General features: G+C 60.8%; 52 protein-coding genes (1 of these 52 running past the window's edge). 17 read left to right on the plus strand and 35 right to left on the minus strand.

The genetic code is table 11. From position 1 onward, the window contains the following. Nucleotides 1-1104: aldehyde dehydrogenase family protein (locus AB4Y87_RS16830; RefSeq protein WP_442005454.1), on the plus strand; the 1104-nt coding region annotated here is incomplete at its 5' end. 113 nt (nucleotides 1105-1217) lie between these two features. Here AB4Y87_RS16830 and AB4Y87_RS16835 read toward each other — a convergent pair. The 9 genes from AB4Y87_RS16835 to AB4Y87_RS16875 all read right to left on the minus strand — a co-directional run bounded on the left by AB4Y87_RS16835 (nucleotide 1218) and on the right by AB4Y87_RS16875 (nucleotide 10430). After that, nucleotides 1218-1757, minus strand: coding sequence for a nuclear transport factor 2 family protein (locus AB4Y87_RS16835; RefSeq protein WP_442005455.1), 540 nt, complete (start codon nucleotides 1755-1757; stop codon nucleotides 1218-1220). 60 nt (nucleotides 1758-1817) lie between these two features. Beyond that, on the minus strand, nucleotides 1818-2534 hold the full coding sequence (locus tag AB4Y87_RS16840; RefSeq protein ID WP_442005456.1) for an NADPH-dependent F420 reductase: 717 nt from the start codon (nucleotides 2532-2534) through the stop codon (nucleotides 1818-1820). A gap of 2 nt (nucleotides 2535-2536) precedes the next feature. Continuing rightward, the gene (locus AB4Y87_RS16845) at nucleotides 2537-3082 is read right to left on the minus strand and encodes an NUDIX domain-containing protein (RefSeq protein WP_442005457.1); all 546 of its coding nucleotides are present in this window, start codon (nucleotides 3080-3082) and stop codon (nucleotides 2537-2539) included. A gap of 53 nt (nucleotides 3083-3135) precedes the next feature. Continuing rightward, nucleotides 3136-3675 (minus strand): flavin reductase family protein, encoded by a 540-nt coding sequence (locus AB4Y87_RS16850; RefSeq protein ID WP_442005458.1) that lies wholly within the window; start codon nucleotides 3673-3675, stop codon nucleotides 3136-3138. A gap of 69 nt (nucleotides 3676-3744) precedes the next feature. Then, on the minus strand, nucleotides 3745-4494 hold the full coding sequence (locus AB4Y87_RS16855) for an SDR family NAD(P)-dependent oxidoreductase (protein ID WP_442005459.1): 750 nt from the start codon (nucleotides 4492-4494) through the stop codon (nucleotides 3745-3747). A 204-nt stretch (nucleotides 4495-4698) separates the two neighbouring features. Next, on the minus strand, nucleotides 4699-6399 hold the full coding sequence (locus tag AB4Y87_RS16860; protein WP_442005460.1) for a flavin-containing monooxygenase: 1701 nt from the start codon (nucleotides 6397-6399) through the stop codon (nucleotides 4699-4701). 159 nt (nucleotides 6400-6558) lie between these two features. Then, entirely contained in the window at nucleotides 6559-7707 is a 1149-nt protein-coding gene (locus AB4Y87_RS16865) for an FAS1-like dehydratase domain-containing protein (protein ID WP_442005461.1), read from the minus strand. Continuing rightward, nucleotides 7704-9830 carry an acetate--CoA ligase family protein gene (locus AB4Y87_RS16870; protein ID WP_442005462.1) on the minus strand — a complete coding sequence of 709 codons (2127 nt, stop codon included), beginning with the start codon at nucleotides 9828-9830 and terminating at the stop codon, nucleotides 7704-7706. Before AB4Y87_RS16870 ends, AB4Y87_RS16865 begins: the two co-directional genes overlap by 4 nt. After that, nucleotides 9831-10430, minus strand: a complete 600-nt coding sequence (locus tag AB4Y87_RS16875; RefSeq protein WP_442005463.1) for a VOC family protein — start codon at nucleotides 10428-10430, stop codon at nucleotides 9831-9833. A gap of 118 nt (nucleotides 10431-10548) precedes the next feature. Here AB4Y87_RS16875 and AB4Y87_RS16880 point away from each other — a divergent pair, with 118 nt between their 5' ends. After that, nucleotides 10549-11370 (plus strand): IclR family transcriptional regulator, encoded by an 822-nt coding sequence (locus tag AB4Y87_RS16880; RefSeq protein WP_442005464.1) that lies wholly within the window; start codon nucleotides 10549-10551, stop codon nucleotides 11368-11370. Here the strand turns inward: AB4Y87_RS16880 and AB4Y87_RS16885 are convergent. From AB4Y87_RS16885 to AB4Y87_RS16895, 3 genes are all read right to left on the minus strand, one after another. Further along, nucleotides 11356-12921, minus strand: coding sequence for a CocE/NonD family hydrolase (locus AB4Y87_RS16885; protein ID WP_442005465.1), 1566 nt, complete (start codon nucleotides 12919-12921; stop codon nucleotides 11356-11358). The genes AB4Y87_RS16880 and AB4Y87_RS16885 overlap by 15 nt on opposite strands. Nucleotides 12922-12968: 47 nt before the next feature. Continuing rightward, nucleotides 12969-14225: a M24 family metallopeptidase gene (locus AB4Y87_RS16890; RefSeq protein WP_442005466.1), complete on the minus strand. Its 1257-nt coding sequence runs from the start codon at nucleotides 14223-14225 to the stop codon at nucleotides 12969-12971. A 154-nt stretch (nucleotides 14226-14379) separates the two neighbouring features. Further along, nucleotides 14380-15207 carry a crotonase/enoyl-CoA hydratase family protein gene (locus AB4Y87_RS16895; protein WP_442005467.1) on the minus strand — a complete coding sequence of 276 codons (828 nt, stop codon included), beginning with the start codon at nucleotides 15205-15207 and terminating at the stop codon, nucleotides 14380-14382. A 171-nt stretch (nucleotides 15208-15378) separates the two neighbouring features. On the opposite strand from AB4Y87_RS16895, the gene AB4Y87_RS16900 reads away from it, so the two are divergent. Continuing rightward, nucleotides 15379-16254 carry an isocitrate lyase/PEP mutase family protein gene (locus AB4Y87_RS16900; protein WP_442005468.1) on the plus strand — a complete coding sequence of 292 codons (876 nt, stop codon included), beginning with the start codon at nucleotides 15379-15381 and terminating at the stop codon, nucleotides 16252-16254. Nucleotides 16255-16325: 71 nt separating this feature from the next. On the opposite strand, the gene AB4Y87_RS16905 is transcribed toward AB4Y87_RS16900, so the two are convergent. From AB4Y87_RS16905 to AB4Y87_RS16960, 12 genes are all read right to left on the minus strand, one after another. Beyond that, on the minus strand, nucleotides 16326-17141 hold the full coding sequence (locus AB4Y87_RS16905; RefSeq protein ID WP_442005469.1) for an enoyl-CoA hydratase/isomerase family protein: 816 nt from the start codon (nucleotides 17139-17141) through the stop codon (nucleotides 16326-16328). 203 nt (nucleotides 17142-17344) lie between these two features. After that, on the minus strand, nucleotides 17345-18964 hold the full coding sequence (locus AB4Y87_RS16910) for an FAD-dependent monooxygenase (protein WP_442005470.1): 1620 nt from the start codon (nucleotides 18962-18964) through the stop codon (nucleotides 17345-17347). Beyond that, complete coding sequence (locus AB4Y87_RS16915; RefSeq protein WP_442005471.1) at nucleotides 18961-19881, minus strand: SDR family NAD(P)-dependent oxidoreductase; 921 nt, start codon at nucleotides 19879-19881, stop codon at nucleotides 18961-18963. Before AB4Y87_RS16915 ends, AB4Y87_RS16910 begins: the two co-directional genes overlap by 4 nt. Beyond that, nucleotides 19874-20503, minus strand: a complete 630-nt coding sequence (locus AB4Y87_RS16920; RefSeq protein ID WP_431115046.1) for a nuclear transport factor 2 family protein — start codon at nucleotides 20501-20503, stop codon at nucleotides 19874-19876. The genes AB4Y87_RS16915 and AB4Y87_RS16920 overlap by 8 nt, the downstream gene beginning before the upstream one ends. After that, the gene (locus AB4Y87_RS16925) at nucleotides 20504-21697 is read right to left on the minus strand and encodes an acetyl-CoA C-acyltransferase (protein WP_442005472.1); all 1194 of its coding nucleotides are present in this window, start codon (nucleotides 21695-21697) and stop codon (nucleotides 20504-20506) included. 43 nt (nucleotides 21698-21740) lie between these two features. Beyond that, nucleotides 21741-22484: an NADPH-dependent F420 reductase gene (locus tag AB4Y87_RS16930; RefSeq protein ID WP_442005473.1), complete on the minus strand. Its 744-nt coding sequence runs from the start codon at nucleotides 22482-22484 to the stop codon at nucleotides 21741-21743. Between the two features lie 74 nt (nucleotides 22485-22558). Then, a complete protein-coding gene (locus AB4Y87_RS16935; protein WP_442005474.1) occupies nucleotides 22559-23482 on the minus strand; it encodes an SDR family NAD(P)-dependent oxidoreductase in 924 nt (307 codons plus the stop codon). Nucleotides 23483-23526: 44 nt separating this feature from the next. After that, nucleotides 23527-24285 carry an SDR family NAD(P)-dependent oxidoreductase gene (locus AB4Y87_RS16940; protein ID WP_442005475.1) on the minus strand — a complete coding sequence of 253 codons (759 nt, stop codon included), beginning with the start codon at nucleotides 24283-24285 and terminating at the stop codon, nucleotides 23527-23529. Nucleotides 24286-24302: 17 nt separating this feature from the next. After that, on the minus strand, nucleotides 24303-25253 hold the full coding sequence (locus AB4Y87_RS16945) for an isocitrate lyase/PEP mutase family protein (protein WP_442005476.1): 951 nt from the start codon (nucleotides 25251-25253) through the stop codon (nucleotides 24303-24305). After that, on the minus strand, nucleotides 25250-25771 hold the full coding sequence (locus AB4Y87_RS16950) for a cupin domain-containing protein (protein ID WP_431115041.1): 522 nt from the start codon (nucleotides 25769-25771) through the stop codon (nucleotides 25250-25252). Before AB4Y87_RS16950 ends, AB4Y87_RS16945 begins: the two co-directional genes overlap by 4 nt. Nucleotides 25772-25821: 50 nt before the next feature. After that, nucleotides 25822-27024, minus strand: coding sequence for an LLM class flavin-dependent oxidoreductase (locus AB4Y87_RS16955; protein ID WP_431115040.1), 1203 nt, complete (start codon nucleotides 27022-27024; stop codon nucleotides 25822-25824). Between the two features lie 75 nt (nucleotides 27025-27099). Next, nucleotides 27100-27636, minus strand: a complete 537-nt coding sequence (locus AB4Y87_RS16960; protein ID WP_442005477.1) for a flavin reductase family protein — start codon at nucleotides 27634-27636, stop codon at nucleotides 27100-27102. Nucleotides 27637-27888: 252 nt separating this feature from the next. Here AB4Y87_RS16960 and AB4Y87_RS16965 point away from each other — a divergent pair, with 252 nt between their 5' ends. Beyond that, nucleotides 27889-28935, plus strand: coding sequence for a helix-turn-helix domain-containing protein (locus AB4Y87_RS16965; protein ID WP_442005478.1), 1047 nt, complete (start codon nucleotides 27889-27891; stop codon nucleotides 28933-28935). Here the strand turns inward: AB4Y87_RS16965 and AB4Y87_RS16970 are convergent. Continuing rightward, nucleotides 28932-30725, minus strand: a complete 1794-nt coding sequence (locus tag AB4Y87_RS16970; protein ID WP_442005479.1) for a glycoside hydrolase family 15 protein — start codon at nucleotides 30723-30725, stop codon at nucleotides 28932-28934. The genes AB4Y87_RS16965 and AB4Y87_RS16970 overlap by 4 nt on opposite strands. A gap of 68 nt (nucleotides 30726-30793) precedes the next feature. Further along, a complete protein-coding gene (locus AB4Y87_RS16975) occupies nucleotides 30794-30943 on the minus strand; it encodes a hypothetical protein (protein ID WP_442005480.1) in 150 nt (49 codons plus the stop codon). A 234-nt stretch (nucleotides 30944-31177) separates the two neighbouring features. Here AB4Y87_RS16975 and AB4Y87_RS16980 point away from each other — a divergent pair, with 234 nt between their 5' ends. The 9 genes from AB4Y87_RS16980 (at nucleotide 31178) to AB4Y87_RS17020 (ending at nucleotide 42428) form a co-directional block, all read left to right on the plus strand. Further along, on the plus strand, nucleotides 31178-32224 hold the full coding sequence (locus AB4Y87_RS16980; protein WP_431115035.1) for an AraC family transcriptional regulator: 1047 nt from the start codon (nucleotides 31178-31180) through the stop codon (nucleotides 32222-32224). Nucleotides 32225-32440: 216 nt separating this feature from the next. Then, nucleotides 32441-33892 carry an MFS transporter gene (locus tag AB4Y87_RS16985; protein WP_442005481.1) on the plus strand — a complete coding sequence of 484 codons (1452 nt, stop codon included), beginning with the start codon at nucleotides 32441-32443 and terminating at the stop codon, nucleotides 33890-33892. A gap of 359 nt (nucleotides 33893-34251) precedes the next feature. After that, nucleotides 34252-35328, plus strand: a complete 1077-nt coding sequence (locus AB4Y87_RS16990; RefSeq protein WP_442005482.1) for a sugar ABC transporter substrate-binding protein — start codon at nucleotides 34252-34254, stop codon at nucleotides 35326-35328. Nucleotides 35329-35475: 147 nt separating this feature from the next. Beyond that, the gene (locus AB4Y87_RS16995; RefSeq protein WP_442005483.1) at nucleotides 35476-36573 is read left to right on the plus strand and encodes a sugar ABC transporter substrate-binding protein; all 1098 of its coding nucleotides are present in this window, start codon (nucleotides 35476-35478) and stop codon (nucleotides 36571-36573) included. A 78-nt stretch (nucleotides 36574-36651) separates the two neighbouring features. Further along, the gene (locus AB4Y87_RS17000) at nucleotides 36652-38220 is read left to right on the plus strand and encodes a sugar ABC transporter ATP-binding protein (RefSeq protein WP_442005484.1); all 1569 of its coding nucleotides are present in this window, start codon (nucleotides 36652-36654) and stop codon (nucleotides 38218-38220) included. Further along, complete coding sequence (locus AB4Y87_RS17005) at nucleotides 38217-39233, plus strand: ABC transporter permease (RefSeq protein WP_442005485.1); 1017 nt, start codon at nucleotides 38217-38219, stop codon at nucleotides 39231-39233. Before AB4Y87_RS17000 ends, AB4Y87_RS17005 begins: the two co-directional genes overlap by 4 nt. A 63-nt stretch (nucleotides 39234-39296) precedes the next feature. Continuing rightward, entirely contained in the window at nucleotides 39297-40058 is a 762-nt protein-coding gene (locus AB4Y87_RS17010) for an SDR family NAD(P)-dependent oxidoreductase (protein WP_442005486.1), read from the plus strand. Nucleotides 40059-40068: 10 nt separating this feature from the next. After that, on the plus strand, nucleotides 40069-41034 hold the full coding sequence (locus AB4Y87_RS17015; RefSeq protein WP_442005487.1) for an alpha/beta hydrolase: 966 nt from the start codon (nucleotides 40069-40071) through the stop codon (nucleotides 41032-41034). A gap of 71 nt (nucleotides 41035-41105) precedes the next feature. Further along, nucleotides 41106-42428 carry an NtaA/DmoA family FMN-dependent monooxygenase gene (locus AB4Y87_RS17020; protein ID WP_442005488.1) on the plus strand — a complete coding sequence of 441 codons (1323 nt, stop codon included), beginning with the start codon at nucleotides 41106-41108 and terminating at the stop codon, nucleotides 42426-42428. Between the two features lie 134 nt (nucleotides 42429-42562). Here AB4Y87_RS17020 and AB4Y87_RS17025 read toward each other — a convergent pair whose 3' ends face one another. The 6 genes from AB4Y87_RS17025 to AB4Y87_RS17050 all read right to left on the minus strand — a co-directional run bounded on the left by AB4Y87_RS17025 (nucleotide 42563) and on the right by AB4Y87_RS17050 (nucleotide 48583). Further along, entirely contained in the window at nucleotides 42563-43000 is a 438-nt protein-coding gene (locus AB4Y87_RS17025) for a nuclear transport factor 2 family protein (RefSeq protein ID WP_442005489.1), read from the minus strand. Continuing rightward, nucleotides 42991-43797: an MBL fold metallo-hydrolase gene (locus AB4Y87_RS17030; protein WP_442005490.1), complete on the minus strand. Its 807-nt coding sequence runs from the start codon at nucleotides 43795-43797 to the stop codon at nucleotides 42991-42993. The genes AB4Y87_RS17025 and AB4Y87_RS17030 overlap by 10 nt, the downstream gene beginning before the upstream one ends. Before the next feature lie 117 nt (nucleotides 43798-43914). Next, entirely contained in the window at nucleotides 43915-44409 is a 495-nt protein-coding gene (locus tag AB4Y87_RS17035) for a MarR family winged helix-turn-helix transcriptional regulator (protein WP_442005491.1), read from the minus strand. Between the two features lie 61 nt (nucleotides 44410-44470). After that, nucleotides 44471-44929: a DUF1003 domain-containing protein gene (locus AB4Y87_RS17040; RefSeq protein WP_442005492.1), complete on the minus strand. Its 459-nt coding sequence runs from the start codon at nucleotides 44927-44929 to the stop codon at nucleotides 44471-44473. A 62-nt stretch (nucleotides 44930-44991) separates the two neighbouring features. Further along, a complete protein-coding gene (locus tag AB4Y87_RS17045) occupies nucleotides 44992-47421 on the minus strand; it encodes a phosphoketolase family protein (RefSeq protein WP_442005493.1) in 2430 nt (809 codons plus the stop codon). A 13-nt stretch (nucleotides 47422-47434) separates the two neighbouring features. Further along, nucleotides 47435-48583, minus strand: a complete 1149-nt coding sequence (locus tag AB4Y87_RS17050) for an acetate/propionate family kinase (protein ID WP_442005494.1) — start codon at nucleotides 48581-48583, stop codon at nucleotides 47435-47437. Between the two features lie 167 nt (nucleotides 48584-48750). Here AB4Y87_RS17050 and AB4Y87_RS17055 point away from each other — a divergent pair, with 167 nt between their 5' ends. After that, the gene (locus AB4Y87_RS17055; RefSeq protein WP_442005495.1) at nucleotides 48751-49575 is read left to right on the plus strand and encodes a universal stress protein; all 825 of its coding nucleotides are present in this window, start codon (nucleotides 48751-48753) and stop codon (nucleotides 49573-49575) included. Here AB4Y87_RS17055 and AB4Y87_RS17060 read toward each other — a convergent pair. After that, on the minus strand, nucleotides 49572-50084 hold the full coding sequence (locus tag AB4Y87_RS17060) for a pyridoxamine 5'-phosphate oxidase family protein (protein ID WP_442005496.1): 513 nt from the start codon (nucleotides 50082-50084) through the stop codon (nucleotides 49572-49574). The genes AB4Y87_RS17055 and AB4Y87_RS17060 overlap by 4 nt on opposite strands. 134 nt (nucleotides 50085-50218) lie before the next feature. On the opposite strand from AB4Y87_RS17060, the gene AB4Y87_RS17065 reads away from it, so the two are divergent. After that, on the plus strand, nucleotides 50219-52828 hold the full coding sequence (locus AB4Y87_RS17065; protein WP_442005497.1) for a cation-translocating P-type ATPase: 2610 nt from the start codon (nucleotides 50219-50221) through the stop codon (nucleotides 52826-52828). A gap of 56 nt (nucleotides 52829-52884) precedes the next feature. After that, nucleotides 52885-53343 (plus strand): universal stress protein, encoded by a 459-nt coding sequence (locus AB4Y87_RS17070; protein ID WP_442005498.1) that lies wholly within the window; start codon nucleotides 52885-52887, stop codon nucleotides 53341-53343. Here AB4Y87_RS17070 and pta read toward each other — a convergent pair. Next, nucleotides 53340-55427, minus strand: coding sequence for a phosphate acetyltransferase (gene pta / locus AB4Y87_RS17075; RefSeq protein WP_442005499.1), 2088 nt, complete (start codon nucleotides 55425-55427; stop codon nucleotides 53340-53342). The two genes, AB4Y87_RS17070 and pta, sit on opposite strands and share 4 nt — an antisense overlap. A gap of 202 nt (nucleotides 55428-55629) precedes the next feature. Here pta and AB4Y87_RS17080 point away from each other — a divergent pair, with 202 nt between their 5' ends. Beyond that, on the plus strand, nucleotides 55630-56052 hold the full coding sequence (locus tag AB4Y87_RS17080; RefSeq protein WP_442005500.1) for a pyridoxamine 5'-phosphate oxidase family protein: 423 nt from the start codon (nucleotides 55630-55632) through the stop codon (nucleotides 56050-56052). Here AB4Y87_RS17080 and AB4Y87_RS17085 read toward each other — a convergent pair. Further along, nucleotides 56046-57671 carry the 3' portion of a heavy metal translocating P-type ATPase gene (locus tag AB4Y87_RS17085; protein WP_442005501.1) on the minus strand. 279 nt of this gene lie beyond the right edge of the window, so only the last 1626 of its 1905 coding nucleotides appear in the window; the start codon falls outside the window, past its right edge — the gene reads right to left on this strand; the stop codon is at nucleotides 56046-56048. The genes AB4Y87_RS17080 and AB4Y87_RS17085 overlap by 7 nt on opposite strands.

A 57671-nucleotide genomic window follows, 5' to 3' on the forward strand; every position in this document is an offset into this window, starting at 1 on the left:
GAAGAAACCGTCCGCGACTACGGCCGGTACCTCACCACGCCCGAAGGCAAGAACAAGATCCTGGTCCAGCACAAACCCGTCGGACCCTGCCTGCTGATCACCCCGTGGAACTTCCCGCTGGCGATGGCCACCCGCAAGGTCGCCCCCGCCGTCGCGGCCGGTTGCACCATGGTTCTCAAACCCGCCAAGCTCACACCCCTGACGGCCCAGTACTTCGCGAAGACCATGCTCGACGCCGGCCTGCCCGCCGGAGTCCTGAACGTCGTCGCCTCCTCCAGCGCGTCCGGGATCTCCGGGCCGCTGCTGAAGGACTCCCGCCTGCGGAAGATCTCCTTCACCGGCTCCACCCCCGTCGGGAAGCGGCTCATGGCCGACGCCGCACAGAACGTCCTCCGCACCTCCATGGAACTCGGCGGGAACGCCCCGTTCATCGTGTTCGAAGACGCCGACCTCGACAAAGCAATCGAAGGCGCCATGGCCGCGAAGATGCGGAACATGGGCGAAGCCTGCACCGCCGCCAACCGGTTCCTCGTCCACGAATCCGTCGCAAAGGAGTTCACGGCCAAGTTCGCCGCCGCCATGGGCGCGCTGGTGACCGGCCGCGGAACGGAAACCACCACGCAGGTTGGTCCGCTGATCGACGCCGGGGCCCGGGAGGATGTGCACGCTTTGGTGAGTGCCGCCGTCGACGCCGGAGCTGTTGCTGTCACCGGCGGTGCGCCCGTGGACGGACCCGGCTACTTCTACCAGCCCACCGTCCTGTCCAACGTCCCGAACGACGCAGCGATCCTGGGCCAGGAAATCTTCGGACCCGTCGCCCCCGTCACCACCTTTACCAGCGAAGAGGACGCTATCCGCCTGGCCAACGCCTCCGAGTACGGGCTCGCGTCCTACCTCTACAGCAAAGATTTCAACCGCCTCCTCCGTGTCGCTGAGCAGATCGAGTTCGGCATGGTCGGCTTCAACGCCGGCGTCATCTCCAACGCCGCAGCACCCTTCGGCGGGGTCAAGCAATCAGGCCTCGGACGCGAAGGCGGCTCCGAAGGCATCAACGAATACACCACCACCCAATACATCGGCATCGCCGACCCCTACGCCCGCTAAACGCCGGAACACACAGAAGCGCCTGCCGGCCCCTGTAAAGGGAGCCGGCAGGCGCTTTAGTGTTGGGCCAGACAACGTTGGTCCAGGGAAGGCAGTCGCCGCAGATGCAGTGACTACCGCGAGAACTCCGTCGGTGGGCTGTCCACCCAGTCCAGGTAGATCGGGTCCTCCGGGTGCCAAGCTCCCCAGTGTGAGACACGAGGGACATTTACGACGTCCCAATCCGAGTTGATGGGCCGGACGTCGATCCAGTCCCAGATGCAGGTCCGATGAAGGATCTTCCACACGCCATCGCGCTTCTCGCACAGATCGCGGTAGCGGCCTGCCTGGAACATTGTTACTTCGGGCTCTTTGAAGGGGACAACGCAGATGAACATGCTTTCGCGCTTCGCCCGATTGCCGTCGATCTCGGACAAGACATTGGAGATATGGTGGCTGCAACTGTGGATCTTGTCGTGCCAGGTCATGGCTGCATCGGCCCACCCATGGCCGTTTCCGACGTAGCTGCCGTGATCATCGAATGAATCATGCCAGTAGGTGGATTTCATCAGCTCGCGGTCGTGCCGGTCCGCGCCCCTCGCGTACAACATCAGATTGTCGTGGAGGGCTTGCTTGTCATACAACTCAGTTAGTTGAGCATCTGTGAGAGACATATATCCAGACTTTCTACTTCAAACGTCAGGCAGCTTCTTTGACTACCCTCGTTGGGGTTTTTAGAACGTGCGTGCGGCGACCCGCACTGGTTCGGCCCGCTTCAGGGCCTCGCCCAGACGCTCAGCTGACACAGGTGCCGCGGGAGCTTCGAGCATGCTTTCGTCCGGGGTTGCGGGGTCAGCCAGGTAAAGCCTGGTGTAGGCAGCGGCTTCCGGCTCGAAACGCCAGCTCTCAGCCAGCGCGCCAGCGTCCACCGCATCGAAACCCAGTTGCTCGATGACGCCCATTACCTTGGTTTTGGCAGAGATGTCATCGCCCGCCACCGGAAGGGCGGTGCGATCGGAGGCGCCGGCGGGGCGAACCAGCTGCGGAATGTGGTGCGCCAGGATGTTATTGAATGCCTTTGTCAGGCCGGCTCCTTGAAAGTGCCGCAGGACAAGCTCGCTCGTAGTGAGCCGTTCCTCGTCGAGCTCAGCCACCCTTCCATCCCGGAACGGGTAGTAGTTGGTGGTGTCCAGTACAGCTTTCCCTTCCAGGAGGGAGGCAGGAACGGCGGTGTGTGCCGTGAGCGGCACGGACAGCACCACAACGTCTCCGGCCGCTGCGGCCTGTTCGACGGTGCCGGCGGAAGCCAGGGGTCCCAACTCTGAGACGAAGCCGCCTAGGGTCTCCGGGCCGCGGGAGTTGGACAGCACTACACGGATCCCGGCACTTACGGCCAGACGCGCTATGGCAGCACCGATGTTTCCGGTGCCAATAATTCCAAGGGTGGTCATATCTATTCCTCTTTTGAGAGTAGTGGATTGGAGGTGGAGCATCCGGGGACCGGCCCAGATTCAGGGTCCGAAATGATGGCCGGGACGTGACCGGTTGCATCGAGCACATTGTCCAGCCAGGCCACCCGGTTGGCGAACCGCTTGGCCTTGTGCGGAGCGGTCCACCGGTAGGCGTCGTTTTCCCAGTTGATCTTCAGCCGCCAGCGGGACGTCACAGCAGTGAAAGTGTGGATGAGCCACGGATTCCCCAAACCGTCGGCCACCACCACGTCCGGGCCCGGCAGGAGGGCCAGGAGATCTTTGTCTTGGAGGCCGGTTTCTTCAAATAACTCTTCAAGGGTCTGTTGTTCAGGCGTGGCACCGGCTTCCATAAAACCGGTGATGCAATGCCAAAGACCGCAGTCGTGACCAAGATTTCCGCTTCTTCTGAACAGGGCAATTTTGTCCCGCCACTGGACCACGGCCGCTATCACGGTACGGTCCGCCGGGATGTCATGCGCAGCGAGTGACGGAAACCCGACATTGGACACCGCATCAATGGCGCTCATATTTTCCTCCCAGCGCGTATTTAGCTCCCACGTGCAGCAACCGGCCCAGGCCGCTACACGACGTCGATCGACCGGGAGTTAACAAGCTCGCGGAACTTTGCACCGTGCCAGATGAGCGGCTCGTTTTCCCCGACTCCCAGCTTCTTCACCTCAAGCAGCGCCATCCAGTGGTCGCCGGCTTCTGAAACCTCATGGATGGAGCACTCGAGCCACAATGCCGCGTCTTCTATGAACACGGCCCCGTCCTCACCGACGTCGATTGCCACCTGCTCAAACCGTGCAGCGCGGTCCTTGCCGGCGAGCTTGCGGGTCAGATGCCCTTGCCCCTTGCCAAAGATCGAAACCCCGAGCGAGGCAGCGTCCTTGATCTGTTCCCACGTCTCCGACGACTTCTGCACAGCTACCGCAACCAGGCACGGTTCCAGCGACACTCCAACCATGAACGATGAGGCGACGAGCGCATGCTTCTCGTCGCCTGCTTCGATCGCGAGCACTGCAACGCCGGAGGGAAACTGCGCGAACGTGCTTCGCACCACCAAGGGGTCGTTGCCGAACGCGCTGACCTTCGGCCGGGTCATAAATTTTTGGCTCATGATTTCTTCCTCTCGCGCCCGAGGAGTGGTCGCCCTTGAACCACTCCCGGACCGAATACGCCGGGACCCCTACGCAGCGGTCTGGCCGCCGTCAATAGGCAGGGCGATCCCGGTAATGTACGAAGACTGCTCACTGCCGAGGAACAGGACGGCGTTGGCTACTTCTTCTGCGGTTCCGACCCGACGTGCCGGAACCATATTGATGAGGTAGTCGGCGGCCGCAGGGTTTTCCGCGAGGGCTTCTTCCATCATTGGAGTCCTGATGGGGCCCGGGCAGATGGAATTCGCGCGGATATTCTGTGCCGCGTATTCAAGCGCGATGGTGCGGGTCAATCCCAGGAGGCCGGTCTTGGAGGCGCTGTAGCTGCCATACAAGGGCGTTCCCATCAAGGCTGCGGCTGAAGCCACATTGACTATCGATCCCCCGCCGCGCTCCAACATTGCCGGAATGGCAAACTTCATCGTGAGGAAAGCACCCCGGAGATTCACGTTGATCATCTTGTCGAAGTCCGATTCCAGCGCCTCATGGTGCTGCACCATTGGGGCATTGGCTCCTGCGATATTGCACAGGATGTCGAGTCCACCGAATTCGCTGACGGCCAAGCTGACCATGGCCTTGGCGTCTACCGAGTTTGAGATGTCAGCCTGGATCGGCACCGTGCGGTCTCCCAGCTCGACTGCCGTCTTCTCCTGGGCCCCGGAGAAGTCCGCCAGGACAATGTTTGCGCCATGTTGATGAAACAGGCGGGCGGTTGCCAAACCCATGCCTGAACCCGCACCGGTGATTACTGCTGTCTTGCCTTCAAGTATGTTGTCCATGGTTGTTCCTTCATGTCCTGGTAGTTGGCCCACCATCAACGCTATGAGCGGATGGGGCTGCAGCGGCATGGCCATCGGCGCCAACAAGGAAGGAAACTGCGCCAAGATGTGTCCTTGCCGAACACTGCCCGCAAGAACAAAAGCTCCCCGGAAGCCTGAACTGGATGTCCAGTCCTGCTTCCGGGGAGCCCGTTGGCTGTCTATCTACTTTGCTGTCAGAACCGCGTCACGGCTCCGGCTTTCATTCCCGGTTTCTCCTGCATTGCCGGACGCGAACGCCTTCGAAAACATGAAGCCGCGGTAGTCATCGGAGACAACTTCCTGGACCTTTTTGACGTATTTGTCGAAGCCCCCGGCATACGGAATGAAATAGCGCGAGCCGTCGTATTTGTTGACGTGGACCATGTAGTTGTCCACGGCCCGGCGCAACAGCGGCTCCGCAATCTCATTGCAGTGCTCGCCCCACTCCCGCTCTGCCTCAAGGCTGGCCTCAATGCGGACGGCGCCCTTCTTTTCGGCGTGCGCCATGATGTCCGCTACAAAATCAACGTGTTGGTTGTTCCCCACGAAGAAGTTTGCAAGCACACTGGGGCTCTGCGGGCCGGTAAGCATGAACAGGTTGGGGAATCCATGCGTCATGACCCCCAAATGGGTCTGCGGCTTATGGTTCCACCGGTCGCTGGGCTGTTGGCCGTGCTCATTGCGGACGTTGGCCTGGTCCAGGGCCCCGGTGAAGGCCTCGAAGCCGAGGGCAAAAACGATGAGATCAACCTCGTACTCATTGTTCCGGGTCTTGATCCCGGTCTTGGTGATGCGCTCCACCGGATCACTTCTCAAGTCAACCAGACTGACGTTGCTTTGATTGAAGATCGAGTAGTACCCGGTGTCGATGCAGAGGCGCCGTATGCCGATTGGGTAGGAGGTTGGCATCAGCTTCTCCGCGGTCTCCGGATCATCGATCATGTCGCGGATCTTGCCGCGGACGAATTCAGCTACAACGTTATTGACGTCGATGTTCGTCCCCTGGTCCGAGAAAGTTCCGAGCAAAGTCTGGCCCCCGAACGCCCATCTCGACTCGAGAATCTGCTGTTGCTGTTCCTCGGAAAAGTCTGAAGCCTTGCCCGCAAAGCCCTGCATGACGTACCCAACTGGAGAATCGTATGACTCATCACGCAGTTGCAGGACTTTCTTGTTAAGACGGGCCTTCTTCCTCCTGTCCGCTGGCCCGTTGTGTGCAGGGATCGAGTAGTTCGGGGTCCTCTGCAGGACATAGAGTTCCCCGGCGGTCTTGGCGATCTCGGTCGCAGCCTGCACGCCTGAAGAGCCCGTTCCTATGACTGCCACGCGCTTGCCGGCAAACTCGACGGGGGTTTGTGGCCAGTGGCCGGTTTGATGCCATTCACCTTGGAAATCATCCAGGCCGGGGAAGTCCGGCTTGCGCGGCTTTGACAGCTGTCCGGTCGCCATGACCAGGTAGCGGGCCCAAACTGTCCGGCCCGTATTGGTCTTGATCAAGTATTTGTTCTCATGCGGCTGCCACTCAGCCGACGTCACCCAGGTGCTTAGCGAAAGGTTTCGGCGCACATCGAGGCGGTCCGCAACATAGTTCAGGTAGCGCAGGATTTCGGGTTGCGCTGCGTATCGTTCGCTCCAGTCCCATCCCGCGTAAAGTTCGGGATCAAACATGAAGGAGTAGCTGTGGCTCTCCAAGTCCACGCGGGCACCCGGGTAGGCATTGTGATACCAGACGCCCCCGACGCCGTCTGCTCCCTCAAAGCCGTGGACGTCATGTCCCAGATCTGCAAAACGGTGGAGGGCGTAGATGCCCCCCATGCCCGCGCCGATCACGACGACGGAATATTCCTCAGTCCCGTCTGCCTGATTTCGTACGTTTGAAAAGCCCACCGGATCTCCTTTGATGTCAGTGCGTCGGCTTCTTTGCCGATCCTCGTTCACAAATAACGGTTCACAAATAACGCTAAGAGCCGCTGGGGCAGGACCGGCATGGCAATGGACGCCAATATGGCGGGAAAATGCGTCAGCCAGTCATCCACCCGGTTAGCGTCAACTCGTGCGGGTCTCGGCCAAGGCGACGATCGCTACGGCGCTCGTGGTCTCCACACCTAACTGGTTAATGGCCTTCAGTGTGAGTTCAGCGCATGCTCCATGGGTCTCATCGCGGAACACGCGCGTGACCTCGCCTCCGATCCACTGGGTATCACCGAAGACACCCGGTTGCTTAATGCGGACCGAAAGCGACACAAGATCCGCGTCGTCGCCCATCCAGTTGGTCACGCAGTGCGACATCCACGACACGCGCTGGTTGCCGTTGTCGTACGCGCCCGGCATACCGATCGCATGCGCCATGGCAGCGTCCTGGTGTCCCAAGCTCGGGAAGGGCTCGGAGAGGAAGTGCTCGGGACCGAGGTTCGTCGGCGCGCTTGGGTCGCCGTTCCTCACTCGCTCCTGCTGGCGCACTCGGGTCTCGACGCCGCGGTAGCCGGCGGTACCGATTGCGCCCGCGTAGTACGCAGTCATCGTGATGAGGTCGAGCGGACCCTTGACCACCTGCGGCACGACATCGCCGACGGATACCGTCTCAGCAAAACGCGTGCGCTGACCGCGGATCTCCTCAGCAAGGATCGCGGCTCGGATCTGGTCCTTCTCCTCGTCCGTGTAGACATGGGGGTCTCGCGGTTCGTGCATCCGCTGGGCCTCGGAACTTCGAGCCACGCAGACGATCGTGTTACGGACGATCCCGACCAGCTCTTCGCCGACGAAGTAATCGGTGCGCCCCACCTGCTCCACGAGGCGGCCCGACCGGCGGCCAACCCGTTCGCGTACGTCCTCGACGAAGGCGCGGGCCCGCACCCGCTCCCCCAGCCGGATCGGCCGGCGTAAGTCGAGGTCGGCACCAAGATGAATGGCCTGGAGGCCCTCTGACATGCCCATTGCGACTTCGGCGTCACACACGGAGTAGAGGAAGGTGGGGGGTGCAATCCGGGTACCGTACCGCGTTGTCTGCGCGTACGAGTCGGATAGCCACAGCGGGTTCTCGTCGCCGATCCCCCACGCGTAGTGGCGGATCGAGTCGGTGCTGGCCTCCTCGTTCCATTGCACAATAACGGCTGACTCACCGATGAAGCTCTTCATGTAAGCGACGTCTTCATCGGTGATCTGCTTTGCCGGTACGGCAGTAGCTGCGCTGGTCATGTTGTTGGTCCTAACGAGGTGGTGTGGACTGAGACGACAGCATCGACGACCGTGACGGTTGCTGTCGCCGGGTCCGCAAGGATGGGATTGAATTCGAACTCGTGGATGTTCCCGTGCCGTTCGGCCCAGGCAACTATGTCGATCACACTGCTCGTAAGGGCCTCGAGGGTCTTCCCGCCGGCCTCACCGCGAAGGCTGGTGGCCACAACGCGCGCGTCAGAGATGGCTTGCCGGACCTCCGACCGGGACACCGGGAGCGGAAGGATACTTATATCGTCGATTGCCTCAGTCATCCCGCCGCCGGCGCCGATGACGAGGACCGGACCAAATTCGGGATCGCGTCGAAGCCCCAGGAGGACTTCGGTCTTCCCTGGTGCCATCGCCTGGACAGAGATCGTCGCGGCCTCCCCCTGGAGGGATGCGAGCTGGGTGGCTGCCGCACGCGCGCTGTCGGCGTCGTTGACGCCGATGAAAACGCCGCCGGCGTCTGCCTTGTGCAGGATCTCGGCGTCGTCAATTTTGATCGCCACTGGGAAGCCGATCTCCTCGGCAGCCTGGACAACGCCGTCGACATCACGGACGGCGCGGCTGGCGGGCACAGGGACACCGGATTCCGCCAAGGATTCAGCCACGTCACGCCAGGTCAGGTTGGACGTCCCGTCAGTCGTCGTCGTCTTAAGCGCCGTCCCCACGAGATCTCCGCGGTTGGCACGGGTTCTTTGGACCTGGGCCCATGAAGATGCGGCCGCGATGGCATCCAGCGCACGCCCCGCTGTAGGCAGGGAAAGCACTCCTGCTTTGCGCAGGATCCCGGCCTGGGCGGCCGTGACCCGGTCGTCCTCGGACAACGGGACCACCATGACGCGTACTCCCGCCGGGATGCTCATCCCGGCGATACCGGCCGCCAGCTCATCGAAATCGTGCGCGAGCCGGGTCGCCGTCACGATAACCCAACCGTCCGACGTCGTGGCGAAGACCCGTTCAAGGATGCGCAGGTAGTCGGCAGTGGATGACTGGACTCCGACGTCGATGGGGTTGCCGAGGTGATTGCTGCCAACCGCATCGCCGATGGATTGGAGCGCATCTGGTTCAAGATCCCGGAAAGTCAGGCCGCGGTCATCGGCCAGGTCGTTCCAGAGCCCCACCTGGGCGCCGGAAGTCGTGACGACCGTCAGTTCCTGGTCACCGCCGGAGAGCCGTCCATGGAAGACGTCGAACGTCTCGGTCAAATCAAGGAGTTGCTCAGGCGAGGTACACACCATTCCGAAACGGTGGCGCAGGACGCTCAGAGCGACACGGCCGCTGCCCGCCAGCTTCCCGGTATGCGACTGGGCGCTCATCGCGCCGCGGGTGGACCGTCCCAGTTTCAGGACGATGACCGGGATTCCGCGGTCCCCCGCAGCGGTTGCAGCGGCTTCGAGGTCGTCGTTTGCGCTGAAGCTCTCGACGATGCAGGTGAGGACATGCGTGTCCGGATCAGCGCCCAACCACTGCGCCCAGTCGGTAAAGCCCGTAGAGATCTCGTTTCCTGAGCTGGCCCATGCACTCAAGCCGCTCGCGCCGCGTGCGGCAAGGGATTGCATGAGCGCGTTTCCGAGTCCGCCGCTCTGGCTGAACATGGCCACGTGACCTGCCGGAATCGCACTACGCTGCAGGACCGAGGAGAACGTTGCGGTCAGTGACCGGCCCACGTGCATAAAGCCGATGCAGTTGGGCCCGATAAGTCGGGTGGTGCCCGTGGCCAATTCTGCACGGAGCAACTCGTCGCGGTCGTGCCTGCCGGTCTCACCGAAGCCGGCAGCGAAGGCCACCGCGAAGGGGACGCCGAGCGCCACGCACTCGCGAAGATCCTCGATGACCCTGTCGGCCGGACCCACGAGGACAGCAACGTCGGGCACCTCGGGGAGGTCGGAGAGGCTCTCCACGGTGGGTACACCGAGCACTTCCTTGTGCACGCTGCTGACTGCGTAGTACCGCCCCTCGAAGCCGAGCCGGGCGAGGTAATCCAAGGTCCGTCCCGAGGTCTTCCATGCGTCCCGGGAGGGGCCAACCACCGCCACACTCTCTGCCTTCAGAGGGTTATCGATGCGCACCGGGCTCAAAACGGCCTTGCTATCCAACATTTACATTCCTCCAGTACGTCGGATGGTCCCCGGCCTGCGGCGGGCGGGGACTTCTATTGCCTCGACCACGACGCCGAGATCACGTTCGGTATCGAAGTAGGCAAATCCGCCGTCGCCGCCCTGGCCATAGCCACGCGCGGTTTGCGTAACCCGATATCCGGACCCTTCCATCAGCGTGATCGCGTCATCCAAGCTATCCACGAAGACGCCCAAGTGGTGCAGGCCGGTGCGCCCCTGTTCGGTGAACTCGTGATAGATACTTGGACCGGCCAATGGCTGGATGAGCTCGATCTGGGGATTGGACCCGCCCATGGCGAGCTTCATGGCAAAAGCGCCTTCCTCGGCGCCAAAGCGTGACCAGGGCATGAACTCCTGGTCATAGCTGTAACAAGTCCACTCGTCGATGCCGAAGGCTCGCCCGTACAAGTCGATGGCCTCGTCCAGGTCCGGCACAAGGATCCCTATCTGCCCCACTTTTCCTATCGGGACAGGAGCTGCGAACTGAACCTTCGGCAGCAGAGCTCCAGATTCCGTTCCGGCAGCGGACCTGGCAGCGTCGCCATCCCGCTCAAACTCTCTTGATGTGATAGTTGCATTCATAATGTAATAACTACGCTAGCTTTCTAGTTGCTGTCAACGGATAAAATGCTGTCCCCGGGTACCGACTCTTTCTCATGGCGTTGTAGCTCTCCTTTCGCCATGTGCGTATGATTTCCGCATGGCAAGTACAACTAAGACAATCGACAAACCGTCTCCCGACAGCGAAGCTCCGAAAGACCTGGTGCAGTCGGTTGCCCGGGCCCTGAACATCGTTGATGTCGTTGCGGCGTCGAAGGAGCCCATGCGGGCCCAGTCCATCGCGAGCGCGGTAAACCTGCACATTGCGACGACCTCCCATTTACTGGCGACGCTTGTACATGCCGGTTATCTGGAACGTAACGAGCGCACCTACAAACTCGCCGCCGGGAAAATCCTGGATCTTAGTTCGCGCGTGGAAGACGACTGGCGTCCCTCGCCCCTGGCGCTGCGTCTCTTGAAGATGGTGGTTGATGCTACCGGCGAAAGCGCCTACCTTTCCGCGTGGCAAGGCGGCACTGTCACTGTGGTCGCCGTTGAGGAGGGCAGCCACGCGGTTCGGGTAGCGGATCTTAGGGTTGGCGTTTCCGGCGACATTCATGCTCGCGCCTCAGGCAAGGCCCTCCTCGCCTTCGGTCCCGAATCACAACTGGAACGGATCCGGTTCGTAGACGGTGAACTCACGCGGCGAACCGAGCATACGATCACTACCCTTCCTGAATTCTTGGCCGATCTTGAGGTGACCAGATCGCGTGGTTACGCACTGGACCACCAGGAATACGTCCTGGGCGTCTGCGGCATGGCAGTTCCTCTCTTCGAAGGCTCGCAACGCCCCCGCACTGCTCTGACGATTACGGTCCCGCTTCATCGATTTACCAACGAGGAGCACTTCCAGGTGTGCCTCGATGCTCTGATGGAAGCCCGTCGCCTCGACGAAGAAGAAGGAGACTCAACCCAGCCGTAGTACGTCAAGTTCCAGTACCGGCCCCCCTTCCCCGTGAAAAACTTCCAGAGATGTCCGGGGGCCGTCCTCCAACCGTGGAAAATCTGAGCTGGCAAGGTAAGCGCACAAGCGGGTTCCTTTCGAAAGCCGGATCGCGGTGGATCCAAGATCCACGGTGATTGGCTTCCCGCTTCCACCGTCCCCACTGCTGTATGAGGACCCCTCGCAGAGCAGCTCCGAGGAGCCGTTGTCATCAAGTGTCGCCAGCTTGATGACCACAGGCGTGGGACCCGTGGCCGCCACCTTGAGGCTGCACGTGACCGACCCGAGGATCTCGACGTCTTCGAACAGTGGATCTGAAACGAAGGTCTGCACGTCGTGGCGCGCACTCAATGCGTCCACCATTCGCGGACCTGAATTCGCGCCCACCTTGTAGCCCGGGAAGAATGTTCGCCCGCCGATTGTCGGTACGGGTGGCTCCAGTGACAGCACGCCGTAGGTATCCGCACTCGTTTTAGCACGGTCCGGCGTGCTGGAGCGTAATTGAAGCTGCATTCGGCGGGCGTCATCCGGTGGCCAGCTTGAGAAGCATCGCCATTCATCAGCTCCCATGGAGAAAACACTCACAGGGTGGTCAGCGTGGTTGCGGCCGTCGCGTATTTCCTCCAACCAACCGAGTTGAAGGGAGGTCGGGTCCAGGCTGTCAAACGATGATGCAGGACCAAAGAAGCGCGCCGGGAACCATCCGCCCATGAGACCGTGCGCCCAGGGCCCTATCAAGAGGCGATCATGGCGACTCCGCGCACCCATGGCCTCTCGTCGGACAAAACTGGCAACCGTTCCTGGAAGGAAAATGTCGAACCAGCCTCCGATGACAAATGCCGGCACCTCAACGTGCCCAGCCAGCTCCGGATCCACCAGCGAACGGCTACGGTCCCGCCAGTCGCGCAGGTACGGCGCGAATTCCCCCGCCTCCTCGATGAGTTGGTGAAAAGTACGGATTTTCCCCTCTGCGACGTTCCGCTCCAGGCCTGCGATCCGCGGACGGCTATTTTCATCCATACCGGCGCTTGCGAGGAGAATCGACACCCAGTGTGCAAGGAATCCCAACACGACGTTGTCGTCCTCGTAAAGCCAACCGGAATGGACGTCGTCGGCGGTCACAGCGGGAACAATGCCAATGAGGCCTTCAGGATTCTTCGCCGCCGCCAACCACTGGCTGATACCTACGTATGACCCGCCTACCATGCCCACTTTGCCGTCGGACCACGGTTGCCCGCGCACCCACTGGATAGTGTCCACACCATCATCGGCTTCATTCACAAAAGGAACGAAGTCGCCCTCGCTTCGAAACCGGCCCCGTACGTCCTGAACCACCACCGCCCACCCGCTTTCCACGGCACGCAGGACGTTAATCCACGTGTTGGCGTGCGCGGGGTCATCCTTGCAGTAGGGCGTTCGTATCAGAACTGTGGACCGCGGTTCCCCAGCACTTGGCCGGTACACATCTCCAGAGAGGGTAACGCCGTCGCGCATTGCGACAGGGACGTGCTTTTCAACTATCAGGGTCATGTCAGCCTTCGGTGTTTCGCAATCGCAGTCGGTCTGGCCTGGGATGGTCACCCAGCTGTTTGGACCATGTCCAGGCGCGGGTAGTGGTCAAGAAGTTCCGCGCCATTTGCCGTGACGACAACGAGGTTCTCAAGACGTACGCCTCCGACACGGTGCTGCCCTTCGATACCTTCGATGGCAATGACCATGCCTTCTTGGATCTCCTCAGGATGGTCAAGCGACCACGAGCGCGTAATGGTGGGCGGGTTGTAGTGGATTGCCCGGGACCCTGCGTTGACCAGGCCGATCCCGTGCCCCAGTTCGATGCTGAAACACTCTGCCTCGGACGGAAAGCCAAGATCTTCCGCGGGGGCAAGTACGGAGGCCACGTCAGCTGTGCTTGCGCCGGGTTTCATGAGCGACATCGCCAGATCCAAACGGTCCGTCAGCTTTGCGTAGGACGAGCGCTCGGCTGACGTCGGGGCGCGGCCCACGACGTATTGGCGGTAGAGACACGCGGTGTACCCCATGTAGGAAGTTCCGCAGGTGAGGAGGTAGGCGAGATCGCCATGCTCAACGATGCGGTCTCCACCGCTGATCCCACGGGGGAATGACAGTGGTCCGGAGAGCAGACGGGCGGCTCCCACTTCCGCACCGGCATCTTCAATGGCGCGACGGGCCATCAACGCGATCTGGGCCTGCTTGGTTCCGGGCCGCAATGCGGCCCGGGTCGCCTCAAACCCTGCGGTGCTCAAGCTCGCCGCCATCGAGATGCAGGAGATTTCATCAGCGGTCTTGATCGTTGAGCATTCGAGCAAGAGAGGGAGCCCGGGAATTGTTTGGATGCCTGCATCGGCCAGGGCATTCATACCGGGCTCATCAATCTCGCTGACGGCCAACTGCTCGCCCTCGAGAGATCGTGATGCAAGTTCGTCGCGGATCTGGGCTGCGAAAACGGCCGACAGTTCGGCAATTGCAGAAGTGGGCGCCACGCCGCCGAGCCAAGAGATGGCTGGGCGCCACTGTGTGATCCATGGAGCCTGGTCGGGCATTTGCTGGAGGGATCCCGCTGGCGCGAACACGATTGGTTCCTCATCTGCGAAGAACAATGCATAGCCCACTTGGAGCGAGAATTCTCCCCACCAAAAACCTGTCAGATAACGCACGTTGTCCGCGCCCGTGAGCAGGAGCGCAGGTATGCCCTTGGAGCGCATCAGGGCCCRCATACGGTCAGCGCGTTCTCGACGCATCCGCTCGAGATCAACGCCTACGTGCAGTTCTGTACGTGCCGGTCCGAAGTGCAATTTCTGGTGATTTTCGGGCATCGTTGCCTTGGCCTTTCGTGTTTATGGATGTTAGTGCTGCGGCATTTCAACCGATCTTTGCTCTGAAACAACGCTAAGAGGGGGCGGACCCTGAGCGACACGGCATAGGACGCCAATGACGTAGGAAGCCACGCCAGACTTCCAGTTTGTTAACTCAGCGGCTATCGCTGCCCTGCGCAGTGACTGCCCACGCGGGGTCGCGCCGTTCCACAAAGGCCAGGGCACCCTCACGCGCTTCCGGTCCGCTTCGCAACGGAGCAACGATTTCTTCCTGGGCAGCGAAGCGCGCCTCCGCTGCGGCATACCGCGATTCCGAGATGATGCGTTTGGCAGTCTTCATTGCAACGGGTCCGTTGAGCTGGATTTTCCCGGCGAGTTCCAGTGCTGTGTCGAGTGCTTTGCCCGGCTCCGTCAGCCTGTTGATGAGGCCGAGCTCGGCGAGGCGGGCCGCAGTGATCGGCTCTCCCAGCAGCGCCAGCTCCATCGCGATGTGATACGGCATACGGTCCGGTAGGCGGAGTAGCCCGCCGCCTGCGGCGATCAGTCCCCGCTTTACCTCAGGAAGGGCAAACGAGGCCGTTGAGCTGGCCACGATCAAATCGCATGCGAGCGCAAGCTCAAATCCCCCTGCGTAGGCGTAGCCTTCGACGGCGGCAATGACGGGTTTCACGGGCGGCCGACGGGTGATGCCGGCGAAACCACGTCCTTCAAGGACCGGGACGTCTCCCGCTGCAACCGATACGAGGTCAGCGCCTGCCGAGAAGTATCCGCCAGCGCCGGTGAGGATGGCGACGCTTGCAGAATCATCGGCGTCGAACGCATCGAACGCAGCTGCAAGCGCCAGTGCTGTGGGGCGGTCAATGGCATTTCGCTTGTGCGGACGGGTGATCGCCATGATGCGAACTCCCCCGGAGTTGCTGACGTGAACGCTTGGCTCACTCTGTTTGTTGCTTGCTCCTGCTTGAGGTTGGGTTTGTTGCATCGTTCATCCTTTGGGTCGTCATGATGGGAAGAGAGCTGCGGACTGCTGATCTCGTTATTTTCAAATGGTGAATGTTACTACCGTGATACGATAGTAACATTGCTACTTTCCACGAGGATTTCTTCTTTCTCGTGCTAGCCACAATTTCGGATGGAATGAAGGGAAATAACCATGAAACCCGCGCAAAGACTCCGGGAACTGCTCGCGGATTCCAAAATGATCATCGCGCCGGGAGCCTACGATGCACTCTCAGCGAAGTTGATTGAGCAAGCCGGCTTCGATGTCGTGCTTATCGCCGGGGGCACTTACTCCAACTTCCACTACGGGGTGCCGGATAACGGTTTTATCTCCCAGGGAGAACTCATCGAGGCCGGGAGGCGCATCACCGCAGTCACAGACCTGCCACTCATTCTCGACTTTGATGATGCAGGAGGATCACCCCTTCAAGCGTTCCGTGGCGTCCAACTTGCCGAGCAAGCCGGCGTCGCAGCCCTGCTGGTCGAAGACATGGTGCCTGCAACGAAGCACTTTTGGACACCCAGAGACGGCGGGGAGCGCTGGAAGCCGCAACTCAAACTTCGCACCGTCGAGGAGATGAGTGACATCATCCGTGCCTGCGTGGAAGCGCGGACGTCCCCGGATATGGTGATCGTGGCCCGATCGGATGCCAGCCGCTTTGGCTTCGACAACCTCTCTGAACGCATGGCTGCCTATTCTGCTGCCGGCGCAGACATGCTCTATCCGTGCGGCTACCCCCTTCTCGACTTGCCCAAGCTCTCGGAAGTCGTCCCAGGCAAGTACGTCATGGTGACCGTAAAGAATCCCACCCTGGAAGAGCGCCAGGAACTCGAAGACGCCGGTGTAAAGATGCTGCTGGTCATCAACACAGTGAACGGTGCCGTAGCGGGCTTTCGCGAGAATCTCTCCCTCCTCGCGCGTGGTGAGTTGCTCGAGGGCGAAGCAGAAGGCGGCGCTTACATACCCATCATGGAAGCAATCGATGCGGCAGACTGGGCCCGCAAGGCCCGCCACTTCGGTTATTCCTGACAGTTTGTTGCAACTGATTCACGAGCAGAAAGCGCCGACGACATCTCAAGTCGTCGGCGCTTTCATTTGCGTCAGGCCGGAGTTTTTACACCCGCGGCCAGCTCCGGTCCCGTGAGCGGAGTCGGATTCCAGCCTTCGCCCATGGCAACAAGACCTTCGGTCATCATTCCGTGGCTGACCGCGTCATTCATGGTCTTTTTGAGCTCGTTCACCATCAGCATCCGCGTGGAGCGCAGCGTCAGCGTAGGCTTCGCGGCAAGCATCCGGGCAAGTTCAAATGCCCTGGTGACTACCTGATCCTTGGGCACCACTTCGTTCACGGCACCCCATTCGTATGCCTGCTGCGCAGTGATCTCCTGGCCGGTGAGGTGGAAGTACCGGCCCCGGTTCAGGCCGATGACCAGCGGCCAGATGATCTGCATGCCGTCGCCGGGAATGTTTCCCTGGGAGAAATGTGCATGATCGGCGAACACGGCATCCTCGGAAGCGATGACAATGTCGCACAACAGCGCCTGCTCATTGTGATACCTCGCCGGACCGTTTACTGCGGCAATCATCGGAACCTCGATGTCGAGGTGGCCGAGCACAAGGCGCTTGGCGTCGTGATGAAGGCCGAGCCAGATCTCAGGGGTTACCCAGTTCTTGTTATCAATCGGGGCTTCCTTGTCGATGAAGGTGTCGCCCGCTCCGGTGATGATGACAACGCGGTTCCCCCGGTCCCTGCTGATGTCATCCCAGAGCGATGAAACATTGTCATGGACTCCTACACCCCAGACGACGTCGCTTCCATCCGTATGGAACGTGACCAGCAGAATGCCATCCTCGTCACGCTCCAATTTGATGTGCTCGTACTTGTCCTTGTAATCATCAAACGTTATCCACGCCATCGTGAATCTCCTTATTTCTGTGATTGAGCCATGAGGCGCGCTCTATAGGGCCGTCCGGCCGGCGCGTTCTAAACTCTCGTAATATGAACTGTATATACAAATAGCGCGAGTTCTCAATAGTCCTTGGCAAAAATCCGCGCGAGGAATAGCGTTTCGTGTCCGCCCTGCTCATGGCGGCGGCGGCAAGTCCAACTCTGACGGAATCATGGAGCAATCCTCCGGCCGGTGTAAGCGAGCAGGGCGCCGTCCAGTGTTGCCGGATCCGTGCTGTCCAAACGCGCCAGGACGTGACCATCGGGCCGTACAAGGATGGCCTCGTCCCCGTTTACACGGTAGGCGGCCGCCCACTCGGCCTCGGCAGCGACGAAGTCCCCTGAGGGCCCGAACGTCACCAAGCGGTATGGAATGCCATGAATGTCTGCGCGCCGCGCTGCCTCCCTTGCTGGCTCCGAACCGGAGCGCGCGAGGATGGTCAGTTCGCGTCCGAACAAATCAAGCGTTGAGGCAGTTTCCTCGGCGTTGAGCCACACGTGCGGGGCGCGTTCACCCACGGCAGCAGTTGGGGTAAAGGTTCCCACCGGCCAGCCGGCATCCGGCGATGTGGGTCCCGCAACCGCTCCTCTGTCGTAGCGGAATCCGATGTCCAGGCCCGGGTGTACAAAGTTTTCCGGCCGGAACGAGCGAGGGCCTTCATCGGCGTTACCCACAATGGATCGGAAGTTGCGGACGGATTCGGCCATGTTAAACACTGCAACGGGCCGCCGCTCCACTTCGTACGTGGCCAGGAGGGCAGGATCAGCCCAGCCCTTGAGGACAGCTGCCAGCTTCCATGCGATGTTGTGGACGTCCTGAATGCCGGTGTTTTGGTTGAAGCCGCCGTATGGAGGCATGACGTGCACGGCGTCTCCGGCGAGCAGGATCCGGCCGGACTGGTAGCTGTCAGCCACCCAGGCGCCCACAGTCCAGGTCCGGGCGTCCATTAACTCCACCGACTCGTGAGGATCGCCGATCGCGTCCCGTATTTGCGTCGTCCAGTCAATGTCCTCGAAGGGCACCCTGTCCATGACCAGTGGGCGGCCCAGCATCGCTACCCGATCGGTCGCGTCAACGGGAGCGATCACGACAGCGCCGATGGTCTCTGGATTATCGAGATAGATAAAGCTGGACGGATCGCCCGTGCGCCGCTGGATAACAGGCGAACGGAACAGCACGCTCACCGCCGTCTGCAGGTCCTGATCGCCCGTCGTCCCGATCCCCAGGGCAGTGCGCACCTGGCTGGCGGCGCCGTCGGCCGCTATGACATATTTTGCGGCAACGTCCACTGAGCCATCATCATCGGCTATGGACACGAGGACTTCTGTCCCTGTGTCCTTAACCGTCGACACCGTCCTTCCGAACTCGATCGTGACCGTGTCCTCTGCCTGGGCCGCGTCAACGAGGATGGGCTCAAGGGCGTCCTGTGAGCACAGCACCACATCCAAGGTCTCCGGACCGAGGTTGGTGTCGGCGGGGCCGTCAGCACCGCTGCTGGTGACTACAGAACGCCACGGTGATACGGCATCGCTTCCCAGCAGGCGCCGTGGTCCGCCAGGAAGCGCCGCAGCCCGTACTTCTTCCGCGAGACCGAGTTCGCGGAAAACCTCCATGGTGCGGCAACTGACCGCACGGGACCTGGGGTGGCGCGACCGCTCGGTTCGTCGCTCGACAACGAGGGTGTCGACGCCGAACCGCCCCAGGAGGATCGCCGCCGAAAGTCCCACCGGACCAGCTCCGATAATCAGGACGTCGACGCTGCGCTTCGCGGGTTCATTCCGCTCGTTCACTGGCTGACTCCTGCAAACTCCGTCAGTTCTGGCTCCGTGATGCGGGAATCCATGTACGTCAGTTGGCCGCACGGCTGCATCCTGGCGCGCAGCACGTCATCGAACGCAGCGCTGACATCAAGGGGCGTCCATGACTCGCGGGTGAGGGCGGAGTCGACGACGGCCGGGTGCGAAAGCAGCATGAGGTCATGCCCGTTCGCAAAACGGACCACTTGGCCGTTTACTCCCTTGCTGAGGTCGGACAGGAGATAAAGCACCACTGGAGCGTTTGTGGACGGCGGCGGCGCGATGGGGTTTCCGCCGAAGAACTTCGTGTACGCCTCGGTGCCGGCCGTCATCATCGGTGTGTCGGCATGGGGTGCCATAGCGTTTACCCGGATGTCTCCACCTTCGGCGCCGAACTCGGTTGCCCAGGCGAAAGTCAACGAGGCGATCGCCGCCTTGGCTGCGGCATAAGCACTCATCATCCGGAGACCTACAACCGCGCCCGAGGTCACGTTGACGATCGATCCGCGTCCCTCCATGGCGGCAAGGCCATGGACTGACATGAAGTAGGTACCACAGACGTTTATGTCCACGTGGCGGCGGATGTGCTCCTGGGTCTCCTGCCCGGCAGTCACGGTCTCCAAATAGCCGGCGTTGTTTACCAGGCCGTCAAGTTTCCCGAAGCGTTCTACCGCCGCCGAGACAAGCCGCTGGCAACTGTCCCAATCGGTGACGTCGGCCGCGACGGCTAATGCTTCGCCGCCCTCCCGATTGATCGCCTCCGCCACAGCCTCGGCACTTTCGGCATTAATGTCCGAGACGACGACGCGGGCACCTTCCGCTGCGGCCGCGTGTGCATAAGCCTCGCCGAGGCCGCGACCGGCGCCGGTAATGAGGATGTGCTTTCCAGCGAGGATTTGGTCGCTAGTCATTGAAATGCTCCTTTGCATTCGTGGTCTGGACAGGGGATGCTTTTCCCCAATCCGTGGCATAGATCGGGTCGTGCGGATAGCGATCGCCGAAGTTCGACGTGGGTGGGATGCCAAACAGCTCGGCTACGTCCGCTTCCGGACCGAGCCGTTGCGCCCCGTCCCAGACGCAAGTCCTCGCGAGCACCTTCCACTCCCCTTGGCGCCGCTCACAGAGATCCCGGTAACGGCCAAAAAGCAGGTCCGTAGGGCCGCCGTCGGCTGGAACCGTACGGTAGATGAACGCTGTTTCACGCTTGGCTTCGTTGCCGTTGAGGTCGATGAGTATGTTGGTCACGTAGTGGCTGGCCTTGTGGGAGGACTCCCGCCGCATGGAATAGGCCCAGTCGCAGAAGTCATGGGACAGGCCCATATACATGCCATGATCCTCAGTCGCCTCAGGCCAGTAGGTGGACTTCATCAGGTCCAGTTCCTTCCGGTCCATGCCCCGGCAATAGCGGATCATGTTCTCGTTCAGCTCCTGCTTGGCGACCAGGACACGCAGTTGGTCCAGCTCGGCAGCCCAGTCCACCGTTTTGCCGGTGTTCGGCGTAGCCTCCTTCATGGGCTCAATTACTCCAGTCATCTAACGGGTCCGGGACAGGAGCAGCGCCTCGCCCTGGCCGCCTCCACCACACAGTGCCACAGCAACTTTGCCCCTTTCGCGGCGCTGCAGCTCGTAGACAGCGGAGACAACCACGCGCGCCCCGGAGGCGCCAATGGGGTGTCCGAGAGCGATGGCGCCGCCGTTCACGTTGACCTTGTCCATCGCAATTCCGAGCTGCGCAGCTGAGTGGAGGGCTACGGACGCGAACGCTTCGTTGATCTCCACGAAATCCAACTCTTCTACGGTCCAGCCCGCGGCTCCGAGCGCTTTCGCAATGGCTTGCGCTGGTTTGTCCGGCAGGGATGTGTCGGGGCCGGCAATCTGTCCATGAGCTGCGAGCACAGCCCAGATCTCCAGGCGATGGGTCTCTGCGTATCCGCGCGTGGTAAGGACGACGGCGGCAGCACCATCAGTGAGCGGCGATGCGTTGCCTGCCGTTACGGTACCGCCAGGGGAAAAAGCTGGCCGGAGTTTGCTGAGGGACTCCGCATTGCTGTCCGGACGGACACCCTCGTCCATGCCTGCCAATTCAGCCGTTCCCCGCCGACGCGGCACTTTGACCGGAACAATTTCCGCATCAAAGTACCCTGCGCTCTGGGCCGCTGCTGCCCGTCGATGGGAGTCTGCAGCGGCCTTGTCCTGCTCGGCACGAGCGATGCCGTGTACGTCATTGGCGCGGTCAGTATTAAGGCCCATGGACTCGTGGTCGAAGGCATCGGTTAGCCCGTCATGGGCAACAGAGTCCGACAGCACGGCATCTCCGTACAGCTGCCCGGCGCGCGAGCCGGGCAGCAGATGCGGGGCATTGCTCATTGATTCCTGTCCGCCTGCGATGACTACTTCCGCTTCGCCAAGCTGGAGTAGCCGACTGGCTTCGATGATCGCGCTCAGTCCGGACAGGCATACCTTGTTAACGGTGACAGCGTGGGCATTGAGCGGTATGCCGCCCGCTACAGCTGCTTGCCGTGCAGGGTTCTGGCCAGCGCCCGCCTGGATTACCTGTCCCATGAGAACAGCGTCAACAGCATCCGCACTGATGCCTGCCCTGCCCAGGGCGGCAGCGATTGCAGCGCCGCCGAGCTCGACGGCGGACAACGCGGCGAGCTGACCCATCAACCGGCCCTGGGGAGTCCGGGCAGCCCCAACGATGACGATATCTTCCTTACGGTTCATTGATGCTCCTTGGTCCTGGGGCTGCTGGCGAATAGTCACGGGTTTAGCTGTAGAGGGCCCGGTGAAGTCGAACAAGGTAATCGGCGGTGACATCCGAATAGTTCGGGAAGCGTTCTGTAATGGCAGCAAGAGCGATGTCGCGTCGGTGTGGGCTCCGCGCCTTATCGGCTGAAGCAAGGGCGTGGGGTATCTTCTGGCGGGTGAGATCGGTGCAGTAGCTGGGGGATCCGGGCTGCTGGCGCCACGACTCCGCCAGGGATCCGGCGTCGACCGCGTCAAAGCCGGTTTCCTCGACGAGGGCCATTGCCACCGCTTTGTCGTGGTCGCGGTCCGCGGCCACGGGGATCGCGATCCGATCGGGATCGCCGTCTTCACGTCCATAGGCCTCGAAAGACCCAGCCGTAATGGCGTTCCAGGCCTTGGCCACGGGACGCCCGAGTTGCTGGGTGATCCAGACGCTTTCGACCATCCCGTTTTCCAGGGCATCCACCCGTCCATCACGTAGTGGGTAGTAGTTGGACGTATCGACGATGACCGCGTGGGCCGGGAGGTCCTCGATAAGGGTTTTGACCTCCGGCATCCGGCTGAGCGGTATGGACGTGATGAGGACATCGACGTCGGTGGCGACGCTGCTTGCCTCTACTGGCTTGGCTCCCGCCGCCACAATGTCCGAACTGATGGTTTCAGGGCCGCGGGAATTAGCAACCTTCACATCATGGCCAGCTCCACTGAGTTTGCGGGCGAGTGTCGCTCCGATTGATCCTGCTCCTACAATGCCGATCTTCATGAGAATCCTTGTCTTGTTTGTGAGCCGGTTCCGGCCTTGAACTTGCCCCTACGTGGTAATTGATGCCGCGACCGTCACCGCGAAACGTCCGCTGCGTCGACTGGGAGCACCGTGTCCAATTCGGGCGCCAAGTACACCATCTGGTCGCGGAACGACTCGCTCGCATTGCGGAATTCCCGCAGCTCGCCGCCCTTCATGAGCGCCTCCCCGCTGTCGGCCCAACTCTCGGGCGTAGGTGATTCGACCTTCATGCGCGGCATTCCGGCAATGGCCACGCGACCGGCAGCGACTCCGGCAATCTCGAACGTTTCGCCGAAGACTGTTGTGTCCTGGTGCGCCAGCCACGTCACAAACGCAGACACTGAGCTCGCCGGAACATTGGTGCGCATTGCGTCCTTGACGACGGGATTGGGGAAGGCGTCCTCCGTCATTGGTGTCAAGGCAACCGGCATCAGGGTGGTGACTTGAACTCCCACCTCACGGGCCTCGGCCGCGAGGGTAATACCCAGACCCCAGATCGCGGCCTTGGCAGCGTTGTAGGCCGAGTCCGTCGGCACGCCCATGACCCCGTTCGACGAAATATTGATAAGCCGGCCACTGCCGGAGGCAATGAGGTGCGGCATGGCGGCACGTGAGACTCCGACCACGCCCTTGACGGCCACATCGAAGATGCGCCACCACGTCTCGGGCTCCATCTCCCAGAAACGGCCGAAAGCGTTGATCCCGGCGTTGTTCACGACGATGTCGAGCTGCCCAAAGGAGTCCAGTGCGGTCTGGACTATGTCAGCCGCGTTCGTGACAACGTTATTGCTGTCAACCACTGCCATACCGCCGGCGTCGGTAATTTCTGCCACGGCCTCGGAGGCGTTCGCCACGTTGACGTCGTTGACGACGACGCGGGCCCCGCGGGAGGCGAGCATCTTTGCGTGCTCGCGGCCCATTCCCTGTCCGGCACCCGTGACAATTGCCACCCGGCCCTTGAAATCAAGATTGTTCATTTTTCAGTTACTCCATTTCTTGTGGAAGCCGGCAGGCGTTGCCATTACTTTCCAGCCAGCCAGCCGCCGTCGACCGCCAGGGAAATTCCGGTAACCATGCGGGCTTGCTCCGAGCAGAGCCACACAACCGCATCTGCCTGGTCCTCGGGTTCAGCCAGCCCGCGCATCGGAATCGCCGACAGGATCCTTTCCCGGAATTCGGGCGGGTTCTGCTCGAAGGCGTTCTTCATCATGGGACTCGTCGTCGACCCCGGCGTGAGAGCGTTAATACGGATGCCCAAGGGCCCATAATCAATGGCCGCGTTCCTCGTCATCCCGACGACGCCGAACTTCGAGGCCGTGTACGGCGCGTTGTTGGCGATGCCGATCAAGCCCGCAGCAGAAGCTGTGTTCACGATCGCGCCACCTCCGGTCTTCAGCATCGCGTTGACTTCGTGCTTGAGGCAGTAGAAGGTGCTGTAGAGGTTCACCTTCATGACTCGATCCCAGGTCTCGCTGTCAGTCTCCCCAATAGGTGCGAAGACACCGTTCATCCCTGCATTGTTGAAAGCGAAATCCAGCTGCCCGAAGTTCGACACCGTCGCGTCGACGAGGCCTTTGACCTGCTCCTCATCGCTGACATCGCACTGGAAGAAGACAGCCTTTCCACCGGATTCGGTGATCATCTCCACTGTTTCGCGCCCGGAGGCCTCATCAATATCTGACACCACTACGCGCGCGCCATTCTTCGCGAGCGCCAGGGCACCTGCCCGGCCAATGCCCGAGCCCGCGCCGGTGACGAGACCGGCTTTGTCTTTCATCATCAGTTTTTCCTCATTCATCAGTAGTTCTCTCCAACATGGACGTTGTTGTCATAATTGCGGCGCGATTCCTGCGGGAGGAACCTGTCCTCGGTTTCACGCACGTAATCGGTCAGGGGACGGCCGAACATTGCGCCCCAGCCGATGCTGTCCGGGCCCTCATTCAGGTGGTCGATGTACTCGCCGATGGGTGTGGCCTCGCCTGATTCCTTGACCTCCATGAGCAAGCGCCATACCTCTTTGACGCCCGGGAGCACGAAAGCCACAGGCTGGATCGCCTGGCCGAGCGCTGTCATCTCGGCGACGGTCTTACGGCCGATCAACGGAACTCCGACGGCGTAGGCGGGCCCGGGTGTCTCCTTCAGCGCGAGTTCGGCCTGCTCCCAGGTATGGAATCCCTCATAGAAGATGACGTCTGCGCCGGTCTCGGCCTTGTAGAGCTGCGCTCGGCGGATTGCCTCGTCCACGCCACCGCCGGCGGCACCATAGCCGTCGGTGCGGGCAACGATAACGAAATCGCTGTCCAATTTGTCGCGGGCATCGACGGCGGCGTTCAGTCGTCCGATAGCCTCGGCGTCCGAAACCAATTCGATCCCGGCTACGCCGCCTGATTTCTTGGGCTCCCGCTGATCCTCAATGTGGATTCCGGCGACGCCCGCGTCAATGAACTCTGACACTGTGCGTTGCACGTTGATCGGTGCACCGAAGCCAGTATCGGCGTCGCAATAGATCGGAATGTCAGCGGCGCGGGCGGTACGTTTTGCATGCTCAACCACTTCGGTCAGGGTGAGCCATCCCGTGTCGGAGACGCCCTGCCACCAGGCCGACATGCCGCCGGAGAGCTGGAACGCGTCGAAACCTGCATGCTGCGCCATCTGTGCGTGGAGTGGCAAGGCACCGAACGGCACCAGGGCCGTCTGGGGACTGTCGAAGACGGCACGCAGCGCCTTGCCCGGTGAGGTTAGACTCATGATGCCACCTCAGGGGTGTTGAAACCGACAGTCACCACGACGTAGACGCAGTCTTCGTCGTACGGGTTCTTCCAGGCATGGGGCACCCCGGCCATGACTAGCAGGTCTCCGGGCACGAGCGTCCGCTTCTTCCCACCCGGGAGAACGAGGTCAACTTTGCCCGAGATAACCACCTCGTAGTCGATGGTGTCGCTCGCGTGCATCCCGGCGTCGCCGTCGTCGTCGGTGGCGTTCATGCTCTCGTCCAGCGTCTCAGCGTCCACCTCCCCGGAAGAGTGCGCAGGGAAGCTGCTGATACCGAAGGTGGATCCGTTGGGTCCAGCCAAGGCGACCTTGCTTGGCGGGGCGCCGATGTTCGTTTTGCTGTGGCCCCCGTCAACAGCCCAGTAAAAGGCACCCGCTGCCACGCCGGGGAAGTCGAACTCTGCGGCCGGGCCGACTTCGAGGAAATCGGCCTCGCCGGCCTCGTTCGGCCCCGCGACGACGAGTTGGAATTTTTTGGGATCAGGAAAAGTCATCTGTGTTCACTCCTTCGTGGATGGACGCTTCGCGGTTGGGCGCTTAGTGGTCAGGCGCGCAGGCCCGCCTCGCGCATCAGCGGGAAGACTTGCTCGTTCAGCCGGTCCAGGCCCTCGTCATAGTCGACGAGGCCGGTGCAGATGCCCGTGATGCCCGAGGCCTGCAACTTCTGCAGCTCCTCGACGACCATCTCGGGAGTACCAGTGATGGGCATAAGCGCCGCGCGGCCAAAGGCCCTCACGGATTCGTCACGCTTGTAGTCCTCGGACTGCTTGTACTCATCCCAGTTGAAGCTCTGCGTGCCGCTGCGAATGATCTCGCGATAGCGAAGCGCGCTCTCCCAGTCAGTGTTTTCCGTGACGTAGTCCGCGTAGGCGCGTGCTTCCTTCTCGGTGTCCTTGACGATGATGTGCGCGCCAGCCCACAGGCCGAGATCCTCGCGTCCAGCGGCGTCGGCTTTCTGCCGCAGTTTCGGTGTCAGCTCGCCACTGTGTTCGACGCTGGCAACCGACGCGAACAGGACGTTTGCGTGCTTGAACGCGAACTCCTGCCCTGCTGGGCTCGAACCGGCGCTCATCACCATCGGGCGCGGGGACTGCACGGGCTTCGGGTGCGCCTGCGCGCCCTTCAGATTGAAGAACTTGCCGTCGAAGTCGAACTCCTGCTCCTCGTTCGCCCACAGCCGCTCGGCGATCTCAATCCACTCGTCGGCGAGCTCGTATCGCACATCGTGCTCTGGGAGTTCGACGCCGAAGATGTCGTACTCGGGTTTGAAGTAGCCCGCTGTCACGTTCAGCCCCATGCGACCACCACTGATGTGGTCAATGGTTGTCACCATTTTCGCGCCCATCACGGGGTTGATGAACTGCACGTTGCAGGTGGCGATGATCTGAATGTTCTGCGTCACCGCGGCGATACCTGCCGCCCAGGTGAACGTCTCGAACTGACGACCCCAGGGCCGGTCGGGACCAGCGAGCCCCTGCCAGCGAGCGATGGGGATGAATCCGTCCAAGCCGTACCGGTCGGCCTTCTGGGCGAGATGCTGCACTTCGCCCCAGTTGCCAAGCTTGATGGAGTTCTCGGCGAAGTTCAGGCCGCCTTGGCCCGTGGACACGTTCGCCCCGAAGATCGCGACCTTGAAAGCGTTGTCGCTTCCGACCATCGGGCCCTTGTCACGCTCGACTGTGTAATCCGCGACGAAGTCGCGATCAACGGCTTGGTCGGTGGAAGTTTCGTTGGATGCGATGCTCATAATCGCCGTCCTTTCGGGAAGATTGAAATTGGGTGCAGAAGGGGTTGGAATTGCTATGACCGGCAGGGTCGCGTTTCAGATTTGGGATGCATCCCCAAGGACGTGCCAGGTCCGGTTGTGATAGACCAGCGGGTCCGCGGGCGCTGCCCCACTTGAGAGCGCCGGAGACGCCTGAAGCGCCTCGACCGCCACGATGGTGGACCCTCCGGCGGCCATCGAGTTGATGATCCTTCCCCGGATCCAAGTCTGGGCCCGCACAAAGTAGGGCTCCCCCGACTCGAGACGGGACCAGAGAGAGGTGTCAGCAAAGCGATCGATCCCGCTGGTGGCGCAGAGTTTGGCAATGTCCACCTGATCAGCGCCCAGTAGATGCACGACGACGGTGTCTGCAGCCAGAATGGTGGGGGTACTGGAGGAAAATTCCGATACTGAGAAGGCCAGAATGGGGGGTTCGGCACTGGCGGAAATGACAGACGTTGCCGTCAGGCCGACAGGCCCGTTGCCCGCATCAGCGGTGATGACAGCAACACCACCGGGATGGTTGCGAAACGCCGCCTTGAATTCGTCGGCAGTGACTGCAGGTTCAAGGCTTTGGGTGATGGATAAGCTCACCGGATCTCCTTTGATATCAGTTCGCCGGCTTCACTGCCGGCCCTTGCTTAGGGCTTCAACGTTAGGTGCGTAGGTGAGGTAGGCGGCATGGCAAGACATGCCAAACAGATGGGAAACTGCGTCAGGCTGGGGCCTCTTGTGAATACATGGCATGGGATGCAAAGCTGGTGACGTGCTTCACATGCTGGGCCTGTGCGACTCCTCGCCCTGGGCTCTGGAGCGCCTCTTCGTCAACGGTGAAAGGGGGCGGCAGTGAAACTAAGCTCCTACCAGAATCTGCGGCTACCGAACTTCAGCGTTCACGGACTCTGCGCAGTGTTGAAGGATGCGGATCTTGATTGGCAAACTGCGCTCAGAAACGCAGAGATCGACCCAGATGCCATAGACCGCCCGGGAGGCACTATTCCCGCCAAGAAGGAGTTGGCCTTCCAATTGCAATTCGTGGCTCTCACAAAGGATCGCGTCGACCTTTGGGTTAAGGCCGCACAGGCCTACACGCTGGGATCCTTCGGAATTCGCGGATTGGCCCTCGCTACAGCGCCCACCATTGAGGCCTGGGTAGAAGCTGGCAGCTCAACAGACTATGCCCCTGGCCTGATGGAAATTACGCCTCTCAGGGCACCGGGTGGCACGGTGATTGGTATGGAGTACACCTACCCCGATACTCCGGAAGAGCTCATCCCGTTCAGCGTCTACCGCGATTTCTGCGTCGTTGCCCGAACTTTCACATGGATGTACGGCAGCCCTTTCCCCTTCACTCAGGTCGAATTCCCCTTCGCAGACGCCTCCCCCGAGATTTCGAACTACGTCCCCTGCGCCATCGACTGCGRATCCGACGCACTGCGGCTCTGGTGGGATCCGGCAACATCTGTACACGAGCTCCCTTTCGGCAACGCCTTCCAGCACGAGGCATGGCTCAAGGCGGATCATCAGATCCTTGACGACCTCAGGGCGACCGGCGATTGGCCTGACACCGTCATGAAGATCATCAGGGCCGCGCCTGAGCTCAACCGCAAACTGGCAAATGTGGCAGCAACCCTTCGGGTCTCCCCCCGCACCTTGCAACGCAAGCTCGAACTAACCGGTGACGACTTTGCCCAACTCCGGGACAAAGCCCTCCGTGACCTTGCCGCCGATCTGCTCTCGAAAACGGACCACTCTGTTGCACGGATATCCCGCACTCTGGGCTATACAGACCCAACGAGCTTCACCATCGCCTTCAAACGATGGAATGGGATGCCACCGACGGCCTACAGGGAAGCATCCCGATACAAGAACAACGCGGGTTCCACGGCTTAGACGCTTTCGCTGTGCAAGGCGTCTGCGGCACGTATCAGGGCCAGGTGGGAGAAGGCTTGTGGAAAGTTTCCCGCCATGCGTTTTTCGTTCATTGAATATTCTTCGCTCAGCAGACCGAGGTCATTGCAAAGTCCCACCAGGGCGCGCATCAGGTTCTTGGCGTCTGCCCGTCGGCCTGAGCGTGCGTACTGTTCCACCAACCAGAAGGAACAGGCAAGGAATGGATGTTCTCCGGGCGCCAACCCGTCGACGCCCGTCTCGGTGCGGTAGCGCATCAGAAATCCATCAGTGGTGAGTAGCTCCTTCTCCAGCTGGGCGACGGTTCCCAACATCCGCTCGTCGTCGTAGGCGAGAAAGCCTACCTGCGGCAAAACCAGCAGGGCCGCGTCCGTCGCCTCACCACCGTAAGTCTGAGTGAAGGAATTAAGTTCACGGTTGAATCCGAGATCCGTTATTTCTACGGCGAGCCGATCCCGATGCCGCTCCCAATCCTCCAGCGGCCCAGGCAATCCGTGGTCCCGGACAGCCCGTACCCCGCTGTCATAGGCTGCCCACATCATGACCCGCGAGTGCGTGAAATACTGCGGTGCGCCGCGCATTTCCCACAATCCCAAGTCTTTGTCGTCGAAGTGTTTGTCCACGGAACCAAGAAGGGCGCGCTGCAAGGCCCAGGAGAAATGATCTTCCTTGCCACCGGCCAAGCGAAGCCTCTCCAGTACCACCATCACTTCCCCCACGACGTCGGCCTGATGCTGGGAGACGGCTGCATTGCCGATTCGAACGGGTCTGGCGTCCTGGTAGCCCGGCAGGTGCGGGAGTTCCTTTTCTGTCAGGTCCCGTTCGCCCCCTACGCCGTACATTATTTGCAGATCTTCCGGATCGCCGGCCAGCGCACGCAGAAGCCAGTTGCGCCACTTCAGGGCTTCGGATTCGTAGCCGTGCGTCAGCATGGCTTCAAGTGTCAACGATGCATCGCGAAGCCAACAGTAGCGGTAGTCCCAGTTGCGTGGTCCGCCAAACTCTTCGGGCAGGGAAGTGGTGGGAGCGGCCACAATGCCGCCCGTCTCATAGTGGGTCAAAGCACGTAAGACCAGAAGTGATCGCTTGACTGCATCCTGATGCGGCCCGTCGTAGCGGCAATTGGCCGCCCACGTCGTCCAGTAGTGGATGGCGTCGTCCAGGGCTGCATCAATGTTGATGGACGGAGGCACGTCCTGGTAGGAGGGGAACCATGTCAGGTGAAAGTCCACATTCCGTCCCTGCTCAACCGTGAACTCCCCCGCATGCCGGTGGTCTTCGGCCTGTGGAAGAAAGTCGCCCCGCAAAGACAGAGCATCCGGGCCGGACATTGCGAGAAGTATTTCGGCGCCGGGGTCGGCGCTGTCGCGGATCCTGCTTACCCAAGGCAAGACGGTGGCGTACTGGGGCCGAATTCTTATCTCTTGGTGCATGGGAACTGTCCCGCTGAGTCCAGTGACCCGCCGGACGAGTGATGGATGGGCGGCACCAACCGGCATAAAGTCCGTCACCAGGACCTTTCCGGAATTCGTCTGCCACGTTGTCTGGAGTACGAACGTCGACTCCATATAGTGACGGTCCACCACAACTGCCTCCGGCGGACTCGGGGCCAGCAGCCACCGGCCATGGTCTTCATGCCCGAGCAGGGAGGCAAAGAGCGACGGCGAGTCGAAACGCGGGAAGCAGAGCCAGTCAACACTGCCCTGGCGGGAAACAAGGGGTCCAGTGTGGAGATCCGAAAGCAGCGCATAATCCTCAATCGGGGCAGCCATGCTTCACTCAATCACAAGATGAACGATCCCCATAGGACTTGCGGCTGTGGCTTCGAAGGCAGGGGCAATTACCGTGCTTGGGAGTTTCGCTGGCCTGGTGTGCAGATAAAGAACTGAGGCTGCGCGACCGGTGCAAACGGAACGATGAGCCACTGGTTGCCGTAGAGCTCCACGTAGGAGTCGGAAGGGCAGAGTGTAAAGGCTTCTTCGCGTGTCATCTCGTTCCCTCTCTTTGTTGGGTTGTTTGTTCGGCTCCACTGCGGAGCCTTGGTTAGCTTCAACGTTAGGAGCCTTCAGCGTCGGCCGGCATGACAGGCGACGCCAAGTAGATGGGAAACCGCGCCAAACGTCACCTCGTGTGCGTTTCAGCCCCGCCGGAGGTGCAAAGCTACTGACATGACTTCACGAGGCTTCTGGTACTCGGATTATGACTGCGGCAGAGGGTGGCGACGGTGAAAGGCGGAACATATCAGAACCTGCGCGTGCCAAACTTCAGCGTGCACATACTGCGGGGGCTGCTTGAGGATGCGGATTTGGATTGGCAAACTGCCCTGGCGAATGCGGAAATAGACCCCGACGCGGTGAACCGCCCGGGAGGTACTATTCCTGCCAGGAAGGAGCTGGCCTTCCAGCTTCAGTTCGTTGGTCTTACAGGAGATCGTGTGGATCTCTGGGTGCGGGCCGCACGTGCCTACTCACTTGGCTCCTTCGGAGTTAGAGGATTGGCCCTCGCTACTGCACCTACCATCGAGGCGTGGGTTGATGTTGCAAGTACCACTGACTATGGCCCTGCCCTGTTCGAGTTAACGTCTCTGAGGACAGCGGATGGCGCGGTAACGGGGATGGAGTTCACCTACCCCGATGCCCCGGAAGAGCTGATCCCCTTCAGCGTTTACCGCGACCTCTGTTTCATTGCCCGAAACTTCACATGGCTCTATGGCAGCCCCTTCCCCTTCACCCGGATTGAATTCCCTCTCCCGGAAGCCTCCCCCGAGCTCTCGAGCAACGTCCCCTGCGGCATTGAATGCGGCGCCGAAACACTGCGGCTATGGTGGGACCCCGCAACGTCTGCACAGGAACTTCCCTTTGGTAACGCCTTTCAGCACGCGGCATGGATCAAGGCGGATACCCAGATTGTCGATACTCTAAGGGCGACCGGAGACTGGGCCGACACTGTCGCCAAGACCATACGGACTGCGCCCGAGCTCAACCGCAAACTGGCAAATGTGGCCGCAACACTTCGGGTTTCCCCCCGCACCCTGCAACGCAAGCTCGAACTTACTGGGGATGACTTCGCCCAACTCCGGGACAAGACCTTGAGTGATCTCGCCGCCGATTTACTCTCGAATACGGATCTTTCGGTAGCGCGGATATCGCGCAGGCTTGGCTATACAGAGCCTGCCAGCTTCACCATCGCCTTTAAGCGGTGGAAGGGGATGCCACCGACGGCCTACCGGGAAGCTTCCCAGTACAAGAGCAAGGTCAGCTCCGGGGCCTAGGCCTGCTCCCACCGGTATCTTGAACGCTCCTGATCCTCACGTGACCCGCGACACACCTTGGCGTACATTCCCATGTGGACGGCGTTGATTGCCGTGCCGGGCCGGGGCCGGACCACCTTACCGTTGAAGCCTACGCAGGCCCGGCAAAGAAGCAGGGTTCTCCGCGGTCAGGAACGACACCAGCGACTGCTGGATATCAACAAAAGGTAGTCAAAGATGACACAAACAACATTGGTCGAGTCCCGCACCGGCCAAAGCACAGCAATAATTGCCCTGCTCCTGCTGAGCGGCATAACACTTGACATCCAGTACGGAATCCTCGCTCCGCTCATTGGGGTGATTGCGACCGAGTCAGGACTAACGGGTTCGGAGATCGGCTGGGTCCTTAACGCTCTGATGATGGGGAGCGTGATCTCCGTTAGCCTGACCGCCCGGATGGGTGACATTTTCGGGCATCGTAAAGTTCTCATCACGCTAATAGTCCTGGCACTGTTGGGATGCGCCCTGGGTGCCACCGTCCATGGCTTCTTGCCTCTGGTCGCCGGCCGGTTCCTGATGGGCCTCGCTGTCACGATTCCGCTTAGCTGGGGTTTGCTGCGTCCACGGGCTACCGCCCGCCAAATCCGACTGGTCTCCCTGGTGCTTTCGACGGTGATGGCGGTCCTCGTACCGCTCGCACTGATTGCCGGCGGCCTGATCGTTGGATTGGGTTTGCCCTGGGAGACCGTCTTTTGGGTGACTTTCGCTTTGTATGCAGTGATGCTGATCCTCGCCCTGATGTCACCTGAAACGCCCGTGGCAGCCCGCGCCGTTGTTCAGCTGGACTGGTTCGGCGCGCTGGGGCTGGGCGTTTGGGTCACGGCACTCCTGATCGGAATTGCTGAAGGGCCCGGCCAGGGCTGGACATCACCGTTGGTGCTGGGTTCATTCCTGCTGAGCGCAGTGACATTGGCTGCTTGGATCGTTCAGCAGCGACGCACCCAGGAGCCCCTGGTGTCATTCCGCAACATGGATATCCGCCAGACCCTCATCGGTTACTCCGGAATCCTCTTGATCAGCTTGGTAGGACAGGGCATATTTATCGTGCTGCCGGCATGGCTGCAGACGCCGGCCTCCTCCGGGTACGGCCATGGCCTCTCTGCACTGGATTCCTCGTACGTATTGTTGGCCATGATTCCCGGAGCTGCGCTGGGATACCTCTGGACCCGGTGGGGTCTGCGGCGCCTGGGACCGAAGACGGTTCTGGTCATTTCCGGATCGGCTGCGGTCCTTGTCTTCCTCGGGCTCGCCCTGGCCCAAGGCCAAGTCTGGTTGTCGTGGTTGTGGGTCTTCCTCTACGCACTCACGATCCTCAGCTGCCTGACCACTGGATACACCCTCGTTGCAGCCGCCGGCCGCCAGGACAACATGGCAACGACCGTTGGCATGCAAAACATCATCCAGTTCGTTGGAGCGATGATTGCAGTCGCAGTTATCTTGAACGTGCTGATTCCCGGCCCCGACGGATTCATTCCGCAGGCAACGTTTGCTGGCATCTACATCGCATCGGCCGTGATTATTGCTGCTTTCGTACTCATCTGGGCGGTGCTGGCACCCAAGCGCATCACCGATCTGCATGCAGTCGACACAGAGACCGATCCCACGAAGGTCCATGCTGTTAGCCACTAACAGAACCTGCAGCTGCTCCAGGCGGCTCATCACAAGGACGGAGGTCAGATGACGTACCACAAGCAAGATGACTGGCTTCCCCTTACCGGGGAGACGGTGCAAATAAGAATCAATGGCCGGGCTGTCCGAACTGGGTTGGTTGACGCCGTGACGATCGACAACCAGATCCTCTGGCTAGCCTCCGATGGTGTGCATCAGCGTCGGATGATCAGCAAAGCCGACGGATATGAGGTCTGGATGACCTACAAGTGGGAGAGCCCGCCAACATTCGGCCGTCAATGGCGCCGGCCGGATGCATGGGCCCCGGGGGACGCACGCATCACAGCGTGCGACGAAACGCGAGGAGAAAAATGCGAACAATGAAGTCGCGAATCATGTTGACGGCAGGCTCGACGGCGGTGCTGCTGGCCCTGGCTGGTTGCGCGCAAAGCCCGAGCAGCCAAGGCCCCGCTGACACTGTCGCAATCGATGTCGGCAACAATATGAAGGTCAACCTGAAGACAAGCCCCAACCTCAAGGTCGCCGTTTTTATCCCGGGCGTCGCCAATGCCTACGGCCAGGCGCAGGAGCTTGCCGCAAAGGAGACGGCCAAGCAGCTCGGCATGGACATGACATTGTTCGACGGCGGCTATAACCCGAGCCAACAACTCAACCAAATGCAGACCGCGCTCGTATCCGGGGGCTATGACGCAGCAGTCGTGCAGGCCCTCGACGGCACAGTAGTCTGCAAAACCCTCACCGAGGATTACCCCAAGGCCAACATTCTTGTGGTGAACAACGTCACCCCATTATGCGATTACGGTACAAATCAGACGGGTAAGTCAGTTGAGGAGGTCTGGGCGCCGGGCACGATGAACTTTGTAGGCAGCAACAACACCCGCGCTTACATCGACGGTTGGTTCTCCGCGGCAGCAAAAGCGAACCCTGGTAAGCAGAACGTCGTCGCCGTTCTTGGTCCTGCGGTCGCTGCCCAAACGCGCGTGATTGAGGTTGCCCTGGCGAAGTTCGCTCAGGAGAACCCCGAGTACACGGTGGATAAGATCTACACCGATTACACGACTACCGGCACGTTCAATGAGACCCAGACTTACCTGCAAGGCCACGCGGACACCAGCCTCATCCTGTCCATGTACACGCCGGATATTTCACAGGGAATCGTCAAGGCCGTAGAAGACGCAGGCCTTCTTGGAAAGGTCCACATTGTTGACCAGGGTTTCGGCGACTTCTCAATCGAACAGAWTGAGGCGGGAAATATCCAGTTCTCAACGCTGTTCTTCCCTTACAACGGCATAAAGGTATCCCTGGAAAGCATCGCTGCGGCTCAACGCGGAGATGCGGGCCCTCGTTTTGTGGATGACTCGGTCATCGGCACTGCAAGCAGCCCTTTCACCATCACGAATGGCACGATCTCCCAGCTTCCCGCCGAACTACGCTAGCCGCGCAGATCGCCTGGAGGACCGCTGTCGGGGCGTACACCATAACGCCGGCCGCCCCTATCAAGAGCGCGAAGCAATGAAGCTTCGCGACACATCACATGCACCCGGGCCGTCTTCGGCGCCGGGCACGAGGTAATCAGGAGAATTATGCGTACAACGAAGTCGCTGGTCATGTGGGCTGCTGGATCTACGGCGGTGCTGCTGGCCTTGGCCGGTTGCGCCGGGAACGACACCGGTAAACCGGGCAGTCAGGGCCCGGCCGGCACGGTCGCAATCGATGTCGGCAATGACATGACGGTCAACTTGAAGACCGGCAAGGGCCTTAAGGTCGCCGTTTTTATCCCGGGTGTTGCCAATGAGTTCGGGCTGGAGCAGGAGCGGGCAGCGAACGCGACCGCCAAGGAACTTGGTATGGACATGACCTTGTTCGACGCAGGCTATGACCCGAACAAGCAGCTCAACCAAATGCAGACTGCGATGACCTCCGGAAACTTCGATGCAGCAGTAGTAATGGCCCTCGACGGCGTGATGTCCTGCAAGCTGCTCACGCATGACTTCGCAAAGGCCAATATCCTTACGTCCATTTCGGGCTCACCCCTGTGCGACGACGGCAAAAACCAGGCCGGCAAGTCCGTTGACGACGTCTGGGCGCCAGGCACATTGAACTTCGTGGGCAGCAACACCACCCGCGATTATGTCGACGGCTGGTTGGCGGCAGCAGCAAAGGCCAACCCCGGCAAGCAGAAGGTCATTGCTGTTCTTGGCCCCGCGGTCAACACCCAGACCCGCGTCACAGAAGCAGCACTGGCAAAGCTCACGGCCGACAACCCCGACTACTCGGTCGAGACGATCTACACGGACTGGACGACGACCGACGCCTACAACAAGACCCAGACCTACCTGCAGGGCCATCCTGAAACCACCCTCATCATGTCCGCGTCCTCGCCCGACCTCACACAGGGCGTCATCCAGGCCGAAAAAGACGCGGGCCTGTCGGAGAAGGTTCACGTCGTGGACATCGGCTTCGGCAAGTTCCAGATCCAACAATTGGAGGCCGGTACGGTCCAGCTCTCCACAATGCTGTTCCCTTTCAACCAAATGAAGGCAAACCTCAACTCCATTGCCGCTGCGCAACGCGGGGACGCCGGCACACGCTTTGTGGATGACTCGGTCATTGGCACTGCAAAGAATCCCTTCGTAGTTACAAAGGAAACGATTTCACAACTGCCCGCCGAGCTACGCTAGCGCGGCAGCTCACCAGCCCGGGGCTGGGCGTCGTTCGCTCGAACGCCGCCCAGCCCAACATAGAAAGTAGAACTGGCAATGGAGCCTTCGAAATCGGACCCGGTTATCGCCGTCGCACTTAAAGCGGTGTCGAAGACCTACGGTGCCACACGCGCATTAATCGATGTGGACGTTGAGATCCATGAAGGAACGGTACATGCACTGATCGGCGAGAACGGAGCGGGCAAGTCCACGGCGTTGGGCGCTATCGCCGGTCGCGTCGACTATGACGGGGGTGTCGTCGAAGTCTTCGGTGAACAAGTTGAACCGGGGAACCTTCGCGCTGCACGCCGGAGCGGTGTCTCGGCCATCTATCAGGAACTGACGATCATCCCGCATATGGATGCAGCAGCGAACGTTTTTCTCGGCTCCGTCCTGTCCCGGTTCGGAGTACTCTCCGCCGCTGAGATGCGACGCAAATACGTCCAGCTGTGTGCCCAGCTGGAGGTCCAGGTCGTTCCGGCTGGCGTGCCCGTCGGCACCCTGTCAGTGGCCGAGCAGCAATTGCTTGAGATCATGCGGTCGCTGGTGGTGGATCCTCGCGTCATCCTCTTCGATGAGCCGAGCGCGTCCCTGGCCGTGGAGGAGCGGGAAGCCCTGTATAGAGCGATCGAAGGATTGCGCAAGCGCGGCGTCACCATCGTGATTGTCAGTCACAACTTCGATGAAATCGAACGGCTGGCCGACAGAGTCACGGTATTCCGGAATGGCCGGGCCATCGTCACGAGCGGGCGGGGAGAGAGTTCGCGCGCCGAACTCGTGCGCGCGATGCTTGGCGAGCAGCGAGGTGACCAAACCCTTGGCCGGGTGCTGATGGACAAGCCGGCCGGCATCCACCAGAAATCGATTGACCCGGCTCTCGCGCCCGTCCTTGAAGTGGTCGGTCTTACTGTGCCGGGGGTCATCGAGAACATCGACCTTGAAGTGAAGCCAGGCGAAATACTCGGCATTGCCGGTCTGGTAGGTTCGGGCCGCTCGACGTTGCTGAGGGCGATTGCCGGCGCGGAATCGACTGCCCGGGGAAGCATCCGCCTGTCGGGGGCCCAGTCCCCCTGGCCGCGAACAGTTCGCGCGGCCCGCAAGCTGGGAATCGGTCTGATCCCGGAAGACCGTAAGGGCCAGGGCCTGGTTATGCCCCGAAATGCCGCGGACAACATTGCCCTGTCCAATCTTGGCGCAGCCTCATCAGGCGGCGTAATTGGGCGAAGGAAACTGCGTGCCATGGTTGCCGAGGCTGCCTCAAAGCTGAACTTCCCGATAGCCCGGCTGGGTGAACGGAGCGACCGGTTTTCCGGCGGCAACCAACAGAAGCTCTTGATGGCACGGTGGTTGTACGACCGCCCGAAAGTGCTCCTCGCTGACGAGCCCACACGCGGTATAGACATCGGCGCAAAAGGCGAGTTGCTTGAGAGCCTGCGCAAAATGGCGGACGACGGCGTCGGCGTCATCGTGGTCTCATCCGAGCTCGAGGAAGTACTGGCGGTTTCGGACCGTGTACTCGTCGTCGCCAAGGGCCAAAGCATGGGCTTGCTGGAGCGAAACGGCGATCAAGAGATCGCCATGGAAGACGTACTGAAAGCTGCTTTCGGATTGAAGGAGAACGCATGAGCGCCACCATCGACAGGGACACCACCCCGGATAACACCGTTGCTCCCCCTGTCACAAGAAAGAGAAGAGTCAATCTGCGGGAGAGAGCAGCGAGCCTCGGGATGGTCTGGGTGCTCATCATCCTCGTGATGACGGCGATCAGCCTCAATCCTCGCTTCCTCAACCCAGGAAACCTCGTCAACATCCTGACCCAAAACGCACCTGTCGGCATTATCGCTGTAGGGATGACGTTCATTATTATCGCCGGAGGTTTCGACCTTTCGGTGGCCGCTGTACTGGCCATCGGCGGAGTGTCATACGCAACGCTGTCCCACATGATGCCTGCGGGTCTGGCGATACTCATCACGCTGGTGATCGGATTCCTTCTTGGCCTGATCAATGCCCTCCTCATCACAAAAGCGAAAGTAAACGCGTTCATCGCTACTCTCGCTACAGCCTCATTGTTCAGCGGGCTGACCTTGCTGTTCACGAACTCCAAACCGGTTCCCATGGCAGCAGGCGGCTACGACTTCCTCTCGGACAAGGACTTCCTGGGGGCGCCGCTCTCCGTCTGGCTGCTTGCTGTCCTCGTAGCGGCAGGATGGTTCGCACTTTCCAGAACCGTGTACGGCCGGGGCATCTACGCGATCGGCGGCAACAACGAAGCCGCACGGTTGGCCGGACTGCCCGTGGTGTCCCTCCGGGCCAGTACCTACGTGCTGACAGCRATGCTGGCAACCCTCGCGGGGATCGTCCTGGGGTCGGTCATCGGCGTCGGACAGCCAGGCGTGGCCGTTGGAGTCACGCTTAACTCGATCGCGATCGTCATCATCGGCGGAACTTCATTGCTCGGCGGAGAAGGCGCCATGTGGCGAACACTCGTCGGCATCCTGATCTTTGGGACTATCAACAACGTCTTTGACATCCTTGCATTTCCGCAGGCAACACAAGAGGTGGCCCTTGGTGTGATCGTGCTCGCCGCCGTCTCGCTGGACGCCTACACACGGTCTCGGAAGCGGTCAGGAGAAGCCTGAGCTGTCTCATATCCGCGTCCGCAATATCTGCTCGCAGATCAACCATCAGGGAAGGAAGATGACATGTCACGATTGGCCGGCAAGGTCGCCGTCATCACGGGCGCAGCCAGCGGAATGGGCCTCTCCGCCCTCAAGCTCTTCGTAGCCGAGGGGGCGCGGGTAGCGGCCACCGACATCTCCGCAGAGGCACTGCGACAGGCCGTCCGGGAAGTCACCGAAAACGGAGGCGAGGCCATTGCACGCACGCACGATGTTTCCTCCGCTGAGGACTGGAAGCGTGTAGTCGAGGACGTACTCGCCGAGTGGGGCACGATCGACATCCTGATCAACAACGCCGGAATTGCCATGGCGAAGGGTGTTCTCGAAGCCGAGCTTGACGACTGGAATAAGGTGATGGCCATCAATGTCACCGGACCTTGGCTGGGAATGAAGAGCGTCATTCCCGCCATGCAGGCCGCGGGGGCCGGTTCCATCGTGAACGTGTCATCGATCGCTGGCATTGTGGGTGGCGCCTCGGATGGCGGCAGTGCAGCCTACTCCGCTTCGAAGGGGGCAGTCCGCTCCCTGACAAAACACACTGCCCAGTGGTTTGCAAAGGACAACATCCGGGTGAATTCAGTGCATCCCGGTCCGGTCGACACCGGCCTGACCCGTGGCTACGGGCTCACAAGGGAATCGCTGGCCAACCCTGAAACCGTTCCTTTGCCGCCCCACGCGGGGGAAGCATCCGACATCGCGTATGGCATGCTCTACCTCGCATCGGATGAGGCCAAGTTCATCACTGGAACGGAACTCGTCATCGACGGCGGGTTCACCTCTCACTGAAAGGATCACGATGACGCACTCCCCGGACACCGAACCACGCGTGACTGATGACAATGGCCAGACCCCGGATGCTGATTACCGGCAGGAAAACGACTACCAGGATGACCTCACAATCTCTGGCAAGGATGCTTCTGCCTATGTCCTCGCCGACGACACCAAGCCGACCTATTCGCTGGGTCCAGATTCCGAGCGACAGCCAGGGACCCCTCAAGGCACGCTGACAAAGGGACGTCACACAGGGCGAAGCGTTTACCCTGGCGTGGAACGGAGCTATTACCTCTACGTCCCCGCTCAATACACCCCGGACAAGCCCGCCGCCCTTGCCATTTTTCAGGATGCCAATCTGTATCTGGCACCGAAGGCCAGCGCGGATATCGTCCTGGACAACCTCATCAACAAGGGCGAGATCCCGGTTACGGTGGCCATATTCATTGAAGCAGGCGAGCAAGGCCCGGGATATCCCCACTTTGGTGGAACTGACAACCGCAGCATCGAGTACGACTCCATCAACGGCGACTATGCCAGATTCCTCACGGACGAATTCCTTCCGGATGTCCTGCGGGACCTCAATGTCTCCACAGTTCCCCAGGATCGAGTGCTTGTAGGCATCAGTTCGGGCGGCAACTGCGCGTTCACAGCAGCCTGGGCACGTCCTGACGTCTTCGGCAACGTCATCTCCCATTGCGGCAGCTTCATCAATATCCGGGGCGGCCACAATCATCCCTCGGCAATCCGGCAGAACCCACGAAAACCAATCCGGGTGTGGCTCCAGACTGGAGCCCGGGACCTTGACGTAATCTTCGGCAGTATTCCGATCGCCAACCACGACATGTTCGCAGCCCTTGAGTATCGACGCTACGATGCCAAATTCGTGTACGGCGAGGGCGGACACTCGCTCCTGCACGGTGGCGCAGTCCTCCCGGAGACACTGAGGTGGATTTTTCGCGATCATCCGGATACTGCGGACGCGCAATAGCCGGAACCTTGGCGAACTGGGCCGGAACAGGACCGTCGGCGACCCCAATCTGCGCACAGAAAGAGGAGATCATGACCAGACAAATGATTGTCGGCATGCATCTGGGCAACGGATACGGCAACCTGCCTGGGGCCTGGCGCGCCCCGGCAGTAGACCCCAAGAGCTATACGAGTTTTGACGCGAAGGTTCGCCATGCCCAGGCGGCCGAGCGCGGGAAGCTCCACTTCCTGTTCCTACCGGATGGCCCCACACACGTCGGCGATATCGAGAACGAGCCGCCCCACTTCAATCTCGACGTCATGGTGACGTTGGCAGCTGTAGCCCGCGAAACCAGCCGGATTGGCCTTGTCGCCACCGGCTCGACGACGTTCAACGAGCCGTTCAACCTCGCCCGACAGTTCAAGGCGCTGGATGTCATGAGTCATGGGCGGACGGGTTGGAATGCCGTCACCTCGAGCGGACAAGATGTCGCGGCAAATTATGGCCAAAGAGTGCTATCAAGCCCGGAACGCTACGGGAGGGCGCATGAGACGATCCAGTTAGTACAGTCTCTTTGGGGCAGCTGGGGAAAGACAGCGTGGATGCACGATAAGGCAACGGGCCGCTTCGCGGACGCCGACCAGATCGCACCCATCAATATGGGTGGCAATTTCGTCGCCTCGCGTGGTCCGCTGTACATCCCTCCATCCGAGCAGGGTCAGCCTGTTGTCTTCCACGCGGGAGGCAGTGCGAACGCCCTCGAACTCGCCGGTCGTTACGCCAGTGGCGTCATCGGCGCAGCTTTCACTATCAACGATGCGCGTGCGCAGCGCGCCGCGTTTCGTGAAGCGGCCCAACTCGCCGGGCGGGATCCGGGCGAGCTCAAGTTCTTTGCCGGCCTGATGACGACGATCACCAGAGACAAGCGCGAAGGTCTCGATCGAAGAATTACGCTGAGTGGGCGAATCTTTCCTCAGCGCGCGTCCTATCTTGGACAGATACTCGGCCTGGGCCTCGATCCGGCCCAGCCAGACGAGCCACTATCGCAGGAGCAACTGTCCAAGGCGCGGCCATCAGCGGGCGACCCTCGCTCGGCTAATGCACTTAGGATCGCGAGTGAAGGCTGGACGATCCGCGATGTGCTCGCGCACGGTGTGATCGACTACCACCCCGTCGTCGTCGGACCGGCCGCCGAAGCCGCTGACCACATGCAGAAATGGTTCGAAGCAGAAGCTGTGGACGGCTTCTGGGTGTCGCCGGACATATACGAGGACGGGATTGACGCCTTCGTCGATGGCGTCGTGCCAATCCTCCAGGATCGCGGGCTATTCCACCGGGAATATAACGGCACAACCCTGCGCGAACATCTTGGCGTTCCGGCCCAATATGGAGTCGATCCGCGCGTCACGAAGTGACATGAATCAAACGTGACCTGGCTCGGGATAGCGGGCGACATCGGCTAATATGGCAACGCCATCGACCAATACGGCCTGTTCTGGTAGAAGGAAGACGGCGACCCGCTGGACTAGTCGGTTGCCGGTCGCAATCGTCAATTGTCCCCCTCGCCGCTGGCGGCTTCGGCGACTTTCGCGGTGTCGACGAACTGCTCGAAGCGCACGATGAGACCCCCGCGGACAATGAAGTGGTGCGCTACCCGGACATTGAGCTTCCGCCCGGTTTTACGGTGCGTTGCTGTGTATCGTGCGAGGACGACGACGTTCTCACCATCGACGACGTAGTTGTCATCGTGAGCGGTCCAACCGTCCCAGTCGCGTCCGAGTACTTCCATGACGTTGGACGTGACACCCTGCGGTGTGCGATAGGTTCCCGCAAGGGGAAACCCCGCCATTTCAGTCCATTCGACATCGGGCGCCATCGTGGCACGAAGCGCCTCGAGGTCACCGGCCGCTGAGGCAATGTACTGCCGGCGGACAACGTCACGCGGCGCCATGGACGTCCCAGGGTCCATCGTCTCGTTCAGCCCCACGTCATCTCACCTTTGGCCACCTTGGGTCCAATTTGTGCCGCGATCAGCATTCCCGATTCCGGATAGCTTTCAACGAGCGCCGCTGTTGCCGAAGCACCATCGGGGGAACTGTCGAGAATGCGCTCGAAGTCCTGCAGATACTTGCGGGTGAAATCAATGCCGCTCGCATCGTTTGCGGTCCCAGGGAGCCGGTGTCCGGCGACGACCAACTGAGGCTCCAGCGATTGCATCTCATCGAGCATGTCGATCCAGGCAGCCCGCTGTTCCGGCGTCGCGGTATCGGCGGTCCAGACATGTTCCTGCTGGAACACCAGGACCCCACCAACGACGGCCTGGTAATCGGCGTTCCACAGATAATGCCGGTCCGGCAGCAGGGTCGAACCTCCCCTGACGTCGAATCTGTAACCATCCAGCTCAAGGAAATCACCGACGAGCGGGGTGATCGGGACCAATCGCGTTGGCAGGTTCGCTCCCAGCGTGGCCCACGCCTTGAGCTTGCCTTCGAAGGAGTCGCGGATGTGCTCGATCACGATCGGAGTGGCGACGATGGCCGCATGGGGAAACGCCTCAGCGATAGCTTCCAGGCCGAAATAGAAATCCGGGTCGGCGTGGCTTACAAAGACCGTGGTCAGGACCTTCCCGGAGTCGAGAATGGCGGCCACCAACCGGTGTCCGTCTGCCCGGGTGAAGCCGGCATCAATAAGCAACGCTCCGGTGGGACCTGTGACCAGAGTGGCTGACTTATTGGGTGAACCGGCGGGAAAGTCCAGATCGAAGACTTCGAAGTTAAGCGACATGGGTGGTGCTCCTTCTCGTGTACAGCACGGAACGTCCAGGCAGGCGGCTTGGTACCACCCATAGCCAGTAACAAAGCTGACTAGTCAGCTATTCCCCTCCCGCGCACCGACCGGTGATCACGGCATGGTCGGCAGTTCTTTCGCGGCGTTCTTACTCAGCGTCCGGATAGCTGTCGCAAAGACCTCTGCCTGATCAACAGGCAACGGATCGATGACATAGCGTTCCACGTTTCGGGCATGCAGGGCAGCGGCCCGAAGGAGGACTTGCTCTCCATGAGGGGTGAGGTGGATCAGCTGGACGCGACGATCATCCATGGAACCCCTGCGCTCGATCAAACCCTGCGCCGATGCCCGCTGAACCAGCCGGGTAGCACCACCCGAGGTCAGCACCCTGGCTTGCGCAATATCGCGCACAGGCATTCCCGTGTCACCAGCACGGCCCACTAAGAGAAGGAGTTCGAACAGTGAGTGACTGACCCCCGCCTCCTGCTCCAAGGATCGACCAAGCAAATACTCCAGCCGGTTAGCAGCACCAAGCAAACGCCCGAAAACCAGGATACGAGGATCATTGGCGGCCTCTTGAGCAGTCTTAAGTTCTCCCTGTACTTCCACCCTCCAACACTAAACGTGGGGTACGGCTAGAGATACCGGCAACTTGCTGGGGCCATTGAGATTACTCTTCCGCGGCTTGCCCCGGCTCCCAGTCGCCGTCGCCTCCCGACGTTCTGGGCCGCAACAACAGGGCCCTCAGTTCCTCAAGAAGTTCCAGTTGTTGGCTGTTGATTGCCATCAGCCGATCGATCTCGGTTTTTGCCTGCACGTCCGTTTCATAGTCATGCAAGGCCATAGCTGCTGCGATGGCGTCTTGCCGCTTTGCAGCTATCAGCAATATTGCGCCCTGAAGCCCAGCCAGCATGGACAGGAAGAGGTTCAGAAGGATGAATGGATATGGATCCCATGCATGTGACGTAAAGACAAATGTGTTGATAGCAGCCCAAGCAGCCATAAATGCAACGAACAGCGATACGAAAATCCAACTACCCATGCCATTCCGAAGGATATCCGCTGCGCGCTCGCCCCGGCTCAAACCTGCTTTATGCTGCCTATGCCAGGTAGCCGGTCTCTCACTCATGAACCCAGCGTAGGGTCTGCTGCCCTGCATTCGGACATTCGGCACGAGGAGATCGAGCTCCTTTAGGAATCCGGCTCCGTCCATACCCAGTCGCGGATTTCAGGGAGGTCCTCGAAGTGTTCGCGTATATGTGCAGCGTGGGCGTCGAGCTGGTTGCGGCAGTGTTCCAGGAGTTCTTCTGCACCCGCGAAATGTCCGCGGGAACGGCGAAGTGATTCCATGACGAGGTGATAGCGGCTGACTTTGTTCAGGACCACCATGTCAAACGGTGTGGTCGTAGTACCCTGCTCGTTGTATCCGCGGACGTGGAACCTCTCAGGCAGCGGGCGACCATGCAGGAGCTGATGGAGGGCCCGTGCATACCCGTGCCATGCCATCACCACATCCACGTCACCAGTAAAGATCTCTTCAAATTTCTCACTGGAAAGCCCATGCGGATGCGTGTCCGGAGGCGGTAGGACCATGGCGTCCATGACGTTGACCACCCTGACAGTCAGATCGGGAACATGGCGCCGGAGCAGCCATGCCGCTGCCAGGGTCTCCTGGGTCGGAACATCCCCCGCACAGGCCAGGATGATGTCGGGTTTCGCAACGTCCTTCGAAGACCCCAGGGACACTTCGTTCCCCGCCCAGTCCCATACGGATGCACCGACGGCGGCGTGCTTCCTGGCCTCGTCGAGGGTCAAATACTGCGGGTGGTCCTGCTTGTCGATGACAGCAAGGTTCACATAGTTCTTGCTTTTGAGCATGTGTTCCGCTGTGACCAGCAGGGTGTTGGCATCCGGTGGAAGGTAGACTCGTATGACAGTGCCGGACAGCGACAAGACCGTGTCGATGAGTCCCGGACCCTGATGGCTGAAACCGTTGTGGTCGTTCCGCCAGCAGGTAGAGGTCAGGAGGATATTCAGGCTCGGCACAGGCTGCCGCCACTCCAGGTCCCGCGAATGTTGGAGCCATTTGGCGTGCTGGACTGTCATGGACGCACTCACCATTGCAAACGCCTCGTAGCTCGCGAACAAGCCGTACCTGCCAGTAAGGACGTATCCTTCCAGCCATCCTTGGCAGAGATGTTCGGAGAGGACTTCTATGACGCGTCCATTAGCGGAAACATGGTCGCCGCCAGGTGGGGCAGCCACACTGGCATCCGGCTCCAGAAGGCAACGGTCCGTGGCTTCAAAGACGGCACCGAGCCTGTTGCTGTTGGTTTCGTCCGGACAGAAAAGCCGGAATTTGGGATCCTCGGCAGTGTCAATATAGATGTCCCGAAGCATCTCCCCCAGCGGCTTTGTGCTTTGGTACATTTTTTGGCCTCGGGGAAGGGTCTCCACAGCGTACTTTTCGATCGGCGGAACCACGAGATCCGTGCCACCCACGCCGCGGCTGGCCGGCAGCGCTCCCATGCGCAGATCGAAGTCGGGAGCCAGCGCCGACAGTTCGGCGACAAGCCGGCCATCGGCGTCGAACAGTTCCTCGGGCCGGTAGGAGCGCATCCAGGTTTCCAGTTGTGCCAGGTGCTCCGGCTTTTCCCGCACTCCGGCAAGAGGGACCTGATGTGAACGGAAAGTACCTTCGACGGGGACCCCATCAACGGTGGCCGGCCCCGTCCAGCCTTTGGGTGTCCGCAGGATAATCGCTGGCCATCGGGCCGGCCCCGTAACGCCTTCCTGGCGGGCATGTGACTGTATCGCCCGGATGGCTGCATAGGCCGAGTCCATGGCTGATGCCAATGCTGGATGGACAAGACCAGGATCATCCCCATCGACGATCACAGGCTCCCAGCCATGCGCTTCGAGCAACGACGCCACCTCCAGGTTCGAGCGCCGTCCCAAGACAGTAGGCCCCGAGATCTTGTAGCCGTTGAGGTGGAGAATCGGAAGCACAGCGCCGTCGCTCAGCGGATTAAGAAACGACGGCGCCTTCCAGGAACCCTCCAATGGCCCGGTTTCTGCCTCCCCGTCCCCCACCACACACGCAACGATCAGGCCGGGGTTGTCCATTGCCGCACCTGTGGCATGCATCAGCGAATACCCCAATTCACCGCCTTCGTGAATGGAACCTGGCGTGGCCGGGCCGACATGGCTCGCGATCCCGCCCGGCGTCGAAAACTGCCTGACCAGTCGTCTCAGCCCTGCAAGATCCCTGCCAACAGCGGGATAGACCTCGGAATAGCTGCCTTCGAGATATGTGTTGGCGACGACGGCGGGGCCTCCGTGACCGGGGCCCGTCACCAAGAGGACTTCCGCACTCGTGCGACGGATGAGGCGATTCAGGTGGGCGTAAATGAGAGACAACCCGGGACTGGTCCCCCAATGGCCCAGAAGTCTGGGCTTGATGTGCTGGGCTTGCAATGGCTCGCGGAGCAGCGGATTTTCCTGGAGATAGATCTGTGCAACAGTCAGGTAGTTCGCCGCTGCCCAGTACTTGTTGAGCAGTTCGAAGTCTTCGCTTTCCGCCCGCGAACCTGGGTGGCTGTCTTGAGTGCGTTGCGTCATGCCGCGTTCCTTCCTAGCTATGTCTACCGAGGAGTGATGAAGTTGCTTCAGCTATCGCCCGTTCCTCGTCGCTGGGCACCACCAGCACAGGAAATGACGAGTCATCGGAGCTGACTCCACGGATGCCTTCCACTGGGGTCGAATTCCTGTCCTCCGCGATGCGCAATCCCAAGGGGGCCAGCCACGAGAGGACCTGCGACCTGAACACATCGGAGTTCTCGCCCACCCCACCTGTGAATACCAAAGCGTCGGGCTTTTGAACCACCATGGAGTACGCCGCTACGTACTTGGCCAAACGATAGGCAGCCGTTTCGAGGGCGAGAATCGCCTTGGGTTCTCCCCTAGTTGCAGCCGCGCAGACCTCACGCATGTCCGCGGTCCCGGCCAATGCCCGGAGGCCTGATCTGTGGTTGAGCACCTCATCGACGTCGTCGGCCGACGCTCCCGCACGTTGCATCAACAGGATGATGGAAGGGTCCAGATCACCGGAGCGGGTTCCCATGACGAGTCCCTCCAGCGGTGTCATTCCCATGGAGGTGTCAACGCTCTGACCTCCCCTCACGGCAGTGACTGAGGCCCCGTTTCCGATATGCGCCACAATCGCATTCAACGCGGAACCGTCCACCCCGAGGTAGGACGCAGTGTCACGGCAGGCCATCCCCACGGATATGCCATGAAATCCGAAGCGCCTGATGGGGTGTTCCACATAGCTGTCTTCCGGAACGGCATAGCGGGCGGCGAACTCCGGTATGGACCGGTGGAAAGCGGTGTCGAAGACGGCCACCTGTGGAACGCCCGGCCAACGCTCTTGCGCAGTGTTCATGCACGCGGCGCTGGCAGGATTGTGAAGCGGCGCCAGCGGGCTGAGCCCTTCAATAACCCTTACAACGTCTGGCGTGACAAGTGCAGGGGTGCTGAAGCGGTCGCCGCCGTGAACCACACGATGCCCGACTGAATCCGGAGTACCTGAATCCAGGCTGTTGGCCACAGCCATAACGATTTCGTCAAAAACGCCGTGGAGGCGGGCGGCATCGAAACGGTGATCCGGCGGCCAGTTGACTTGTCCGGAAGCCAGGATGCTGTTGTTTCCGGTCGGGACCGTGGTGTCCCTCAAGTGGTACTTCAGTGACGACGAGCCGGGGTTCAGCACAAGAACGTGCACCTCATGTCCTTCCCGTCGATCTTCGGTGAAAGGTCAAGCACTCTCTGCTGAGGACCCTAACGCACTCTGCCGATCAGCGGGAGGGGCTTCGGACCCTTGCCACGACGGTCCGCCACGCCGATAGTGGAGACGATCACTATCGGAATGAACCGAAGGGACGTCTGTACGTGAAAAAGCAGATTCTGGCAGCCCTTGATGGTTCCAGGGCGGGCAGCCGTGTCGCAGACTGGGCTGTCGCCCGTGCAGATTCCCTCGGTCTGGTACTCAATCTCATCCACATCGTTCCCCCGGATTGGGCATTCCCACTGCCGGGTGACCGTACCTTGGCGATGGAGCGTGCCAACGACCTCCTCAAGAGCGAAGCAGCGCGACTTGCCGGGGTCTTTCCCTCGATGGAGATCAAATCCACACAATTCTCCGGCGAACCCGCGGAAACGATTGCCTCCCTGTCCTCGGAAGCGGAGATGGTGGTGGTTGGAACGGATCGCGGCCCAGGTACCGAAGGGCAGGGGTACGGCTCGGTCAGTTTCCAGATCGCAGTCACCAGCAAAGCGCCTGTCGCTGTGGTCCCGGACATTACTGCAGGGAAACGTTCTGGAGTGGTGGTCGGAGTAGACGGCTCCCCAGATTCGCTGTGCGCCTTGGACATGGCAGCTACTGAAGCCTCACGCCTAAGGGAAGAGGTGGTGATTGTTCATGCATCAGGTCCAGGGGCCCTGGCGCCCAAGGATAGGGACGTTATGGGCGACTCTGTCCGGTGGGTCAAAGAACGTTACCCGGCCCTGAACGTCCGGGAGAAGTTGGACTTGGACCACCGTCCAGGGGATGCACTCGTCGCTGCTGCAAAGGAAGCCCAGGTCCTGGTGATGGGATGCAGGGGTCGTGGCGGACTGCGCGTGCTTTTGGGATCTGTGGCGCAGCATGTTCTCCTGAATGTCCAGTGCCCCACAATCCTGACCCGGCCCGAGCCAAACACGCGGCATGGCAATTAGCCGTTTTCGTCGTCGTTCCGTTTTGAGGAGTCCCCGTCCGTCGTGTCGTCCACGGCAGCCGACGGGTCCAGGGGCGGCCACCATTTCGACGGCGGCGTGATCACAAACCGCCGACCACTGATTTCCGTGGGAGTGACCCTGACCAGAATGTCCTTTGCACCCGGCTGCCATGGCGACAACCCTGCATTTACGGCTTCCTGAATTTCCTCGGGGTGGGTTACGAACTCTGGATGACCCTTGATGATGACACTCCACGCGATGGTTCCATAACGATTAAATCCATCAGCCTCCAAGGCAAGCGGTGTCCCTTCACGAAGGGCTTTGTGTTTGGTCCCTTGCCCTGTCCTGAACAGGATCGTCCCGAAATTGGGAATGTAGTTCACCGGAAAGATCTCCGGAACGTTTCCGTTGATGAGTGCAATCCTGCAGGTGGATGTGGACTGAAGATACTTCCAGCAGTCGTGAACGCTGAGCTCTTTGGTGTCCTGGTCCATCGATGTGTTCTCCATGGCGCGAGCCTAACGCGTCCTGCCAAACGGGTGTAGGGCAAAAGGTCCTGTCGTGACCATGCCCTTTGGCCCTAGACGCAACCAGGTCCAGGGTGGAGCCTTTCATCGAACAGGCATCCCGCATTGGAGTAACGATGTCCCTTGGGAACCAACCTCCTGCCCCGCTGTCCGAGACGGCTGGCACTGAAGGCCTCAGTTCCCATGCCGCCGCAAAGTTGTTGGAAACCGTGGGACCGAACGTCCTGCCAAGAGCAAAGAAGGTCTCCCAGTGGCGAAAGTTGCTGGGCGAGCTAACGCACTTCTTTGCACTGATGCTCTGGGCTGCGGCGGTGCTCGCCTACATCGGCGGATTGCCGCAGCTATGTGTGGCTATCGTTATTGTCGTCATCGTCAACGGGGTTTTTGCCCACATCCAGCAGGAACGTGCCCAGCATGCAGCGGAGCGCCTGCAAGGACTCCTCCCGGCCGAAGTGACCGTCCGTCGTGACGGCAAGATCCAAAGCGTCCACGCCAGTGAACTTGTCCCTGGGGACGTGGTAATCCTCGCAGCTGGGGACAAGCTGCCCGCGGACATTCGATTCATTTCTGCCTCCGGATGCACGGTGGACGAATCCATGCTGACCGGTGAAAGCGTTGCCGTGCCTAAGACCACCAAGGACACAGCCTGGGGTGGAACGTTCCTGGTCAACGGCGAAGCGGAAGGCCTGGTGGTCGCCACGGGAGGGAACACGAAACTGGCCGCTATCGCTGCCCTCACGAGTGGCACAAAGTCCCCGCCAACGCCATTGACGCTGGAACTGCGGAGGATAGTCCGGCTTGTCGCCTTGGTGGCATTGACGGTCGCCGGATTGTTCTTCATTGTCTCCCTGTTGGTGGGGATCGTCTGGCGTGACGCATTTCTTTTCGCGATCGGCGTTGCAGTCGCCCTCATCCCGGAGGGGCTCTTGCCGACGGTAACGCTTTCGCTGGCGATGGGAGYACAGCGCATGGCTGACCGCCATGCCCTGGTGCGCAATCTTGAGGCCGTCGAAACGCTCGGTTCCACCACCTTCATCTGCACGGACAAGACAGGCACCTTGACCCAAAACCGGATGAACGCCGTCGAGGTTTTTACAACAGCCGGTACGGTGACAATCGCAGGAGAGGGCTATGGACCTGATGCCCGCATCGAAGGGGAGGCAAAGGATGCAGCGCTCGGCGTTGCTTTGGCCGCACGCAGCGCTTCCCAAGGACGGGCCGTTCTTCAAGGCGATGAATGGGCAGCGCAGGGGGATCCCATGGAAGCGRCCATCGATGCCCTCGCCCGCCGCCTGAGCGGTGGCGGGAGGGAATCCGGCGCCGTGAACCGCCGTTTTGCCTTTGACGCTGACAGGCGGCGGGAGTCCGTGATTTCAGGGACAACGCTCTGCATGAAAGGTGCGCCGGAATCGGTTCTTCCTTTGTGCGGAGATCCCGCAACGAGCTTCACACAGGCGTTGGAGGCCATGGCGTCACGGGGCCTGCGTGTGATCGCAGTAGCACAGCGGGAATTACCGGGGATGGCCACAGACTGGTTACATCGTTCAGCAGAGGACACTGAACAGAACCTTCAAATACTGGGTCTTATTGGCCTGCATGACCCACCACGACCTGACGTCCAAAGTGTGCTCAAGGCTGCCCGGGGAGCTGGAATCCGGATTGCCATGATTACTGGCGACCATCCCTCAACAGCCGGTGCAATCGCCAGGGAGGTAGGCCTGATGGGTCCGGACAACCTCGTTGTCCAAGGCTCCGAGCTTCCCGAGGACGAGCAGATCCTCGGAGCGCTCCTGGATCGCGATGGAATTGTGGTCAGCAGGGTCTCTCCGGAACAAAAGCTCCGGGTGGCGAAGGCGCTGCAGATGCGCGGCCATGTGGTGGCGATGACCGGCGACGGTGTGAACGACGGTCCTGCACTGCGCCAGGCCGACATCGGAGTGGCAATGGGTCTCAGCGGCACGGACGTCGCCCGTGAGGCGGCCGACCTCGTGCTCCTGGATGACCACTTCGCCACCATCGTTGCCGCCATCGAACAGGGCAGGGCAACCTACTCGAATATCCACAGATTCCTGACCTACCATCTCACGGACAACGTGGCTGAGTTGGCTCCTTTCGTCATCTGGGCCCTGTCCGGCGGCCAATTCCCGCTCGCGCTTGGCGTTCTCCAGATTTTGGCCCTCGACATAGGAACAGACCTGCTGCCTGCCCTCGCCCTTGGCGCAGAGCCACCCGGCAAACGGGTCCTGAACCGCCCGCCCGAGAAGCGGCACCTCCTGGACCGCCGGCTCATGTTCAGGGTATTTGCCGTCATGGGACCCACGGAAGCCCTGTTCGCCATGGCTGCGTTTTCGACGATCCTCTTCGGAAGCGGCTGGGCACGGGGTGAACCATTGGATCCGGGCGTGCTGATGTCCGCTTCAGGGGGCGCCTTTGCCGCCGTCGTACTGGGACAACTTGCAACCGCTTTTGCGTGTCGCAGTGCAACAGCTCCCCCGTGGAAACAAGGTTGGCTAACCAACCGCCTTCTGCTCTGGGCAGTTGCCGCTGAACTGGTCGCCTTGGCCGTGTTCGTGTTCGTCCGGCCTGTGGCCGAACTGCTGGGACAAGCACCCCCGAATGCCGTGGGATGGCTGGTTGCGTTCCTTGCCATCCCGGGCGTCCTTGGCGTCGATTGGCTGTACAAACGCCTGCGTCAACGGCAGGCCACGACGCTTGAAGAATCCTGAGAGATGCATGTCCTTCGGCCCTATCGCGGCTGCCGGCGCAACGGCAAGCTGGTTCCATGAATGCACAATCACGGTCGCATCGAATCGTCGTTGGCGTGGATGGCTCGGAGTTCTCTTCCAATACCCTGAAGATGGCGGGACGCCTGGCGGCCGTTTTCGACGCGCCGATCGACGTCGTCACGTGTGTTGGCATGTCCGACTACTTTATGGCGTCCCGCTTTGAGCCCGAATTGACCCGCTTCACCTCACAGCTCGAAGATACCGCCAGGCGATTGGCCGACGAAGCGTTGGAGCGTGCCTTTGGAGCATCCCGCCCAGAGGAGCTTACCGTTACGGTCAAGTTCGGGGAACCTGCCAAGGTACTGGTGGAAGAAAGCCGTGACGCGCAGCTGCTCGTCGTCGGCAGGCGCGGCGCTGGCGGGTTCCTCAGCCAGCCCATAGGATCCGTCAGCAGGGTCTGCGCAGCCCACTCGCATTGCCCGGTTATGGTCGTCACAACGGAGGACGGTAGCTAGTCAGGGCTCTGGGCCTGGATTGCCGTGATCGCAACCGTGTTGATGATGTCTTCCACAGTTGATCCCCTGGAAAGATCATTGATCGGCTTGCGCAGGCCTTGAAGGATAGGCCCGACGGCGATAGCGCCCGACGACTGTTCAACAGCCTTATAGGTGTTGTTGCCTGTGTTGAGGTCGGGAAAGATGAACACGGTCGCCTTTCCGGCCACTGCGGATGCAGGCAGCTTGGAACTGGCGATGGCCTCATTCACCGCCGCGTCGTATTGGATAGGTCCGTCCACAGGAAGGTCAGGACGTGCCTTCCTCACCAATTCCGTGGCACGACGCACCTTTTCCACAGCAGTCCCGGATCCTGATCCTCCCGTCGAGTAGGAGAGCATGGCTACCCTTGGTTCGACGCCGAACCGAACAGCAGTGGCTGCGGAGGCGACGGCGATGGCTGCCAGCTGAGAGTCCGTTGGATCTGGGACGACTGCGCAGTCCCCGTAAACCAATATCCGGTCGGGGAACAACATGAAAAAAACGGAGGACACCAGCCCATCGGCATCCCGGCTCTTAACGAATTCCAGGGCCGGGCGGATGGTGTTGGCTGTGGTGTGCGCGGCTCCCGAAACCAGTCCATCTGCATCACCAAGCTGCACCATCATCGTGCCGAAGTAGGCTCCGTCAACCATGATTTCCCTGGCGCGCTCCATAAGCATGCCTTTGTGGGCCCGCAGCCGCACATACTCGGCGGCGTAGCGCTCACGGAGAGGTGAGGTTGCAGGATCCACTACCCGTACTCCCCCGACGTCGATTCCGTGCGCGGCGGAGAGCTCCTGGATCGCGGCCACATTTCCCAGAAGCGTTACGTCGCAGACGTCGCGGCGTCGAAGAATCTCTGCGGCACGAAGTACCCGGACGTCGCTCCCCTCGGCAAGGATGATGCGCCTCTTTTGCTTCCTCGCCCGTTCGATCAATTCATTGAGGAAACGCAACGGCGTCATGATTGCCGGGCGAGGCAGCGCCAAGCGAGCCAGCAGTTCGGGTTCATCGATGTACCTTGCCCACACCCCCAGTGCCGCTGCCACTTTGCGGTTCTCTCCAGTGTGGATTTCGCTGCGGACGCCAGCGGCTTTTTGGGCCACGACGTAACTATCAGCCATTTCATCGAAAACGGGAAACGGTGCACGCGACAACAAGGATGTGACGTGAGGACCCGGGGACAGTCCGTCTGCCAAAATAACAGCCGCGGGAGTGGGAAACTCGGGCGACAGCGCCGACGCAATGCTGGTCATGATGATGTCTGCACGGTCACCCGGAACGATGATCAAATCGCCGGCTTCAAGCACACGCAAGAAGTTGTCCACGTTCATTCCCGCCAGCCTGATGCTGCGCACATCCCGGTCCAGCTCCGCACTGCCGGACATACGGTGGAGACCGAGCGAAGCCACAACATCCGCCACAGTCGGGGTCGAAATATCAGAGACTTCGGGTATCACATAGCAGGGAACGGGACCCACCATCGCCCGGACTGCCGCCTGTAGTTCCGAATGCAGCTGGTCCACAGACGTTGGTTCGGCACGGTTCACCACGACGGCCAACAGGGGGCAGTGCGCAGAGTCATACTGCCTGATGGCTGCTTCCACGGCCGCCGTTGTTTGCGTCGACGTGAGACCTCGGGCGCCGACCACAGCCAATACAGGGAGCCCCAGGTTGGTCGCCAGCCTGGCATTCAGATCGAACTCCCTGCCCGTGGCGTTTCCGCGAAGGTCCGATCCATCAACAACAACCACATCGCAATTGTTGGCAATCTGCGCATATTCCGTGAGCATCAGGGAAAGGAGCTCGTCCTTCCGGCCGGCGATCGTATCTGCCATGGCCGTGGGCAATGACACGCCACTTCGGCACCGCGCAGCGTCCAGTTCGTAGAGCCGCCGAAGCATGAAGATCACAGGATCCCGGTGCGTATCGGTAGTGTTGACAATCGGGCGGTAGAAGCCCAGACGACCCGAGTGCCGATGAAGGGCGTCGACCACTCCCAAAGCCACCAGCGATTTACCCGAGCCCGGTAGCGCCGAGGCAACGTAGACGCCTTGAACCATGGGCCCTCCCTTCAGAGCCGGCCTTGACTGGTCCCAAGCATCTCCCACAACGAATCATGGCGCCAGAGCCTAAGGTCACGGTGGATAGGTCGCCGCAGGACCTTGGACTCTGTTGGCAGGCACGACCGCAGCCATAGGATCACGACATCAGATGGCAGGAACCTTCGGGCCTGTCCCGCCCCCACTGCAGGAGACAACGATCATGGAAAATGACGAGCGGCCCGGCACCGTCCTGTCTGAGGACGATTCATGGAAAGTCCTCGAACGCAACCAGCATGGTCGCCTGGCCGTCAGCGTTTTGGGTGAGCCCGACATCTATCCCCTGAACTTCATCGCCCACAACCATCGGCTGCTCCTAAGAACCAACCCGGGAACGAAGCTGGCCGAACTGACGGTGAATGAGAAGGTGGCCTTCGAAGTGGAGGAGATTGTAGATGCAGAGGCATGGAGCGTAGTTCTTAAGGGCAAGGCGAGGGTTATTGAGTCGCAAACCGAAATCGACGAGGCAGACAAGCTGCCCCTCAAACCATGGATTGCCACCCGCAAGTACACCTACGTCGAAATTACTCCGACAAGCATCCAGGGCCGTTACTTTGAACTTGGGGATGAGCCGGAACGTTACTGACGCGGAATCCGCTCGCGTTGGACGGTTTCCAGCTGTGCGGGCTTGAAATGCTGCATTGGTCCAAGTGCCCTTAGCGCGTTCAGAATCGTGGCCAGGTCTACAAGTTCCTGCAGCAGTGCTCCGGCAACAGCTGGGATCACCCCGAACGATGCCATGACCATCAGGCCCAGGCTCAACAGAATGCCGGTCCAGATACTCTGCCGGGCAATCCGCAGCGTGTACTCCCCGATGTCCACAGCCGACGCGACCCTGGACAGGTCATCGAGCATGATGACGACGTCAGCCGACTCGCTGGCTGCGGTGGCGCCTTTGGCGCCCATGGCGACTCCGACGTCGGCCGCAGCCAGGACGGGTGCGTCATTGACGCCGTCGCCCACCATCATGACTTGCCTCATCGGCAGGGACGCAACGGCAGCGACTTTGTCGGCCGGCAGGCATTCCGCCAAGACGTTGCCGATCCCGGCAACAGCGGCAATGTGGCGGGCAGTACTGGCGGTGTCGCCCGTCAGCAGCATCGTCTCCACGACACCGAGCTTCCGGAGCAGGGCGAGTGTATCAACGGCGTTGGTGCGCAGCGGATCGCTCATGATCAGGCTTCCGGCATATGTCCCATCGACACCGACGTACACGGCGAGCTGCCCACCGTCCAAGGGTGTGCGTTCGAACCCGTTCGTATTTGCGCTGACGAACGCAGGCTTTCCTACGAGAACCGTCTGCGGCCCCACAGCGGCGCTGACACCATTGGTGGCGTGTTCGCTGGCACCGGACGCCGGCAACAGAGGTAGGCCACGCTCGCGAGCCGCTTCAATGACAGAAGCCGCGAAGACATGGGAGGAGTATTGCTCGGCCGATGCCGCCAGCTGCAGCAGCCTGTCCTCGGACAGGGTTCCTCCAGCAGCAAGCCGTATCCCGGACAGTACGGGCCTGCCCTTAGTGAGTGTCCCGGTCTTATCGAACACAGCCGTCTTCACCCGGCTGAGCTTCTCCAGCGTACCGGCGTTCTTGATAATGATTCCGGCTTTGGCTGCGCGGCTGGCGCCGGCAAGAAATGCGACAGGTGCTGCTATCAACAAAGGGCAGGGTGTCGCCACCACCAGCACCTGGGCAAAGCGTACGGGATCCTGGCTAAGCAGCCACGCCGTACCGGCAAGAAGAAACGCAACCAGTGTGAACGGCACCGCGTACCTGTCAGCCAAGCGCACCATGGGGGCGCGGCTCGCTGCGGCTTCCCGCACCAAGGCGACGATCTGGCTGTACTGGGACTCCTCCGTTGAGGCAGTGGCCACCATGCGTATGGCGTCGGCTCCGTTCAGGGAGCCACTGAGCAGCAGGTCACCCTTTGCTCGCTCCGCCGGCAGGCTTTCCCCTGTGATCGCGGACTCGTCAAGAGTCCCGACGTCGGACAACATCCTGCCATCGACGGGGACCGTTTCTGCCGGCTTCACCAAGAGGAGGTCGCCAGGACGGATGAGATCGACATCAACGTCCACCACCTGGCCATCCGATCCCTCGCGATGGGCGCTCCGGGGTGCACGCTCCAACAACGCCCGTAGCTCTCTTGTAGCCCGGCCCTGCGCAAAGTCCTCCAGCGCTTCACCGCCGGTCAGCATGAGGACGAT

The organism is Paenarthrobacter sp. RAF54_2, assembly GCF_052113945.1.
Lineage (GTDB): Bacteria > Actinomycetota > Actinomycetes > Actinomycetales > Micrococcaceae > Arthrobacter.

What these genes read in the sequence shown, in the direction of transcription:
- AB4Y87_RS16835 (WP_442005455.1), bottom strand. Translation starts at nt 1,757, where the DNA reads ATGTCTCTCACAGATGCTCAACTAACTGAGTTGTATGACAAGCAAGCC.
- AB4Y87_RS16840 (WP_442005456.1), bottom strand. Translation starts at nt 2,534, where the DNA reads ATGACCACCCTTGGAATTATTGGCACCGGAAACATCGGTGCTGCCATA.
- AB4Y87_RS16845 (WP_442005457.1), bottom strand. Translation starts at nt 3,082, where the DNA reads ATGAGCGCCATTGATGCGGTGTCCAATGTCGGGTTTCCGTCACTCGCT.
- AB4Y87_RS16850 (WP_442005458.1), bottom strand. Translation starts at nt 3,675, where the DNA reads ATGAGCCAAAAATTTATGACCCGGCCGAAGGTCAGCGCGTTCGGCAAC.
- AB4Y87_RS16855 (WP_442005459.1), bottom strand. Translation starts at nt 4,494, where the DNA reads ATGGACAACATACTTGAAGGCAAGACAGCAGTAATCACCGGTGCGGGT.
- AB4Y87_RS16865 (WP_442005461.1), bottom strand. Translation starts at nt 7,707, where the DNA reads ATGACCAGCGCAGCTACTGCCGTACCGGCAAAGCAGATCACCGATGAA.
- AB4Y87_RS16870 (WP_442005462.1), bottom strand. Translation starts at nt 9,830, where the DNA reads ATGTTGGATAGCAAGGCCGTTTTGAGCCCGGTGCGCATCGATAACCCT.
- AB4Y87_RS16875 (WP_442005463.1), bottom strand. Translation starts at nt 10,430, where the DNA reads ATGAATGCAACTATCACATCAAGAGAGTTTGAGCGGGATGGCGACGCT.
- AB4Y87_RS16880 (WP_442005464.1), top strand. Translation starts at nt 10,549, where the DNA reads ATGGCAAGTACAACTAAGACAATCGACAAACCGTCTCCCGACAGCGAA.
- AB4Y87_RS16885 (WP_442005465.1), bottom strand. Translation starts at nt 12,921, where the DNA reads ATGACCCTGATAGTTGAAAAGCACGTCCCTGTCGCAATGCGCGACGGC.
- AB4Y87_RS16895 (WP_442005467.1), bottom strand. Translation starts at nt 15,207, where the DNA reads ATGCAACAAACCCAACCTCAAGCAGGAGCAAGCAACAAACAGAGTGAG.
- AB4Y87_RS16900 (WP_442005468.1), top strand. Translation starts at nt 15,379, where the DNA reads ATGAAACCCGCGCAAAGACTCCGGGAACTGCTCGCGGATTCCAAAATG.
- AB4Y87_RS16905 (WP_442005469.1), bottom strand. Translation starts at nt 17,141, where the DNA reads ATGGCGTGGATAACGTTTGATGATTACAAGGACAAGTACGAGCACATC.
- AB4Y87_RS16915 (WP_442005471.1), bottom strand. Translation starts at nt 19,881, where the DNA reads ATGACTAGCGACCAAATCCTCGCTGGAAAGCACATCCTCATTACCGGC.
- AB4Y87_RS16920 (WP_431115046.1), bottom strand. Translation starts at nt 20,503, where the DNA reads ATGACTGGAGTAATTGAGCCCATGAAGGAGGCTACGCCGAACACCGGC.
- AB4Y87_RS16925 (WP_442005472.1), bottom strand. Translation starts at nt 21,697, where the DNA reads ATGAACCGTAAGGAAGATATCGTCATCGTTGGGGCTGCCCGGACTCCC.
- AB4Y87_RS16930 (WP_442005473.1), bottom strand. Translation starts at nt 22,484, where the DNA reads ATGAAGATCGGCATTGTAGGAGCAGGATCAATCGGAGCGACACTCGCC.
- AB4Y87_RS16935 (WP_442005474.1), bottom strand. Translation starts at nt 23,482, where the DNA reads ATGAACAATCTTGATTTCAAGGGCCGGGTGGCAATTGTCACGGGTGCC.
- AB4Y87_RS16940 (WP_442005475.1), bottom strand. Translation starts at nt 24,285, where the DNA reads ATGATGAAAGACAAAGCCGGTCTCGTCACCGGCGCGGGCTCGGGCATT.
- AB4Y87_RS16945 (WP_442005476.1), bottom strand. Translation starts at nt 25,253, where the DNA reads ATGAGTCTAACCTCACCGGGCAAGGCGCTGCGTGCCGTCTTCGACAGT.
- AB4Y87_RS16950 (WP_431115041.1), bottom strand. Translation starts at nt 25,771, where the DNA reads ATGACTTTTCCTGATCCCAAAAAATTCCAACTCGTCGTCGCGGGGCCG.
- AB4Y87_RS16955 (WP_431115040.1), bottom strand. Translation starts at nt 27,024, where the DNA reads ATGAGCATCGCATCCAACGAAACTTCCACCGACCAAGCCGTTGATCGC.
- AB4Y87_RS16970 (WP_442005479.1), bottom strand. Translation starts at nt 30,725, where the DNA reads ATGGCTGCCCCGATTGAGGATTATGCGCTGCTTTCGGATCTCCACACT.
- AB4Y87_RS16975 (WP_442005480.1), bottom strand. Translation starts at nt 30,943, where the DNA reads ATGACACGCGAAGAAGCCTTTACACTCTGCCCTTCCGACTCCTACGTG.
- AB4Y87_RS16985 (WP_442005481.1), top strand. Translation starts at nt 32,441, where the DNA reads ATGACACAAACAACATTGGTCGAGTCCCGCACCGGCCAAAGCACAGCA.
- AB4Y87_RS16995 (WP_442005483.1), top strand. Translation starts at nt 35,476, where the DNA reads ATGCGTACAACGAAGTCGCTGGTCATGTGGGCTGCTGGATCTACGGCG.
- AB4Y87_RS17000 (WP_442005484.1), top strand. Translation starts at nt 36,652, where the DNA reads ATGGAGCCTTCGAAATCGGACCCGGTTATCGCCGTCGCACTTAAAGCG.
- AB4Y87_RS17010 (WP_442005486.1), top strand. Translation starts at nt 39,297, where the DNA reads ATGTCACGATTGGCCGGCAAGGTCGCCGTCATCACGGGCGCAGCCAGC.
- AB4Y87_RS17015 (WP_442005487.1), top strand. Translation starts at nt 40,069, where the DNA reads ATGACGCACTCCCCGGACACCGAACCACGCGTGACTGATGACAATGGC.
- AB4Y87_RS17020 (WP_442005488.1), top strand. Translation starts at nt 41,106, where the DNA reads ATGACCAGACAAATGATTGTCGGCATGCATCTGGGCAACGGATACGGC.
- AB4Y87_RS17030 (WP_442005490.1), bottom strand. Translation starts at nt 43,797, where the DNA reads ATGTCGCTTAACTTCGAAGTCTTCGATCTGGACTTTCCCGCCGGTTCA.
- AB4Y87_RS17040 (WP_442005492.1), bottom strand. Translation starts at nt 44,929, where the DNA reads ATGAGTGAGAGACCGGCTACCTGGCATAGGCAGCATAAAGCAGGTTTG.
- AB4Y87_RS17045 (WP_442005493.1), bottom strand. Translation starts at nt 47,421, where the DNA reads ATGACGCAACGCACTCAAGACAGCCACCCAGGTTCGCGGGCGGAAAGC.
- AB4Y87_RS17060 (WP_442005496.1), bottom strand. Translation starts at nt 50,084, where the DNA reads ATGGAGAACACATCGATGGACCAGGACACCAAAGAGCTCAGCGTTCAC.
- AB4Y87_RS17070 (WP_442005498.1), top strand. Translation starts at nt 52,885, where the DNA reads ATGAATGCACAATCACGGTCGCATCGAATCGTCGTTGGCGTGGATGGC.
- pta (WP_442005499.1), bottom strand. Translation starts at nt 55,427, where the DNA reads ATGGTTCAAGGCGTCTACGTTGCCTCGGCGCTACCGGGCTCGGGTAAA.
- AB4Y87_RS17080 (WP_442005500.1), top strand. Translation starts at nt 55,630, where the DNA reads ATGGAAAATGACGAGCGGCCCGGCACCGTCCTGTCTGAGGACGATTCA.